Source organism: Cupriavidus basilensis (genome assembly GCF_029335485.1).
Classification (GTDB): Bacteria; Pseudomonadota; Gammaproteobacteria; order Burkholderiales; family Burkholderiaceae; genus Cupriavidus; species Cupriavidus basilensis_E.
The window spans coordinates 1-51997 of record NZ_JARJLM010000484.1 but is presented as its reverse complement, the minus strand read 5'-3'; the positions used below and the strand labels follow the sequence as shown (position 1 = coordinate 51997).

The 51997-nt window shown below is 62.0% G+C and carries 77 protein-coding genes and 1 pseudogene (1 of these 78 cut by a window edge); 32 read left to right on the top strand and 46 right to left on the bottom strand.

What is annotated here, in order from left to right; all coding sequences use genetic code 11:
* Positions 1 to 189, bottom strand: partial view of a hypothetical protein gene (locus P3W85_RS30030; RefSeq protein WP_276267452.1) — the beginning only. It extends 255 nt beyond the left edge of the window; the window shows 189 of its 444 coding nt (coding positions 1-189); the start codon lies at positions 187 to 189; its stop codon lies off the left edge, out of view.
* A gap of 14 nt (positions 190 to 203) precedes the next feature.
* Here P3W85_RS30030 and P3W85_RS30025 point away from each other — a divergent pair, with 14 nt between their 5' ends.
* A complete protein-coding gene (locus tag P3W85_RS30025) occupies positions 204 to 521 on the top strand; it encodes a hypothetical protein (protein WP_276267451.1) in 318 nt (105 codons plus the stop codon).
* On the opposite strand, the gene P3W85_RS30020 is transcribed toward P3W85_RS30025, so the two are convergent.
* The 40 genes from P3W85_RS30020 to P3W85_RS29835 all read right to left on the bottom strand — a co-directional run bounded on the left by P3W85_RS30020 (position 518) and on the right by P3W85_RS29835 (position 31192).
* Positions 518 to 1276: a hypothetical protein gene (locus P3W85_RS30020; RefSeq protein ID WP_276267450.1), complete on the bottom strand. Its 759-nt coding sequence runs from the start codon at positions 1274 to 1276 to the stop codon at positions 518 to 520. The genes P3W85_RS30025 and P3W85_RS30020 overlap by 4 nt on opposite strands.
* Before the next feature lie 2 nt (positions 1277 to 1278).
* Positions 1279 to 3288, bottom strand: coding sequence for a hypothetical protein (locus tag P3W85_RS30015; RefSeq protein ID WP_276267449.1), 2010 nt, complete (start codon positions 3286 to 3288; stop codon positions 1279 to 1281).
* 52 nt (positions 3289 to 3340) lie between these two features.
* The gene (locus P3W85_RS30010) at positions 3341 to 6532 is read right to left on the bottom strand and encodes a phage tail protein (protein WP_276267448.1); all 3192 of its coding nucleotides are present in this window, start codon (positions 6530 to 6532) and stop codon (positions 3341 to 3343) included.
* Positions 6504 to 6920 carry a peptidoglycan endopeptidase gene (locus P3W85_RS30005; RefSeq protein ID WP_276267447.1) on the bottom strand — a complete coding sequence of 139 codons (417 nt, stop codon included), beginning with the start codon at positions 6918 to 6920 and terminating at the stop codon, positions 6504 to 6506. The genes P3W85_RS30010 and P3W85_RS30005 overlap by 29 nt, the downstream gene beginning before the upstream one ends.
* A gap of 52 nt (positions 6921 to 6972) precedes the next feature.
* Entirely contained in the window at positions 6973 to 7506 is a 534-nt protein-coding gene (locus tag P3W85_RS30000; protein ID WP_276267446.1) for a DUF1833 family protein, read from the bottom strand.
* Positions 7503 to 7997 carry a hypothetical protein gene (locus P3W85_RS29995; RefSeq protein ID WP_276267445.1) on the bottom strand — a complete coding sequence of 165 codons (495 nt, stop codon included), beginning with the start codon at positions 7995 to 7997 and terminating at the stop codon, positions 7503 to 7505. Before P3W85_RS29995 ends, P3W85_RS30000 begins: the two co-directional genes overlap by 4 nt.
* 5 nt (positions 7998 to 8002) lie before the next feature.
* Positions 8003 to 10984, bottom strand: coding sequence for a phage tail tape measure protein (locus P3W85_RS29990; RefSeq protein ID WP_276267444.1), 2982 nt, complete (start codon positions 10982 to 10984; stop codon positions 8003 to 8005).
* Position 10985: 1 nt separating this feature from the next.
* Positions 10986 to 11225, bottom strand: coding sequence for a DUF1799 domain-containing protein (locus P3W85_RS29985; protein WP_276267474.1), 240 nt, complete (start codon positions 11223 to 11225; stop codon positions 10986 to 10988).
* 68 nt (positions 11226 to 11293) lie between these two features.
* A complete protein-coding gene (locus P3W85_RS29980; RefSeq protein ID WP_276267443.1) occupies positions 11294 to 11608 on the bottom strand; it encodes a phage tail assembly chaperone in 315 nt (104 codons plus the stop codon).
* A 4-nt stretch (positions 11609 to 11612) separates the two neighbouring features.
* Positions 11613 to 12263 carry a phage tail protein gene (locus P3W85_RS29975; RefSeq protein ID WP_276267442.1) on the bottom strand — a complete coding sequence of 217 codons (651 nt, stop codon included), beginning with the start codon at positions 12261 to 12263 and terminating at the stop codon, positions 11613 to 11615.
* Positions 12264 to 12325: 62 nt separating this feature from the next.
* Positions 12326 to 12679 carry a DUF3168 domain-containing protein gene (locus tag P3W85_RS29970; protein ID WP_276267441.1) on the bottom strand — a complete coding sequence of 118 codons (354 nt, stop codon included), beginning with the start codon at positions 12677 to 12679 and terminating at the stop codon, positions 12326 to 12328.
* A complete protein-coding gene (locus P3W85_RS29965; RefSeq protein ID WP_276267440.1) occupies positions 12676 to 13179 on the bottom strand; it encodes an HK97 gp10 family phage protein in 504 nt (167 codons plus the stop codon). Before P3W85_RS29965 ends, P3W85_RS29970 begins: the two co-directional genes overlap by 4 nt.
* Entirely contained in the window at positions 13176 to 13502 is a 327-nt protein-coding gene (locus tag P3W85_RS29960; protein WP_276267439.1) for a phage head closure protein, read from the bottom strand. Before P3W85_RS29960 ends, P3W85_RS29965 begins: the two co-directional genes overlap by 4 nt.
* A gap of 12 nt (positions 13503 to 13514) precedes the next feature.
* A complete protein-coding gene (locus tag P3W85_RS29955; protein ID WP_276267438.1) occupies positions 13515 to 14075 on the bottom strand; it encodes a head-tail connector protein in 561 nt (186 codons plus the stop codon).
* A gap of 5 nt (positions 14076 to 14080) precedes the next feature.
* Entirely contained in the window at positions 14081 to 14266 is a 186-nt protein-coding gene (locus tag P3W85_RS29950) for a hypothetical protein (protein ID WP_276267437.1), read from the bottom strand.
* Positions 14267 to 14325: 59 nt separating this feature from the next.
* Positions 14326 to 15627 carry a phage major capsid protein gene (locus P3W85_RS29945; RefSeq protein ID WP_276267436.1) on the bottom strand — a complete coding sequence of 434 codons (1302 nt, stop codon included), beginning with the start codon at positions 15625 to 15627 and terminating at the stop codon, positions 14326 to 14328.
* Between the two features lie 93 nt (positions 15628 to 15720).
* A complete protein-coding gene (locus P3W85_RS29940) occupies positions 15721 to 16683 on the bottom strand; it encodes a S49 family peptidase (RefSeq protein ID WP_276267435.1) in 963 nt (320 codons plus the stop codon).
* Positions 16680 to 17936, bottom strand: a complete 1257-nt coding sequence (locus P3W85_RS29935; RefSeq protein WP_276267434.1) for a phage portal protein — start codon at positions 17934 to 17936, stop codon at positions 16680 to 16682. Before P3W85_RS29935 ends, P3W85_RS29940 begins: the two co-directional genes overlap by 4 nt.
* A 3-nt stretch (positions 17937 to 17939) precedes the next feature.
* Positions 17940 to 18125 (bottom strand): hypothetical protein, encoded by a 186-nt coding sequence (locus P3W85_RS29930; RefSeq protein WP_276267433.1) that lies wholly within the window; start codon positions 18123 to 18125, stop codon positions 17940 to 17942.
* On the bottom strand, positions 18122 to 19840 hold the full coding sequence (locus P3W85_RS29925) for a terminase large subunit (protein ID WP_276267432.1): 1719 nt from the start codon (positions 19838 to 19840) through the stop codon (positions 18122 to 18124). The genes P3W85_RS29930 and P3W85_RS29925 overlap by 4 nt, the downstream gene beginning before the upstream one ends.
* Positions 19841 to 19842: 2 nt before the next feature.
* Entirely contained in the window at positions 19843 to 20319 is a 477-nt protein-coding gene (locus tag P3W85_RS29920; protein WP_276267431.1) for a phage terminase small subunit P27 family, read from the bottom strand.
* 140 nt (positions 20320 to 20459) lie between these two features.
* On the bottom strand, positions 20460 to 20843 hold the full coding sequence (locus P3W85_RS29915; RefSeq protein WP_276267430.1) for an HNH endonuclease: 384 nt from the start codon (positions 20841 to 20843) through the stop codon (positions 20460 to 20462).
* A gap of 1007 nt (positions 20844 to 21850) precedes the next feature.
* Positions 21851 to 22189, bottom strand: coding sequence for a hypothetical protein (locus P3W85_RS29910; protein ID WP_276267429.1), 339 nt, complete (start codon positions 22187 to 22189; stop codon positions 21851 to 21853).
* Entirely contained in the window at positions 22186 to 22707 is a 522-nt protein-coding gene (locus P3W85_RS45645; RefSeq protein WP_430869650.1) for a Lar family restriction alleviation protein, read from the bottom strand. Before P3W85_RS45645 ends, P3W85_RS29910 begins: the two co-directional genes overlap by 4 nt.
* The gene (locus P3W85_RS29905) at positions 22704 to 22877 is read right to left on the bottom strand and encodes a hypothetical protein (RefSeq protein WP_276267428.1); all 174 of its coding nucleotides are present in this window, start codon (positions 22875 to 22877) and stop codon (positions 22704 to 22706) included. Before P3W85_RS29905 ends, P3W85_RS45645 begins: the two co-directional genes overlap by 4 nt.
* The gene (locus P3W85_RS29900; RefSeq protein WP_276267427.1) at positions 22874 to 25327 is read right to left on the bottom strand and encodes a hypothetical protein; all 2454 of its coding nucleotides are present in this window, start codon (positions 25325 to 25327) and stop codon (positions 22874 to 22876) included. The genes P3W85_RS29905 and P3W85_RS29900 overlap by 4 nt, the downstream gene beginning before the upstream one ends.
* A 190-nt stretch (positions 25328 to 25517) precedes the next feature.
* Entirely contained in the window at positions 25518 to 25778 is a 261-nt protein-coding gene (locus tag P3W85_RS29895) for a hypothetical protein (RefSeq protein ID WP_276267426.1), read from the bottom strand.
* The gene (locus tag P3W85_RS29890; RefSeq protein WP_276267425.1) at positions 25775 to 26104 is read right to left on the bottom strand and encodes a hypothetical protein; all 330 of its coding nucleotides are present in this window, start codon (positions 26102 to 26104) and stop codon (positions 25775 to 25777) included. Before P3W85_RS29890 ends, P3W85_RS29895 begins: the two co-directional genes overlap by 4 nt.
* A gap of 10 nt (positions 26105 to 26114) precedes the next feature.
* A complete protein-coding gene (locus P3W85_RS29885; RefSeq protein ID WP_276267424.1) occupies positions 26115 to 26582 on the bottom strand; it encodes a hypothetical protein in 468 nt (155 codons plus the stop codon).
* Positions 26579 to 27142, bottom strand: coding sequence for a 3'-5' exonuclease (locus tag P3W85_RS29880; RefSeq protein WP_276267423.1), 564 nt, complete (start codon positions 27140 to 27142; stop codon positions 26579 to 26581). The genes P3W85_RS29885 and P3W85_RS29880 overlap by 4 nt, the downstream gene beginning before the upstream one ends.
* On the bottom strand, positions 27139 to 27471 hold the full coding sequence (locus P3W85_RS29875; RefSeq protein ID WP_430869649.1) for a DUF559 domain-containing protein: 333 nt from the start codon (positions 27469 to 27471) through the stop codon (positions 27139 to 27141). The genes P3W85_RS29880 and P3W85_RS29875 overlap by 4 nt, the downstream gene beginning before the upstream one ends.
* Complete coding sequence (locus P3W85_RS45640) at positions 27417 to 27620, bottom strand: DUF7696 family protein (protein ID WP_430869648.1); 204 nt, start codon at positions 27618 to 27620, stop codon at positions 27417 to 27419. The genes P3W85_RS29875 and P3W85_RS45640 overlap by 55 nt, the downstream gene beginning before the upstream one ends.
* Before the next feature lie 24 nt (positions 27621 to 27644).
* Positions 27645 to 27917 (bottom strand): hypothetical protein, encoded by a 273-nt coding sequence (locus P3W85_RS29870; protein ID WP_276267421.1) that lies wholly within the window; start codon positions 27915 to 27917, stop codon positions 27645 to 27647.
* A complete protein-coding gene (locus P3W85_RS29865; protein ID WP_276267420.1) occupies positions 27914 to 28945 on the bottom strand; it encodes a helix-turn-helix domain-containing protein in 1032 nt (343 codons plus the stop codon). Before P3W85_RS29865 ends, P3W85_RS29870 begins: the two co-directional genes overlap by 4 nt.
* Before the next feature lie 61 nt (positions 28946 to 29006).
* A complete protein-coding gene (locus tag P3W85_RS29860; RefSeq protein WP_276267419.1) occupies positions 29007 to 29354 on the bottom strand; it encodes a hypothetical protein in 348 nt (115 codons plus the stop codon).
* A gap of 111 nt (positions 29355 to 29465) precedes the next feature.
* Entirely contained in the window at positions 29466 to 29828 is a 363-nt protein-coding gene (locus P3W85_RS29855; RefSeq protein WP_276267418.1) for a nuclease domain-containing protein, read from the bottom strand.
* The gene (locus tag P3W85_RS29850; protein ID WP_276267417.1) at positions 29828 to 30121 is read right to left on the bottom strand and encodes a winged helix-turn-helix domain-containing protein; all 294 of its coding nucleotides are present in this window, start codon (positions 30119 to 30121) and stop codon (positions 29828 to 29830) included. The genes P3W85_RS29855 and P3W85_RS29850 overlap by 1 nt, the downstream gene beginning before the upstream one ends.
* Positions 30122 to 30129: 8 nt before the next feature.
* On the bottom strand, positions 30130 to 30312 hold the full coding sequence (locus tag P3W85_RS29845) for a hypothetical protein (protein ID WP_276267416.1): 183 nt from the start codon (positions 30310 to 30312) through the stop codon (positions 30130 to 30132).
* Positions 30309 to 30686: a hypothetical protein gene (locus tag P3W85_RS29840; protein ID WP_276267415.1), complete on the bottom strand. Its 378-nt coding sequence runs from the start codon at positions 30684 to 30686 to the stop codon at positions 30309 to 30311. The genes P3W85_RS29845 and P3W85_RS29840 overlap by 4 nt, the downstream gene beginning before the upstream one ends.
* Positions 30683 to 31192: a phage regulatory CII family protein gene (locus P3W85_RS29835; RefSeq protein WP_276267414.1), complete on the bottom strand. Its 510-nt coding sequence runs from the start codon at positions 31190 to 31192 to the stop codon at positions 30683 to 30685. The genes P3W85_RS29840 and P3W85_RS29835 overlap by 4 nt, the downstream gene beginning before the upstream one ends.
* A 147-nt stretch (positions 31193 to 31339) precedes the next feature.
* Here P3W85_RS29835 and P3W85_RS29830 point away from each other — a divergent pair, with 147 nt between their 5' ends.
* On the top strand, positions 31340 to 31537 hold the full coding sequence (locus P3W85_RS29830) for a hypothetical protein (protein WP_276267413.1): 198 nt from the start codon (positions 31340 to 31342) through the stop codon (positions 31535 to 31537).
* On the opposite strand, the gene P3W85_RS29825 is transcribed toward P3W85_RS29830, so the two are convergent.
* The gene (locus P3W85_RS29825; RefSeq protein ID WP_276267412.1) at positions 31521 to 32168 is read right to left on the bottom strand and encodes a hypothetical protein; all 648 of its coding nucleotides are present in this window, start codon (positions 32166 to 32168) and stop codon (positions 31521 to 31523) included. The two genes, P3W85_RS29830 and P3W85_RS29825, sit on opposite strands and share 17 nt — an antisense overlap.
* 3 nt (positions 32169 to 32171) lie before the next feature.
* Positions 32172 to 32651 carry a hypothetical protein gene (locus P3W85_RS29820; RefSeq protein WP_276267411.1) on the bottom strand — a complete coding sequence of 160 codons (480 nt, stop codon included), beginning with the start codon at positions 32649 to 32651 and terminating at the stop codon, positions 32172 to 32174.
* Between the two features lie 193 nt (positions 32652 to 32844).
* Here P3W85_RS29820 and P3W85_RS29815 point away from each other — a divergent pair, with 193 nt between their 5' ends.
* Positions 32845 to 33150 (top strand): hypothetical protein, encoded by a 306-nt coding sequence (locus tag P3W85_RS29815; protein ID WP_276267410.1) that lies wholly within the window; start codon positions 32845 to 32847, stop codon positions 33148 to 33150.
* A 335-nt stretch (positions 33151 to 33485) separates the two neighbouring features.
* On the opposite strand, the gene P3W85_RS29810 is transcribed toward P3W85_RS29815, so the two are convergent.
* Together P3W85_RS29810 and P3W85_RS45635 are read right to left on the bottom strand one after the other, a co-directional pair.
* Positions 33486 to 34019, bottom strand: coding sequence for a hypothetical protein (locus P3W85_RS29810; protein ID WP_276267409.1), 534 nt, complete (start codon positions 34017 to 34019; stop codon positions 33486 to 33488).
* 3 nt (positions 34020 to 34022) lie between these two features.
* The gene (locus tag P3W85_RS45635; RefSeq protein WP_430869651.1) at positions 34023 to 34301 is read right to left on the bottom strand and encodes a transcriptional regulator; all 279 of its coding nucleotides are present in this window, start codon (positions 34299 to 34301) and stop codon (positions 34023 to 34025) included.
* A 76-nt stretch (positions 34302 to 34377) separates the two neighbouring features.
* Between P3W85_RS45635 and P3W85_RS29805 the strand changes: the two genes are divergently transcribed.
* Positions 34378 to 34950 carry a hypothetical protein gene (locus tag P3W85_RS29805; RefSeq protein ID WP_276267408.1) on the top strand — a complete coding sequence of 191 codons (573 nt, stop codon included), beginning with the start codon at positions 34378 to 34380 and terminating at the stop codon, positions 34948 to 34950.
* A 230-nt stretch (positions 34951 to 35180) separates the two neighbouring features.
* Here P3W85_RS29805 and P3W85_RS29800 read toward each other — a convergent pair whose 3' ends face one another.
* Positions 35181 to 35435, bottom strand: coding sequence for a hypothetical protein (locus P3W85_RS29800; RefSeq protein ID WP_276267407.1), 255 nt, complete (start codon positions 35433 to 35435; stop codon positions 35181 to 35183).
* Positions 35436 to 35885: 450 nt separating this feature from the next.
* Here P3W85_RS29800 and P3W85_RS29795 point away from each other — a divergent pair, with 450 nt between their 5' ends.
* The 28 genes and pseudogenes from P3W85_RS29795 to P3W85_RS29660 all read left to right on the top strand — a co-directional run.
* Positions 35886 to 36215: a zinc-ribbon domain-containing protein gene (locus tag P3W85_RS29795; RefSeq protein ID WP_346430302.1), complete on the top strand. Its 330-nt coding sequence runs from the start codon at positions 35886 to 35888 to the stop codon at positions 36213 to 36215.
* A 333-nt stretch (positions 36216 to 36548) separates the two neighbouring features.
* Entirely contained in the window at positions 36549 to 36806 is a 258-nt protein-coding gene (locus P3W85_RS29790) for a hypothetical protein (protein WP_276267405.1), read from the top strand.
* 35 nt (positions 36807 to 36841) lie between these two features.
* Complete coding sequence (locus P3W85_RS29785) at positions 36842 to 37048, top strand: hypothetical protein (RefSeq protein WP_276267404.1); 207 nt, start codon at positions 36842 to 36844, stop codon at positions 37046 to 37048.
* A gap of 20 nt (positions 37049 to 37068) precedes the next feature.
* On the top strand, positions 37069 to 37218 hold the full coding sequence (locus P3W85_RS29780; protein WP_276267403.1) for a hypothetical protein: 150 nt from the start codon (positions 37069 to 37071) through the stop codon (positions 37216 to 37218).
* On the top strand, positions 37215 to 37388 hold the full coding sequence (locus P3W85_RS29775) for a hypothetical protein (protein ID WP_276267402.1): 174 nt from the start codon (positions 37215 to 37217) through the stop codon (positions 37386 to 37388). The genes P3W85_RS29780 and P3W85_RS29775 overlap by 4 nt, the downstream gene beginning before the upstream one ends.
* Entirely contained in the window at positions 37385 to 37519 is a 135-nt protein-coding gene (locus P3W85_RS29770) for a hypothetical protein (protein ID WP_276267401.1), read from the top strand. Before P3W85_RS29775 ends, P3W85_RS29770 begins: the two co-directional genes overlap by 4 nt.
* The gene (locus P3W85_RS29765) at positions 37516 to 37860 is read left to right on the top strand and encodes a hypothetical protein (protein WP_276267400.1); all 345 of its coding nucleotides are present in this window, start codon (positions 37516 to 37518) and stop codon (positions 37858 to 37860) included. Before P3W85_RS29770 ends, P3W85_RS29765 begins: the two co-directional genes overlap by 4 nt.
* On the top strand, positions 37857 to 38825 hold the full coding sequence (locus P3W85_RS29760; RefSeq protein ID WP_276267399.1) for a hypothetical protein: 969 nt from the start codon (positions 37857 to 37859) through the stop codon (positions 38823 to 38825). The genes P3W85_RS29765 and P3W85_RS29760 overlap by 4 nt, the downstream gene beginning before the upstream one ends.
* Positions 38822 to 39061: a hypothetical protein gene (locus P3W85_RS29755; protein ID WP_276267398.1), complete on the top strand. Its 240-nt coding sequence runs from the start codon at positions 38822 to 38824 to the stop codon at positions 39059 to 39061. Before P3W85_RS29760 ends, P3W85_RS29755 begins: the two co-directional genes overlap by 4 nt.
* A 1-nt stretch (position 39062) precedes the next feature.
* Positions 39063 to 40133 (top strand): hypothetical protein, encoded by a 1071-nt coding sequence (locus P3W85_RS29750; RefSeq protein ID WP_276267397.1) that lies wholly within the window; start codon positions 39063 to 39065, stop codon positions 40131 to 40133.
* 14 nt (positions 40134 to 40147) lie between these two features.
* On the top strand, positions 40148 to 40459 hold the full coding sequence (locus P3W85_RS29745) for a hypothetical protein (RefSeq protein ID WP_276267396.1): 312 nt from the start codon (positions 40148 to 40150) through the stop codon (positions 40457 to 40459).
* Between the two features lie 130 nt (positions 40460 to 40589).
* Positions 40590 to 41246 (top strand): DUF1566 domain-containing protein, encoded by a 657-nt coding sequence (locus P3W85_RS29740; RefSeq protein ID WP_276267395.1) that lies wholly within the window; start codon positions 40590 to 40592, stop codon positions 41244 to 41246.
* 64 nt (positions 41247 to 41310) lie between these two features.
* Positions 41311 to 41811 carry a DUF1566 domain-containing protein gene (locus P3W85_RS29735; RefSeq protein ID WP_276267394.1) on the top strand — a complete coding sequence of 167 codons (501 nt, stop codon included), beginning with the start codon at positions 41311 to 41313 and terminating at the stop codon, positions 41809 to 41811.
* 25 nt (positions 41812 to 41836) lie between these two features.
* On the top strand, positions 41837 to 42211 hold the full coding sequence (locus P3W85_RS29730; protein ID WP_276267393.1) for a four helix bundle protein: 375 nt from the start codon (positions 41837 to 41839) through the stop codon (positions 42209 to 42211).
* Between the two features lie 200 nt (positions 42212 to 42411).
* The gene (locus P3W85_RS29725) at positions 42412 to 43596 is read left to right on the top strand and encodes an RNA-directed DNA polymerase (protein WP_276267392.1); all 1185 of its coding nucleotides are present in this window, start codon (positions 42412 to 42414) and stop codon (positions 43594 to 43596) included.
* Positions 43593 to 43895: a hypothetical protein gene (locus P3W85_RS29720; RefSeq protein WP_276267391.1), complete on the top strand. Its 303-nt coding sequence runs from the start codon at positions 43593 to 43595 to the stop codon at positions 43893 to 43895. Before P3W85_RS29725 ends, P3W85_RS29720 begins: the two co-directional genes overlap by 4 nt.
* Entirely contained in the window at positions 43892 to 44410 is a 519-nt protein-coding gene (locus P3W85_RS29715) for a hypothetical protein (RefSeq protein ID WP_276267390.1), read from the top strand. The genes P3W85_RS29720 and P3W85_RS29715 overlap by 4 nt, the downstream gene beginning before the upstream one ends.
* 1 nt (position 44411) lies before the next feature.
* Positions 44412 to 44663 carry a hypothetical protein gene (locus P3W85_RS29710; protein WP_276267389.1) on the top strand — a complete coding sequence of 84 codons (252 nt, stop codon included), beginning with the start codon at positions 44412 to 44414 and terminating at the stop codon, positions 44661 to 44663.
* The gene (locus P3W85_RS29705; protein WP_276267388.1) at positions 44660 to 45994 is read left to right on the top strand and encodes a hypothetical protein; all 1335 of its coding nucleotides are present in this window, start codon (positions 44660 to 44662) and stop codon (positions 45992 to 45994) included. Before P3W85_RS29710 ends, P3W85_RS29705 begins: the two co-directional genes overlap by 4 nt.
* Positions 45991 to 46260, top strand: a complete 270-nt coding sequence (locus P3W85_RS29700) for a hypothetical protein (protein ID WP_276267387.1) — start codon at positions 45991 to 45993, stop codon at positions 46258 to 46260. Before P3W85_RS29705 ends, P3W85_RS29700 begins: the two co-directional genes overlap by 4 nt.
* Positions 46250 to 46444 (top strand): hypothetical protein, encoded by a 195-nt coding sequence (locus P3W85_RS29695; protein ID WP_276267386.1) that lies wholly within the window; start codon positions 46250 to 46252, stop codon positions 46442 to 46444. The genes P3W85_RS29700 and P3W85_RS29695 overlap by 11 nt, the downstream gene beginning before the upstream one ends.
* Positions 46437 to 47090 (top strand): hypothetical protein, encoded by a 654-nt coding sequence (locus tag P3W85_RS29690; protein WP_276267385.1) that lies wholly within the window; start codon positions 46437 to 46439, stop codon positions 47088 to 47090. The genes P3W85_RS29695 and P3W85_RS29690 overlap by 8 nt, the downstream gene beginning before the upstream one ends.
* A complete protein-coding gene (locus P3W85_RS29685; protein ID WP_276267384.1) occupies positions 47087 to 48793 on the top strand; it encodes a DNA cytosine methyltransferase in 1707 nt (568 codons plus the stop codon). The genes P3W85_RS29690 and P3W85_RS29685 overlap by 4 nt, the downstream gene beginning before the upstream one ends.
* Positions 48790 to 49416, top strand: coding sequence for an HNH endonuclease signature motif containing protein (locus P3W85_RS29680; RefSeq protein WP_276267383.1), 627 nt, complete (start codon positions 48790 to 48792; stop codon positions 49414 to 49416). Before P3W85_RS29685 ends, P3W85_RS29680 begins: the two co-directional genes overlap by 4 nt.
* On the top strand, positions 49400 to 49747 hold the full coding sequence (locus P3W85_RS29675; RefSeq protein ID WP_276267382.1) for a hypothetical protein: 348 nt from the start codon (positions 49400 to 49402) through the stop codon (positions 49745 to 49747). The genes P3W85_RS29680 and P3W85_RS29675 overlap by 17 nt, the downstream gene beginning before the upstream one ends.
* A 417-nt stretch (positions 49748 to 50164) precedes the next feature.
* Positions 50165 to 50371 (top strand): excisionase, encoded by a 207-nt coding sequence (locus tag P3W85_RS29670; protein ID WP_276267381.1) that lies wholly within the window; start codon positions 50165 to 50167, stop codon positions 50369 to 50371.
* Positions 50361 to 51488, top strand: a complete 1128-nt coding sequence (locus P3W85_RS29665; protein ID WP_276267380.1) for a tyrosine-type recombinase/integrase — start codon at positions 50361 to 50363, stop codon at positions 51486 to 51488. The genes P3W85_RS29670 and P3W85_RS29665 overlap by 11 nt, the downstream gene beginning before the upstream one ends.
* A gap of 148 nt (positions 51489 to 51636) precedes the next feature.
* Positions 51637 to 51997 (top strand): annotated as a pseudogene (locus P3W85_RS29660) (hypothetical protein); the annotation flags it as partial.

Here is a 51997-nt window from a genome sequence, read left to right as displayed (position 1 = left end):
CCCGAAGACGATCGAGGACATGATTGACGAGACGAGCCTGGCAAAGCCCTCTCGTGCCGTTTTCGGCCATAGGACAAGGAATCCCAGCGCCGCCGCCACAGCCCCAGCACCCAACTGGAGACCGAAGTACTTCGCGATGGCGGTGCCAGCGGCTCCCGCTGCGGCACCGCCGCTGATTGGTTCTGACATTTGTGACCCCGGAAATGAAAATGCCCGCTCGTGGCGGGCTGTACGTGACGATGCGCTTGACTATACTGAGTACCGCTTTTCCCAACTATCGAATACCCACCATGTGCAAGGTTCCTGACGGCTGGACGCTCGTCCCAATTGAGCCAACGAAAGAGATGATCGAGACGGGCTCTTACGCCGACTGGGTTGGCTGCATCGAGAGCAGAGAGGGGCTCTCAATATTGCCAAGTGCACCCGGAGATGCTGAGGACGAAGACATCACCGACCGCAAGCTGAAAGGCGGGATCTGGGCCGCAATGCTCTCGGCGGCACCCAAGCCGCCGAAGGATTAAACCAGCGCAATACCGCGCTTCGTCATCCGATCCTTGCTTCTGAGGTGCAGTACCTCCCCGTCGGCCAGCGTGTAGGCAATGCCGTCGACGGTACCTAACTCGGCGACATCCATGCCCCCGGGACCGCTACCGCCGTAGAAGGCGTTCCCGAGGGCAAGCTTGTTGGCAGACGACGCTGCGAACGGTGTGGACACCGTGAACTCATGGCCCGCCTGGCCGCCTACCAGCGTCCGAATGATCTTCGTCGGCCCTGTGAAGTCATAGCTCAGCATCAGGAACACGAAGCCTGTATTCCCGACCGTCATATTTGTGTTGACGCTATTGGAGACACCCCGATAGGTATGGAACAGCGAGCGCGGATAGACCGAGCCCGACATGAACGGAGCACCGCCCTTGTTGGTCACAGAATCCAGCGTGCCAAAGGGAATGCGGATGCCGCCACCGGCATAGGGATCGCGAATCACGGCCCAGATCGTTCGCGCCCCACCGACGGTCTCACCTAAGTCCGTCAGCAGCGCCTTCCCCATGGCGCCGTCGATCGTCAGGAAGTTGGATGAGTACGTCGGTGCAACCGATTGCGGCGTCAGATGCCGACCGTTGTTGCGACCAACCAGAACGTCGGGCGAAGCCGCATCGAAAATCCAGTGCTCGTAGGAGAGCACCTCGATCTCGGAGAAGAGGCGCAGATCCGAAGGTGAGATGACGGGCAACGTCGCATCATTGACTACAAAAGGCAGGATGGTCACGAGACTCATACTTATTCTCCTAGCGCCACAACGGGCATTTCGAACATGGGGCAAATGTTGTAAAGCGGGCAGCTGACACCCCCGATCGTTTCGATCCCCGGGGTACTGTCGCGCAAGTTTCCAGAGCCACCACCAATCGCCGTCAGCCCGGCTCCTTGGTAGTCCAGCCCATGACGCACTGTCGATGCCCCCGCAGGGGCCACAGCCAGCGTGATAACGAGTTCGTCCCCTTCGATGGCAATGCTCAGAATGGTCGCCGGGTTCGCGCCATCCAGGACCTTGAAGCCGCTGTCGGTGGTCAGTGCAAGGCTCTTTGTGTCCAGAACCAGGGGGAGGCAAGGCACGTCGAAGCGGACGCGGATCTCCGCCCCGCGCCGCGTCGCCGAGATGGGGTCCAACCACTTCGGCTTCTTCCCATCCCTAACAAGTTGCTTGTAGACGCGTCCCGCGAAGAAGCTGCTCCACTTCGAGCCGATGTTCGACATGTGGATGCCATCTCCCGCCACTGGGAACTGGTATTCGGGCGTAACGAAGACGAACTTGCTGTTCTTCTTAGCGAGATCGAGGTGCGCCAGGGCCTGAGCTGACCAGGTGCGCGCTCCATAGCAGATCTGATTCAGCAGCATAAACACCGGCCCTGTTTGCCCGGTGATCACCTTGATGTCCGCCTCGATGTCGGCCTGTAATTGCTCGACATCCGCCCGGTAGGCCGCATACGGTGTCTGCGCAGCCGAATCGTTGATGCCTAGGCGCAAATACACCGCGTGGACGGCGATGTCCGGGGCCTGTGCCTTTGCCTCCGTGACGTGTCGCAGCAGGATCGCGTACTGAGCGGTTCCCTTCTTCAACTGGCTGATCTTGTAGCCACCATGTCCTGCCGTGCTTGCGAGAATCACGTGATCTGCCGGCGCGTGGCCGTCCAGCGCTGCGAGTGTGGTGGCATAATTCGCCGCCCCTGCGCAACCTGCCTCACCGCGGTTCGTAAAGCCGTCAGGCGAAGGGGAAACCGCATCCTCGACAAGCGGCTTGAACGGTCCAAAATCCCAATCCACGCCACTCCATGCGCGCGGGCCGCCGCGAAAGGTGATGTTGTAATAGGGCTGCTGGAGCGAAATCGGCGGCGTGCTGGCGGCGCCCACCGACGTCGACTCACCGTAGAGCAGAAGCTGATTAACAGTCTTTGCCACCGGCTTGAGCGCTGCAGGCAAGTCCTCCAGCCTGGTTGGGCCCGCCGCCTCCGCCGAAACGGCAATGCCCGCGATGATCGGCTTCTTCTTCACCAGGTCGTAGCCACGCGTGACGCGGCCCATCTGGTCGATCTCAAAGGGGATGATCGGCCCCGTCCCGATCCACTCCGCTTGCCGGTACTTGCCGAGCGCAGATTCGATCCCGGCCGGCAGTTGGGATGCCGATAGGAGCCCGCGAGCAAAGTACTCACCTGTCAGCAGGTTGAATCCAAACATCGCGTGACCGAACTGGTCCGCATGGAAAGGGAGGATGTTGCCCTTTCCCGTGTAGTCCGCAGCTCCCGCTCGAGCAAAGTCCTTCCGGACGTTGTCCACCGCATCGGCAGACGGCCACCGCTTCTGCAGAACTGGAGCGCCGGCGACGTTCCGGTAGAGGAGCACGTATTCGGCGGAGACCCCTGACGGGATGCTGAAGTACTGGCCATCGGTCGTCTTGCTCAGCCCCTCCGCGATGCTGCCAACGAAGTTGACCAGCACTTGCGTGGAGTCGCGCGCGGCTTCAGTTGCAAGCCTGGCGGCGTCGCTGGCTGCCGCGCTGACCTCGGCTGCATCTGCTTTGCCTTCAGCTGCGACCGCAGCCGCTTCAGCTGCGGCACGATCCGCTTGCGCACTTGGCACCTCCGCGAGCACCCGCCGCACCGTCGGGATCGGGCCACCAGGCGCGTCCACCAAGCTGTCTGGGCCGGCCGCAGGACCGGTGATGATCTTCTCCCACCGATCGCCATTGGCAACGATCCGCTCTGCAGAGCCAGTGAATTCATTTGCTGTCGGCATTTCCTCTTCACCCAAAAGAATGGCCGCCCGCAGGCGGCCGTGACATCGTCAATCAGCTTCCCCCGGTCTCCTGCGCCGGGACATTAATCGTCGACACGGGGCTGATGTTTCCCCACACGTCGACCTGGAACAGCTTGTAGGTCTGCGTCCAATTGAGAGCGATGGTGGCAGGCGCTGTGCCGGACCAAACAACCTGCCCGTCCGTGCTCGCTATCCGCAACTCGGCGCGAACCAGGTCGGTATCGGTCGCGGGCGTGATCGCCAATTGCGGCGTCGGCGGCCAGCCCACCTCCGAATAGACATGACCGACCTCCGGCGGCGGCGGATTGGTCACTGGAAAGCTACTGTCAAGCGAGGCCTGATTGCTGCTGTTGACCGCCCTCGCGATGAAGGCGATTGCCGGCGAGACAGCATTCGCGTTGGTCGCGTCCTCGATGCTCCAGTCGAAGCTCCAGCCGCTCACCTGGAACTGGCGCCGCTTGACACCCCCGGTCCAGACCTCGATCTCGTGGTAGGCCACATAGGCCTGCTGCTCGATGTCGACCTGGACCACCCGCCCAACAAAAGGCGTCCGAAGCACCAGGGTTGGAGATCCCGGGACGTAGTTCATCTCGGTGATCGTACCGGTCCACACTGCCCACGGCCCGGGCGCGGCCGCACCGATGGCGCGCACGCGCACCAGCGCCGCACCCGGCGCCAGGGCAACAGTCAGCTGCGGACCCGCAGCATCCCCCAGATAGACCCAAGACGATCCGTTGTCCCGGCTGATCTGGAACTCGTAGCGGATCGCATTACGCGCCACCGCCGCGGTGATCGAGACCGTCCCGCTCCAGACAGTGCGAACCTGGACCGACCGGATCACTGATGCCGTGTTGTTGCCTGGCAGTAGCGACGGGCTTGGCGGCGGCGGGACATCCCCGCCAGCCTCGGCCGTGTGCACACTGTCGGCGACGTTGACGCACGTCACCTCAACTTCCAGATCGCTCTGTGGACGAACCGCTGTGACCAAACAATCCAAGGCCAATCGATCGACCGGCCCGAAGGCGTAGATCGTCGGCTCCTCCCTTGCCCCATCGGACACGTAGATGGCGCTGCGCTGCGCCTGCGACAGCCCTTGCAGCATCACGACACCTTCGCCGTCCCCAGGCGCAACGGAATGCGGCCCGTCCACGCTGCCGTCCCGCCGCCGCAGTGCGATCTGGTATGAGCTACCGCCCTCGAATGGCACCACCTCCGATAGCTGCAGTCGACCGGTACTTGGGTTGTACGCCGTCACCACACCGGAGTAACCCCAGGCCGGCACGTCATGCGTCAGGGCGACCAGGTCGCCGTACTGGGGAATATGGCCGTCCAGCTCGGTCGTGAAAGTGATGAAGCGGCGCCGATCCCGGTGGCTGGCGGCCATATACATGCCCTCCCGCCAGGCCTGATCCCGACTGGTGCAGCCAAAAAGTTGCACGCGTTCCGCCTTCCTCTTGGCACTACCTGGCAGGGCGCAATCCACCTCCGCTGGCTTCCATGTCGTGCCATCGACGTATTCAACGATCACGTAGTCAGGCGAATCAAAGTCGTGCAGGGCATACTCAGCCGACCAGCTCCCCTTCTTGATGTTCTGGGGCGAGAACATTGCCTTGCGCACCGTCTGCGGCTGATCGCGGATCACGTCGATGACGCCCGCGTAGTACATCGGGAGCGCCCTACCCGCCCGGGCGACGCTGGTCGCCGCATCCCAGACCGTGACGGAGCTGTCGAACACCCCGTTAAACTGGTCGCCCCGCGCGTCCCAAGTGCCCGCCAGCTGCAGGAGCCCTGCCAGGTTCAGGCGCACATCCGGCAGTCCCCGCCCGTAGCCAGTATTGCGGAAGATGTCCGCCAGCGCCCAGGCGGGGTTCCGCGTCGGCTGATCCATCCAGGCGCCACCATTCCAGACCGGCAGGATCCGCGTGGCAATGACACCCAGTTGGCGCGCCGTCTGCGAGTTCAGGTTGTTTGTGGCACGGATCCGCGTGGCAATCATGGTCACGTCGCCGTAGATGCGCCGACTCGGCTGGTAGCTGCGCAGCCCGGCCCAGACCAGGGTATTGCCGGTCCGGGCGTCCAGATCCTTCTCGTTCGTGCGACGCATCCGCACCTGGGCGCGGCCACCGGTCCCGAGCGACCACCGGTAAGATCGAACCTGCGGTGTATTCGTCGCCATCGTGATGGTGTCGCTTCCCATCTCCCACCAGTTGCCGAACGGCGAGCCGTCATCGCGGATCCACTGCGCCTCCGCAACGAAGCTCACTGTGCGCGCGTCCATCCCGCCGCTGTTGTTAGCGTAGAACAGGCCATTCGGCAGCGAAATATCGATGCCGATGTAGTTCAGCTGGGTGCCAGAAGCGTTGGCCACGAAAGGACCGACGTAGTCCGCCCCCGCCTCATTGGTCCCCTTGAGCTCCAACCCTGACACCGCCGTGGACGTTTCCACATTGTCCGGAAAGAGCGTCACTCCACCACCCGGCGGGATGATCTCGTACTGCACTTCATCGAACACCGAAATGTCCGACTCTCCGATCAGGATCTGCTCGATCGCACACTTGCCCTGCGTCACCACGAACAGTTGGTAGAGATACTGCTCGTTGCCGATGTACTCGGTGTAGGGTTGCGAGCCGAAGTCCGGCACTACCTTATGCCGGCCATATAGCACCGGAATCGCCGACAGCAGGCGCGCCGAGTTTCCCTGGGCGTTGATACCGTAGGTCGGGCTCGGCTGCGATCCCTGCTGCCCTAGCCCGAGGTCGGGCCGTGCCGCAGGCAAAATTGCGTTCACCAGCATACTGCCGGCAATCATCACCCCTGCTGACAGCAGCGCACCACCTGCCGTCACTGTGGTTATCGTACCGGTAGCCGTCGCGATCGTCTGAGTCAGGCCGGCAGCGTACGGCGCATAGATCGAGACGATGACCACCGCGATCATGGCCAGGATCTGAAGCGGATTCGATCCACCGCCTCCCTTCACTAAGGGCATGATGACCAGCATGTCGCCATCCTCGACGCAGCGCCGCCATTCGCGCTGAACCAGCGGCTCCCCATTCAGCACGACGATGAACGGGGCAGCTAGGCGGTACCTTCTGGCGCCCGCGCTTGTGACAAGCCCTCGACGGCGCAGCAGTGTCGCCACGCGCGTCCTGCGTCGAAGCGTAGCAATACGCCGCCCGAGCCGCGGGCGCATCGGGTCAGTGATCTGAATCAGAGTCGCTTGCATGGATCTCGTAGTATTGGACACGACCGTAGCCCGCCATGTTGAGACGATTGCCTGGGGTCCAAACGACCCCGACACCCTCCTGTGCGTGGAGGACACCACCGCTGTCGACATCCAACCAGGTGCCAACGTGCGGATGCATGCCGGCCCGCATCAGCGCAGGGGCCCCGTGCACCGGGCGCGCCATGGTCCGCCACTCACCAGAGGCGCGCCGACTCTCATAGGCCTCGAACGAGGCAACGGCATCCCCCATCTGCAGGTCCGGAAGCCGCCGGCCGAAGTGCACACCTTGAACGAAGAGCAATAGCCCCCAGCAGTCAAAGGCCTCCGGGCCGCGGCCGCCTGCCAGATAGGGCAGCCCGATATACCGATTGATGTCGGATGCGTTCATAGAAACGAAAAGGCCGGCATGTGCCGGCCGCGCCTGCCATTGATAAACGCTGTCACCTGGTCAATCCAGGGAAGCTCGTCGCGCTATAGGTCCGATTGGGGAAGGGCCAGTTGTGCACATCATTGAGAGTCGCCGTGCCCGTGATCACGAAGACATTGACGACGATATGGGTCAATACCATCGTGACCGGCGGGTCCATCTGTGGGCCCGACGTGTCCGAAACCAGGTATGGACGGTAGGTAACCTCGATGGGCGCGTGCTGCTGATACGCCGACTCGATGGCAGCCGTAATCTCCCGATCAACGTTGTCGACCTTGATTTGCAGCTGCGGCACCCTCCCCTCCTCGATGCCGGGCAGCGTGAAGTCGAAGGGACAGGCCAGAAATGTCACCAGCGCCCCCGGGTGCATCGGCGCCGATGGCTCCAAGCGCGCCTGGAAGTCGACGCGGTCGCGGCAAATGCGGATAGCAGTGGGTCCGTTGTCATCTACGAACGACGGATGACGAATCTCCAGCGTATCGACGATCACGTCATCCGCCGGCGCGGACGCGTAGGCCTCGGCCAGCGCCTGTTTGAGCGCCGTCATAGAGGACTCCCCGCCTCAACTGCAGGCAATGTGACATTGATGAAGCGGTCCAGAATTTCGTCAATCCATTGAATCTGATTCGCCCCATATAGCTGCATCAGTTCGTATGCCTCACCCGACAGGACCGGCATATCGATCGCCTCGACTTGCATCGACACCTCCGCGATACCTGGAGACGGCATTGACACCTGGTAGCCGTCAGAGACCGGACGCACACGCAGCAACTTCCAGCCAACGCCGCTGAGCGCCCGCACGTCGAACCATGCCGCACCATCAAGCAGTTCCTTGCGCCAGAAATACTCGAAGATGGCAAGCTGTGCATCCCGGAAAACCCACCGCAACGTGATGTGTGTCGGTACCCTGGTATATCTCCGCCGTACCCTGGCCGTACTGCTGTCCATTTCCGTACGCGCCGATGCAGCTTTCTGCTGGTAGCTATATCCGCTCTGTGTCGGCTGCGGGAGCGTTCTCGGCCAAACTGGTACTGCCATCGTTATCACCTCGTCCGACTAAGGAGGTAGCTACGCTCAAACGAGTTCGAGATCATGTTTCCCCCACTGGTGATGGAGGATGAAACTCTGCGATCTACGATTCGCTCCACAAAGGCCTGAATATCAACCTGAGACCCATTCCTCTGATGCTCCACCTGGCCAGCCTTACTTGAGTCCTCGACCAGCGTGACGTTGACCGTGACACCGCCTGCCGCGCCTTGTGGTACCGCCCCACTTCCATTCAGGGTGGGCCGGTAGACAGCAGCACCATCGACGTAGCCACCGGATGCGAACCGGGCAGCCGCGCCCCCAGCATTGATCGCCTCCAGCACGCCCCTGTGACGCGCCGTCGCCGCGGCCTTGACGACAAACTCGCCATTCGAGAGCATCGCCGGAATGCTGTCGCTGGTGCCCGTCCCGGGACCAGAGATCAAGCCCCCGGACGATTTGAGGAACACGCCTGTCAACGGCGAACCGCTCAGCTCGCCCGTTACGCCCTGAATCCCGCCATTCCACATTTCGGCGGACCCGAACATGCCACGGATCGCCGGACCAAGCATGCCCAGCACACCCGAACCCGCAGCCCTGACCTGCATCCGAACGGTGTCTGCGATGAAGCTCTCTGCCAGGCTATTGAAGCTCAGCTTTCCCGTGGTCACAAACCGAGTGATCGAGTCTTCCATCCCAGAAAACGACCGATTCGCAAGCTCCTCGGTCTGCTTGAAGACGTTGCCCGCCGAATCCCGATAGTTCTCCAGTGCACGCGAAGCGCCGAGTGCCCAGCTGGATTGCGCATCGCGCATCTGCTGGGTTGCTCCCTGCTCGGCCAGCACCCGCTCTGTCTGATACTTCCTCAGCGCGGCCAACTGGTCCTGATACTCATCCTCGCCAATCCTGTTCTCCCTGCGGGATCGGCTGAGATCATAGAATTTCTGGTCGAAGTCGCGGTTGGCCTGCTGGATCCTGTTCAACTCATCACGCGCCACATCGCCCAGGCCCATGCTGCCGATGTTCTGGCTGATCTCCTGGAGGCGCACCTTCAGCGAATTGTCCAGCGCGCCAATGTAGGCGTTGAGCGAATCGCTAGTTTTCTTGTCGTATGCCGCAACCGCATTGGCACCTTCCTTGCGAACATTGGCAATCTGTTCTTCGATTTCGCGCACCTTTGCGGCATAGCGCTCACGTTCCGCCAAGGACTTACGCCCGCCTGCAGTCTCTGCCTCCAACTCCGCGATCGCCTGCTGATCGATCAGCGCGTTTTCCTTGTTCTCGCTCGATTTCTGGATGAACTCACGTTCCGAGATGAGGCCTAGGTTCCGTTCGAACTCGAGATCAAGCTGCGTCTGCTTCTCGATCTGCTTGACCTGCCTTCCATATCCCTCCAAGGCGGCAATCTCCCCAGCGAGCGCATTCTGAACCGCTGCGGCGGCGGTATTGACGGCACCCTTATCCTTATAGTGCTCGTTGATGAACGCCAAGCGCTTCTGGAACTCCTCCTGGGCCATCCCCGTCGTCTTGGCGTCCCGCTTGAGCTGATCAATCTCGTCCTCGCGCTGCTTAGCGCGACCGCGCATACGCTTGTCCTGCTCGGCTAGACGGCTCTTGGCAGCGACCCCCTCGGCATTTTGCTTCGTCTGCTGCCCTTCAGCATCCGCCACCGAACGCTGCCCCTCCATCTCCGTTGCCTTCGCCTCCAGAAAACGCAGCTTGGCTTCCGCAGCGGCTCTCCGCTTATTGCCGTTGCCGACGGCCGCACCACCGGCAGTGGAATCCCAGCCGGGACCCGCATCGCCCATCTTCGCGATCTCGGCCTTCGCCGCCGCAATCTTCGCTTTGACATCATCAAGCGTCTCGGGACGCCCCCACCCGAGCATCTCATCCCAGGCTTTCTTCGCCGCCGTGGCAACGCTATTCCATCCCCGCTCAAGAAAACCGACTTTCTCGAGCACCTTATCTGCTCGCTCCTTCATCGCGACAGCGAGGGTCTGCTGTGCCAGGGCTGCAGCTTCTTCCTTGTGCCCTTCCTCCTCCAGCGCTCGAATCTGGTCGTAAACTGAAGCCGTCAGGTAGTGGTACTGCTCATTGAGCTTCGCCGAAGCCTTGGTCGGCTCCTCGCCCAGGGCAACAAACATCTTGATGGTCTCATCCACCGATGCGCTGGTCGCCTTGTTCATCGCCATGGCGGCCACGCCGATACCCTGGATCTGATCCCCCGCGATCTTTCCGGTGCCAGCCAGCTTGTTGAGCACCTCCGAGGCCTGCCCCTGCGTCCCGATCGTCTTGCTGATCTGCCCGGCCATTTCGGACAACTGCTCGGCCGTCTTGCCTACGTAGTTTCCCGTCAGGATCAGCGATTTGTTGAACTCGACCGCCTCCTGCGAGCCCTTGTAGATCGCAAGGCCAAAGACGCTGGCCGCCGCGGCGGCGGCCGTCAACGGGGTGACGAGACCGGCAACGTAGGAGCCCAGCCCACGAATCGCCGGGCCGACTCCACCGAACATATCCTTCAGCTGACCACCCTGCTGGGTCAGGATCAGCAAGGCATTCTGCCCGCCGGCGAGCTGCGTCACGATGTCGGTCATCTGCGCAGGCACCATCCGCATGGCAGCCGCCGTCTGCGCGGCAGACACGCCAACTCGGTTCAGGGACTGCTCGGCCTGCCGCATCCGCTCGAGCATAGGCTGCGCCGCATCCTTAACGCCCAGCTCCTCAGCGCGCAATGCAAGGTACTCGGACCTCGTCCGGCCAACCTGGTCGGACTCACGTTTAAGCGAAGCAAGGTACCGGCGCGACTGCGCTTCCATGCGCTGCGCCGCTTCGCCCGCTGCATCCCCCACGGAGCGAAAGCTACCGGACGTACGCTGACTGGATCGGGCCGCAGTCGTCTCCAGCGACTTAATGGAGCCTTCGGCCTTCGCAAGCCCGGCCTCCAACGAAGACGCATCGGCTTCGACCTCCAGTGTTGCCTTGCCGACCACCTGGGACATGTCACTCTCCGTAGATTTCCTTCAACGCCGCGTCCTCCAGAACGCGCAAATCCTCGAACACGTCCGGCCACTCGGCACGAGGCACTCTGGCCATCCGCAGGACGAATGGCAGCGGGGTGTAATCCAACCCCATCAGGCCGCCAGCCCCCGCACGCCACTGTTTCCCCATCGTGGCAAACACCTTCACCGCCATCACGACGTCGGGCCACAGCGCAACGTCCGGGGGTGCCACGTCTGCCAGGGTCAGGCAGAAGGCAGCAAGCTCTTCTGCCTTCGGCGGGGTCCAGTAGATAGCGCGGGCCGCGGCAATCAGTTTCCCAGGCGGGCCACCTGCAATTCGGCGAGATAGCCTTCGAAGATCGCCCGCGGCGCCGCTTGGTAGTTCTGGATTAGCCTATTCAGCGCCTCTTCGGAGAACTCCGCGTCAACATCCTCCCAGCCGGCAATGACCTCCAGCAGCAGCTTCGTGTCCGACGCATCGCTATCGGTGGCGCGCTGGAAATACTCTTTGGCCTCATCTCGCGTCTTGTGTTTGAAGACGAGGCGCAATTCTTGCTCTTTGCCACCCGCCGCAGGGATCTTCACGGTACCGACAAACGTCGGATCAGGATTGATCTGGAACATGGGATCACGCACTGTAGCGAGTGGGTTGACCGAGCATCGACAGCGTGAGCTGCCGCGCCATTGCCTGATTCTTGGTGATGGTCGGCATGGTCGAGAGGGACACGTACGCGACGTAGTAGATCACCCCGCCACTGGGCAATTGAAAGCGGATCGCCCTTGGCAGACGATCCTCATCAGCCTGGCGCAGGATCGAGAAATGCGGTAGCGAATCGTCATCCGACAGCGACAAGCCGATAGAGCGAGCGCTGCGAGTCGTCGGGACCTGCTTCTCATCGCCGGTATCTTCCAGAAAGCCGTAGTTGTAGAACTGCTGGTCACCGCCCGACATGGACGCTTCCAGCACCCTGGTGATCGGTTGCCAGGTAGTGACGGGCCGAACCGATCCGATGCCAGCACCGGCAGGGTATCGCGTGGCATCGGTCGTATCGAGCCCCTCGAGCGCGAAGCTGCCCACATCCACCGCATCGACGCGTGCAACGCGCCCATCCAGGCCAGGCCATCCCGACATGACCTCAACGATCGCACCGTCGAGAAGACCATGCGCGTCGGCAGTCGCTACCGGCGGCTTCGCATTGGACAGCGCGCTGATCTGCTTCGGCGCGCCGTAGGCCGATGCAATGGAGAAGATTGCCCCGTTCGGCAAACGTACAGTCATGATGAACTCCAAATGGAGAAGGCCCGCTAAGGCGGGCCTTCGGTTGATTGCCCAAACGGGCGCTAATCAGTAAACCAGATGCTGAAATCCTGGGTGGCGCCGAACAGATCCAAGTCGGACTGGCGCAACCCAAGCGCGCCGCCCAACGTGTGCGCTAGCAGCTTTGGATCGAGCCGCAACGTATCTTCGATCTGCCGTATCAATCGCGACGCCTCAGGGCGCGACGTTGCCCAGACGACAAACTGAAACCGGCCATTCCGCTTATCTGGAATGCCCTCCAGGAAGTTCAGCGGCTCCCCACCCGCCTGGTGGTACGTCACGTAGGGGGCCTCCGTCCCAAATGGGGCCTCGTCCGGGAAAACACGCCCATCCACGAGCCCGGCAAGGGCATTGACGATGTCGGACTCGACGGTCATTCCCCGCCCCCGTTGTGCCCGGCCAGTACTTCGGCGGTCCGCTCCGCGGCGCGCTTCTGCATCGCGGCCACGGCGATCTGGGCCTGATCATAGGACCGCCGAATAAAAGCAGCCCCTGGCACCCAAACCGGCTTCTCTAGCCGCTCACTCGTCGCCATCCAGCGGCCGTTCACCTGAATCAGCTTGTTCACGCGCCAGTGGCCATACTCAATGAGGTACCCATGCGGCGCCTTCCGCGCGTTCCAGCTGATCTCGTACACCTTCACGAGCTCGCTGGACTTGTCCTCAGAGAACACATGGTAGATGGCATCGCGCAGTTGCCCCGGCTTGATACCAGTACGAGCCGTCCCTGAGTAGACCGGGACCAAGCGCCGCGCCTCCTCGTAGAATACGAGTGCCCCGGCACGGGCTGCGGGGCGCACCACATGCTCCTTCATGTCGGATTCGAGTTGCCTCAACCCCTCCAGCAGATCGCCGGAAAAGCTCATCTCGACTTTCATCGCAATGCCCCCGTCTCACAGACAAGATCGACGTGTCTCCGGCGCACCTCGTCCGACACGACCGCCTTGATGGCATAGATGGTGCTGCCATGCCGGATCCGCATACCGGCGTCGATACCCGTCAGGTACCGAATCCGGATGCTGGCACGCACAACCGAAATCGGCGTGTCCGATTTGATCGTCTCGAGCCCTGACTTCTTCTGGATGTTGGCCCAGACCTTAGCCACCCTCACCCAGCCTCCAGGATCTGCGCCGCCGGCCAAGTCACGATCACCCGTACGGCGCTCGATGGTGATAAGGCGATTGAGTTTGCCAGCCTCCATGGCGCCTCCTGCTCAGAATCGCGGCAGCACGGTAATCGGCGCCAGAAGCCCGTCCGCATAACCCTGCGGCATCTCGACAATGCTCTGCGTGCCGTACAGCTCACGGTGCTCGAACATCCAGGCCGCCGCCAAAAGCAGCCACTGCCGGACAGAAGGATGCTTCTCCAGGTCTGTCCCAGCCTTATAGGTGATCAAAACGGCGACCGCATGCGGCCATGAGAACCCAGGCGCCGGTGCCAGTCGGGACTCACGCCCCTCGTCCAGCAACTCATACGCATTGGTGGACAGCGTGACGAAATCCCCCTCCGACGCGCGCCACTGAACGCTCTCAATTTCCGTCACCTGCCCGATCGAGAGCGGAAAGTCCGTCGGCGGGAAGCCCGGCAGGCGCTCCCGATAGCGGCCAGGTCGGATCGCCGCCCCGGATCGAGTCTCGGCTGTTTGGCGCGCGGCCGGGATCACCACGCCCGTGATATGCGCCTGCTCTTCGTCGCCGTCCACTCGGGACTGGCCCTCGAAGTCGGCAAAGCTGATGGGCTCATCCGCCAGGTAATCGATCAGTACCGCCGGCATGACCGTTACTTTTTGGTACCTGCGGGCTTCGTCGGTTCCGCCTTGCTGGGGTCACCCTCGGCCTTGGCGTCGTCCGTATGCTCTGCCGCGACGCCGGCATCGATCAGTCGCTGCGCCTCGTCGTCGGCAAAGCCGGCAACGTCGCCGGGGGTGTACATGCGGTGATGGCGCTTGAATTTCAGGATCTTCATGGCAAACCTCGTGGAGTGAACCAGGCCGCAGCGCGGCGGCCCAGGTGAGATACACGCGCTTAGGCGCCCCAGGTAACGGCGGTCAGGATGGCGATCGACTCGACGTGGCGCGGGCCGAAGTCGTTCTTCGCGATCACGCGGATCAGGGTCTGATCGCGCTGGAACGCGCTCACCACGTTGCCGCCGGTGTCCTTGTAGGTGGCCTCCTTGCTGTAGTCGATCTCCAGCGTCTCGGACTCGCCGATGAACGTGTCACCGAAGTCGGTGAAGTAGATCTCCGATTCCTTGCCGCCGGCGCCGAGATTCGTGGGAACCTGCGTGGTCTTGCCCACCGGGTACCCCTTGAGCATGTTCTGGGCCAGTTCCGGATAGACCTTGTTGCCGTTGCCGTCGCGCAGGCCCTCCAGGAAACGGAAGACGCGTGGCGCCATAATCCAGCCCGGCTCGATCAAGTTGGAGTCGGCGTTCTCCAGCGCCAGGATCGCCTTGTTCAGGTCGTCCTCCACCTTCTGCAGGGTGGCGCCGTCGCTGGCCGGGATCAGGTTGCCCGGCAGCGCCCAGAAGCGCAGGCCCTTCGGGGTGTTTGCGGTACCGTCGTCCCGAATGAAGGCCTTGTCCTCGCGCGCACCGATGGCGCTGGTCAAGTCGGAGACCACGATCTGGTCGACGTTGGGATTGACCCCGGAGTACTTGAGCAGGTCGTTTGCGATCGGCACCAGGGCCGCGAGCTTCTTCGCGGTCAGCTGCAGATCATCGAATTGCTGTTGGGTCGCCGGGATGTCCGTGTCGGCCCCGATGTAGCCGACCACAGCACCGCCCCTCAGGCGGGGAATGGCCAGGTTACCGTTGCCCAGCGGCAGGCTGCGTGCACCAAGCCGGCGTACCACCGACTTGGGGCGCAGCAGCTCGATCACTTCGCTCGACAGGTTCTCCGGTACCAGCACGCCGCCGGCGCCCGGAGTCAGCGTATTCAGGGACATGGCCACGTCCTCGCCAAAGCCGCGCTCGATAGCCATCTTGGCGGCAAGCTGGGCATCACCGCGCGCGGCGGCCAGCGCGCGCACCATGCGCGCCACCTTGGCACCCTTGACTTCCGGGGTGCGCGGCTGGACCGGTACCGTGGCGCTGGTGGTGACCGTCGCCGGGTTGGGGTCGATCACGACTGCAGCGGAAGTCGCCATGCGCTCGGCCGCCTCGGCCCGCTCGATCTGGGCAGTGAGTTCGTTGAATCTTGCGCTCAGCTCGGAGAACTCGGCCTGTTGGGCGGCATCCAGGGCCGCGCCGTCGGCCTCCAGTTTGGCTAGCGCTTGGACCTGCTGGTTGACTTTGGCGCGTTCGCTACGAAGTTCATTGATGTTCACTTCTCATCTCCATAAAAAATGCCGCCCGGAGGCGGCGGTGCTCGACTGAGGCGCGAACGCGCTCAAGTACGAATGAGTCTCAGAAAAATCCTGTCAGAGCGCGGCGCGCATGTTCATTGCGGCGGCCTGGGCGGCGACGCTGCGCCGTGGGCCACTCTTCTGCCGCTCGGCGCGCGCGGCGTGAATCTCCGCAGCAATCCGGTTCACGGCAGCCTGGGGCGCCTCAAGGCGGTCCGCCAGGCCTGCATCAATGCCCTGCTGGCCGAAGAAGAGGCCAGCTTGCGTGTCACGCACCACCTGGGTCGTGACGCCGCGATAGCGCGCAATTGCGTCGACGAACTGGGTATAGTTGTTCTGCACCATCTCGGTCAGGAACTGGAGGGACTGCTCGCTGATTGGCTCGTGCGGCGTCAAATCGTTCTTGTGATCGCCGGCAAAGACCGAGGTCACCTTGACGCCTTGCTGCGCATCACGCTGGGAGACATCCAGGTGCTTGGCAATCACGCCTATGGAGCCGACACCGGACGTCCGGCTCACGATCACCTCGGAGGCCGCCGCCGCGATCAGGTAACCACCGGAGAACGCCGAGTAGTTCACGATAGCCGTGATCGGCTTTGCCTGTGCCGCGGCGTGAATGTCGTCCGCCAGCTCGAATGCGCCCGTTGCGCTGCCGCCATTGGTATCGATGTCCAGCACGATGTGCTCCACCGCAGGATCTGCCACGGCGCCGTGCACGGCGGTGCGCAGGCTTTCGTAGCTGGTCATGGTCTCGCACGGGTTCACGTGGGCCGATCGCGACACGAGGATGCCGGACACCGGAATGATGTCTAAGCCTGTCTCGGCAATCACGGAACGGCGCCGGTCTGCCGCGGAAGCCATCTGGGGCCCCGGCCCATCGTCCTCCATCAGCTGGGGCTGCACGCCGTGCACCGATAGGTTCACGATATTGAGGTTCAGCGACTGGTTCGCCCACTGGACGGCCAGCGCCATCAACTGATCGGTCACCAGGTGCGGCTGATTGAAGATCATGCCCGCGAGGCGGAGATGCGATTTCACGATAGGATCCTTTCAATTTCCTTGACTTCGGCTCGGGTAGGCTCGCTCTTGCCCGGCGGAAGCGGAATTGGCTTCGTCGCGTCGACCATATTTAGCGGGCTCAGGTAAATGTCGCCCCCCTCGATCGGCGGCAAATTCTCCAGTCGGCGGATGTCATTGACCGACAGCCATCCCCACTGCCGCGCCACCGAGTACGCGGCGTAGCGTGACGCCTGGTCGCCGCGCAGCAGGCCGCTGACGTTGTACTCGATGAAGTACTCCCGCCGCTCGGACGGCAACAGCAGGTCGCGGCTTTTGGCCTGCTCGTGACGCTTGATCCAGGGGAGCAGCGTGTAGATGACGAACTGGATCTGCTGATGCTCGATGTTGCTGAACGTCGCGCGCTCCAGCTCGTTGACCATATGCGCCGGGATTTTGTAGATCCGGGCGATGTCAATTGCCGACAGGCGCAGCGCATCAATCAGCGCTGCGTCGACGTTGGTCATCGACAAGGGCCTGAAGGTCATGCCCTCCTGCAGCAAGGCGACCTTCTTGGCATTGGATGCGCCACCATACTTCTCGGCCCAGTCGCCCGTGATCTTGTCGATACTGGACTGGTCCTTGATGGCGGGCGAGTCCTTTGGACGCTCGATCACGCCCGACAGCGCGGTGCCGTTGAGAAATGACTTGCCGGCGTACTGCTGAATCGCCTGTGCATACCCGATCGCGTTTGCATGCAGCAGGATCGGCGAGAGACCGGTATAGCCATTGAGGGACATCCAGCGCACGTGATGCACCAAACGCTGTGGCATTGGCTCTGCACCATACATCCGATAAACAGGCTTCAGGTCGCTGCCCCTCAAGACCGTCATGGCCTCGCCGTTCAGCGGATAGAGCCCCTGCACGACCCCGTCAGCATCACGGTCGATGAAGCTGTAGCTATTCCCCCGCAGCCCGGCCGAGATCTGCGTCATCTCCTGGTACTCGAACGGCGTCTGCCATGGGTTCGGCTGATACTTCAGCACCGCGTACAGCGGATGGTCGACCGCCGGAACGCGGTCGCCGCCGGCGCGCCGATACAGCTCGAGCGGCAGTTGCGCAATGCTCTCCGCAAGCAGCGAGACGCAGTTCTGCAGGACCGTGAGCGAGAGCGCCGAAGCCGGCGTCACCACTGGACCGGCATCCGATCTCGTGCTGCCCAGCAGCGCAGAGACCCAGCCGGATACGCCGCCGCCCTGCGCCGGCCCGGACAGGAGTTGCTTACTGAAAAACATGGACTATTCCTTTTGCGGCGCCGGCGGCGATGCCCGTGCGCTGGCGCGATCCGCCAGGTAGGCCCAGGCAAGCATCAGAGCGCCGGCCGTGATCAGACCAGCGGGCGCGCTGATCAGCGCGACGCCGGCAATCAGCAGCCCAAACCCGAGCAGCCCGATCACCCATGCGAGCAGTCCGATGACGTTCAAATTCCCACCCCTTGGTCGTAGATCGATTCCGAATTCGTCACATCCAGCAGCATCGTGCGTCCCACGGCCATGATCAGCGCCACAGCGCCGTCGATCTTGTTGTCATTCCCCTGCTTGATCGGACGCACAACATCATCATTGCCTGGCAGGTTCTTCCCCACCACGTTGCTGATACACCAGGTCATGATGGGATTGCCATCATGGTGAAAGCGCCCCGCGGCCACCGCCGCCTCCAACTCCTTCATCGGGTCGCTGAGGTTGGTGAAGTTCTGCGTGATCACCACCGGCGACAGTCCTTCGTCGTCCAGCTCATGCGACAGTCCGGTCGCACCGAACGGGTCAATCGGAGAACTCTCCACCGGGCTGAGTCGACTCGCTTCTACCGCCTCGGCCAGGATCTCGCGGTAGTCGACCTCCGCACCGTCCGTCTCGACCAAGTGACCCGAGTTCACCCATGCCTGGTAGCGCTCGGCGATCCGGCGGTTCTCCATGTCCCGCACGGTGTCTTCCGGCACCCAGAACCGCGGTGCCACACAGTAGTAGTGCCGCTTGCCCTCGATGTAGCGCCGGAACAGGCGCGCCATGCTGTTCATGTCCAGCTTGCGCGCCAGGTCAAACCCGAGCACACAGGATTGCCCCTCGAAGGCCTCCAGCGTCAGCGAGGTGTCCTCGCACGACCTCCACGACTCGAGGTTGAAATAGCCCGCCTTCGCCGAAGTCCAAATATTCAGGTGCTTCGTCTTGAAGGCATTGGTAAAGCGCGCAACCCGGATGGCGCGCTGCTGCTGGCTCTCCAGGTATTCCTGGAACACCGAGACAGACATATTCGGGTTGGCTTTGGCCAACACCTTCGGGTCGGTCCAGTCGTCCCCTTCGTCGATCGTCCAGATCCAGCCGAACAGCTCATCGTTCGGTACCATGCCCTCAAGCATGTCGACGACTTCGCGCCGCTTGTCGTAGCAGGGCCCCTCGATGTTCGCGCCGGCCGTGGTGATGATGAACATCAGCGGCTGGCGGCGCGCGCCCATGCCGGTCAGCATGGTTTCGTAGAGCGAGGCGCTGTCGTGCTCGTGGTACTCGTCCACGATCGAGCACGAGGGCGAGGCACCGTCACCAGGGTTGCCGATGATCGGCTCGAAGCGACTACCGTCCTCGGGACGGCTCAGGTTCTGTGCGTTGACCTCGATACCCAGGTGCTCGACCAGCATCGGCGAGCGCTTGACCATCAACCGGGCAGGTCTGAACACTTCCCACGCTTGCTTCTCGGTCGTCGCCCCCGAATAGACCTCGGCGCCAAACTCATCGTCGGCAACGAACATGCCGATGCCCACGCCCGCCGCAATCACCGATTTCCCGTTCTTCCGGGGCACCTCCCAGTACGACTCGCGGAACCGCCGGAGCCCGGTCTTCTTGTGAACCCAGCCAAAGGTGCAGGCCAGGCCGAACTTCTGCCATGGCTCCAGCGTGACGAGCTGGCGTTTGAATGCCCACTCGCCCTTCGTGTGCGGCATCAGCTCGATCAGCTTGAGCTTCTTCTCCGCCTTGGCCGGATCGAACTTGTAGCGGTACTTGGCCGACTTGCTCGCCGCCAGGTCATCCAGGTGGCGCTGGCAGGCCAGCCGAACAAAACGGCACGCCGGCACCTTGCCGCGCACGACATCGCGGGCGAACTGGTTCGCCTGGGCCACCCCAGGGTAACTCCCCCTTGCCGCCATGATCAGCCCAGCAGGGCTGCGAACGGATTACCCTCGCCCTTCTTCTTCGGCCCAAGCAGGCGCTGACGACTGGACGGATCCAGCCCGAGCAGCGCACCGTAAGTGACCATCTGCTTGACCGCCTCGTTCTTCGCGGTCAACGCCGGGTTCTTTATCGGTCCACCCTGCGCACCAGCCACGACCTGTCCGTTGCGCGCGACGTCTTCCTCCGCCTTGCGGAACTGGCCGTAGGCTGCACAGTAAACCTCCAGGTTCTGGATGTCGGTCGCTTGCAGGATGTGCTGCTTGCAGAGCAGCGGCGCCAGGTGTTCCCACAGGTCGCGCGCGTGCCCTTCCAACCAATCCGGCGCGAAAATGGTCGTGACCAGCCCGAAATCCGGCTCGCTTCTGTTCAGCGCCCGCTTGCCGGGATTGCCCGCCAAAGCCTTGCGGGCTGTGGGTTTCGGCTTCCGGCCGGAGCGCCCTGCAACCCCTGCCATCGGTCAACTCCTCGATTTCATATTTCGCGGGTACAGAAATTTGACGGAACGGGCCGTCAGGCATGTCGTTCGCCCCAGGGATTTCCCTCCCCCTCCCCCAGCAAATGGGAATCGATCGCATTTACAATGTGCCACACGAATCACCCGCGCCGCCCTACCTGACCGCGCCGCCCCTCACGTCCGGTCTTCGCCTTGTGGCAGTCGGCATTGATCGCTCGGAGGTTCTCCGGGTCATCGGTTCCGCCTTCCGCCTTGGGGACACGGTGGTCAACCTCCGTCGCGATACGAACGCGGCCAAGCGCCTTGCATTCTTCGCACTGGCAAATGCCGCAGTCCCTGGCAAGGATGAACTCGCGCAGCCTCTGCCATCGATAGCCATAGCCGCGAGCAGTCGTGCTTCCCTTCCGTGCCTCGCCCTTCGACCAGTTCGATGACTCGGCCTTGTGCGCCTCGCAGTAGCCGCCGCCGCGCACGAGCGCTTTGCAGCCGCGGTGGCGACATGGACGGAGGGACGCGGGTGGCATCTCTCACCACCAACGGACCGCATAGATCACCGCAGCCAAGCCCGCCAGCGCACCGCCGATGGCGGCCACGACGTATGAGAGCCCAACGCGCGCGGCAAGACGCTCGGCTCCCTTCGCATTCAGTTGACCTATAACATTCATCTTCGTAAATCCGGCGGGGCTTTCGCTTTGGTGGTATTACCGATTCAAGTCAGCGGTAAGGGCCGCCACCGAGCAAATTCCCACCGCAGCCTTCAGCCGTCGTTGTTCGGCCAGCACGCCCGCACCATGACGCCCCACCACAGGAAGAAAATCACAGGCAGGAACATGCTGACCTCCGAATGAAAGAGCCCCGCCGGCATGACACGGGCGGGGCAAATCGGGCGAGATGCCCGAGGAGACACGGTTGAGACGGCGGGTTGCGTGGCGGCCGGCTGAGAATCGAAGTGCCAATGCAAAAAGCCCGCGCGGAACGAACCGAGCGGGCTTTTTCAGGGCGCAACTCTGCCCTCTGCGGAGAATATTAAAACAAAATCGCGGGGGTCGCAACTACCATTCAACGCCTCTGCGGCGCAACCTGGGCGCAATTGCGTCTTTGGCCTCCTTATATACCTCTGGTTGCCGGTCGCCAGCCCGGGGGTTACGGTACACGGTCGGCCCAAGCCGGTTCCGCTGCTCGGTGAGAATGGCCAGCCTATAATCCCCGCATAGATCGTCAATGCACGCGGACACGAGGGGCATGACGTAAGCCTCTATCCGCCTATTGATTACATCGTCAGCGTGATCCCACTGGTCCGAGCTAACCGCCGATGAGTTCGACGCGGCCTCCCTTCCGTAGCCAACCACAGGCGAATAGCCGTGTTCCCGGCAATACCAGTCGTATAGCAGGTCGTCAAGGGGATCGTAGTCGTAGGACGCCAGGGCAGACCGCCGAGGCGCCGGTGGGATTGCGGTGTACACCATCAGTCGAATTTCCTCTTTCATGCCTACCAACGGATCCATGCATTGAAGTGGGAGCGCTCCAGCACCTACGCCACCGCCATGAAGTCTTTCGCGACAGCACGCACGATTGCCCGACGGCATGCCGCGCGGCGGCTCGGATTGTTCGAAATCATCTCAACCGCTCCGCCGGCCGCAATGATGGCGGTGGTGCCCGGGATCGGCGGCACATCGCAATCCACCATCAGCCGGAACGTCTCAGCATCGTCGCTCAGCGGGTCGAACTGGCGCCATTGGCCGCCCGGCTCACGGACCTGCACCACCTCGAGATCCCGGGCACGGTACCGCTGGACCTCAAACCCAGCGGCGCGCGCTGCGCGCTCCGTCAGGTTAAGGTCCTCGGTGGAAAGGATGCGGGGGCCTGTCATATCTTCGCTCCCCTGGGCGCTGCGGGAGCGGCGGCGAGCATGGCGCGATAGACGGACGCCGCCTCCTCGCAATCCTCCACTGCGTTGCGCTCCCGCTTTTTCGTAGCCCACGCTTCTTGTCCAAAAACCAGCATGTCCTCTGTCGGGTGGACCGGAACGAGCCACCACCCTTCCGGCAGAGGGCGCGCAGGAGCGGCGGCCCCAAGCACTCCGACGCGCACTGTGCCGGCCATCTCGGGAGCGGCGACGATCCAATTACCACACCCCGCCCGCACTCTCGGCACATCTCCGCCACACACGCAAGCATCACCGGCAGCGCAATGCCCCGCTGCGGGCGCTCGGCGGTTCCACTTCTCGCGGAGCGTGGGCCGACAGTCATCCATGAGCGACGCCATACAGTCTGTCGAAAGCCCGCAACTGCCGCACACGATCCAGTTCCAACCGTCATCGTCATGATCGAATGAGGCGGTCCCGCCGCAGCAAGGGCACGGGGCCAGCCGCTCTGCGCTCTCAGTCATGGCTTCTCCCTTACCCACTTCGGTACGCATGCGAGGTTCGTCTTGCTCGCGTTGATCACCTTAGCGGCCTGTTCGCAGGCCTCCTTGTTGGCGTATTCACCAAGAAATGCAGGGGTATATCCAACACCGGCCCAGGTGTAGAGCAGGATGTAGGCGATCGTTACGCTCACTTCCCCTCTCCTTTGGCGATTGCGGCGTCAGAGCAATAGCAGCCATAGCCTTCGTTATCCGGGCAGCTATCCGGTGTGCCGCTGCATGAGCGGGGCTTGTCCTCGCTGGGCTGCTCTGCGGCATTGATCGGCCAACCTGCTGCGTGATACAGGGTGACTACGCTTGGGCACCCAGCGAATTGCTTACCGACCTCCACCCAGCCTCTGCCTTCAACGAATTGGAACAGCCCGGCCGCGATGTCGCCACCGTGAAGCACCTTGACGCTCTGCGCCTGCTGCCCGCGCCATTTCTCCGCATCGAAGATAAACCCACGCACTCGCCGTATCGCTTCATACGGGCCGCGCACGAAGAGTTTCCCCCTGCCGTCGCCTACCCCAATAACGGCTTCATCCTGCTCCGCCTTGGCACTCGGCTGCGTTGCGGCAGGCGATGTAGCAACTCGCTTATCCCACGTCGAATCCAGTCGATCCCAACGGTATTTGCTGAATCCAAGCCAAGTCTTCGAGCCATTACGCAGGCGCGCGATGTACGCCATGTCGTCGGCATCAACTGCTTCATCCGTCAGCGCGGCAGGCGATCCGCTCCGGATGGCTTGCACGGTGGCCAGCGAGCGCCTATCGTGAAGTTCCGCGCCCATAGCATGGAGACCTCCATGTGGATCTGCATTCGCTGCCGAGCTGAGATTGCCTTCGGCGCCGTTGTGCCCGGCATTGACAGCTTCGGCATTTACTTCGTTTGCCCCTTCTGCGGCAGGCGGAACAAGCTTATCAACGTCAGCAGGCGTGACAAGAACGGGCGACGGCGCGGCGCCCTCTGGCTTCAGCAAACCGGGGATTAATGCCGTGCGCTCGGCAGGCGATGCGCTCGGCGCAGGGGCGGCGAGGATAGCGCGGATCTCGCGGATTACGTCCTCAACCCCATCCTGAACGGATAGACCGATCAGTAGCTCGAGCCAGCGATCAAGCGTTGTGCGTGGCACGGTCTCGCCCGCGGAGCGAAGCTCGTCGATCGCGTCAAGAATTGGCTCGGCGCCGCCGTCGTTCGGATCGAGCCCGAGCTTTTCATTGATAAGGCCGAGATCTGAGCAAGCTGCGCCAAACATGCGGCGATACTGGGACTTCGTGGTGGGGTCATCGTCGGCCGGCGCCGCCTGTTGCGCGCTGGCGCTCGGTTGCGTGGCGGCCAGTGCATCCAGATCGGTCTGCGACGAATACGACCAACCAAGCATCAGCATCGCCTGATTGAAGGCCGGCGCAACTTCGGCAGGGATGCCGTCTTCCTGCCGCGCCCACCAGCGCATGCCGTGCACTAGGTGCGCCAGTGCTTCACGCACCCCCTCACCCTTGCTACCCGCATTGATCGCGGCAAGCTGGTCCTGTGTGGCATTGGACAGTGTCACGGCGCCATCAGCCCGGCGCGTCTCTGCCTCCAGCATCTGGCGCAGTCCGGCCACCACTCGGTGCAGGCGCAAGATTTCGGCGGGAGCGGACTGAGCAAGGGGGCTATCGTCCTTGCCCTTCGTCTTGACGGATGCGACGCCATTGGTGGGCACGTCAGCAGGGCGCCAGATGTGCCCACAGCCGTGGCACAGGTGGGAGCGGTGTGGCGGATTGGTCCAGATAGTTAGAGGTTTGCCCAGATCAGCCGCATAGTACCGTTGCTGCGTTTCTTCGGGCGCGTCGATGTGCTGCACGCCGCAGCACGGGCAGTGCAACACCATGTCAATCGGATTCGCCCGGCAGGCAGGTATTGGGGGAGCGGCGCTCGGCTGCGGGATGGGGGCAAGAGCACACTCGCACTCGCGCCCGGAATCAAGGCAATCCGTGCAGTCGATGGTCGGATCCCGGTGGCCGTCCTGCACCGCCTCGATGGGCGTACCGACGGCACGCAGGTAGGCATCCACTCGCTCCAGATCGGCCTGCGGCAGCCTCAGAATCCCGGCACTGTGCTTCCCCTTGATAATGCGCAGGAGAGCGTCCGCCTGGAGGAATTGTTCGAGCACAACCTGAAGCTGCGCCTTGTCGCGCTCGGCCTCACCGATTTGACGCAATACGTCTTGATATGCATCGAACTCGCTGATTGGCTGTAGGCGATAGCCGGCAGGCACACCGGCTTGCTCCCCCTGGGAGTGGTCGCCAGCGTGGCCGATAAATGCCAGCAGATGCTGCGCGCAGCCGCGAATCGTCGATTCCCATGGGTCGAGGTCCCGCAGGCCGGAGTAACCATTCGATGAGAGGGTCAGAACATCCTGACCCTCAGCAGCGACCGTAACGGACCAGTTCCGGGTCATCTCGCAGCCATCTGGAATGTCGGGAACTGGCATCCGGGAATGGTTGGTGTCCGGTTTCGGGGTGGCGGTCAGGGGCGCTTTTTGGCACAGGCCAGATACAAGTGGCCACGGGCAGCGCGACAACGCGTGGTCCATGCCACCGCAGTTTGTGCAAGTCATCGCTGGCTCCTGAGTTTGGCTGCCTTGCGCTCGCGCTTGGCTTCCGCCGCGGCGATGCGCTCCCTGTCCTTTCCGTCTGTCCACCGTGAGCGCGGCGACCGGTACTGGAGGCTCGGCATCCTCAAACCCGGCATGCCCATGGATGCGGCCAAACCCAGACAGGCAGCTATCATCAATTGCGTCTTCGTCCTCAGCATGCTGCCTCCTCGGGCGACGCCTGCGGGCAGCGGTCCACCACGATCTCGCACTTGGCGTAGTACTCCGTCGCGTTGATGCTGCCCGTGTTGTACGACAAGTAGCAGGACTTCACGGAGACGCCCGGCGCCGACAGATCTACGCCCGCCGCCTCGGCCACAGCCTTAGCAATCAGCGCCTTCAACTGGTCCTGCGACAGATGCGCCAAGTGGCGCACCTCATCGACCTCGGTAGTTCCAACGATCAGTTTGCTCACGATTCCACCCTCACTTGAATCTTGTCCTCGAACACCAGGCGCCGCATGTCGTTCAGGTGCCGCTCCGTTGCGGCCAATGCCCCTGCGCTGCCGGTACCATCCCGAGGACGTAGGCCGCACCGCCACAGTTCGTCCATCAGGTTCTGAGCCGTGCCTGCGTCCATCGTGACGAACGGATCCACCCTGGCTCCATTTGGGATGTCCTCGAACACGAGGGGCCGCGCGATGCTGTACAGCCGCCCATCTCGCTTAACGCCTAGCCTCAACTCGATGTCGTGGCTCCATGGGACCAGGTCCGCGCGAATCGTCATGCCTTCCGTATTCACCGCTCCCTCCTCAGTCCGAGCTGCTGGACGAACTGCTGCTGTCCGACGATGAACCGCTGTCCAAGGCCGAGCTAGAGCCGCTATCCCAGTTCCCCGAGGCGCCGCCGCCATCGAAGGACCCACCTCGGCTCACCGGCGCCGACCAGATGCTGCCGAACGAGCCAGAATCGGCAGCATTGCCGTCGTCCGCTTGGCTGGAGAGCAGCATCGCTGCCGGCAGCATGGACATGCCGTCATCGGTCGTGCTTGAGCGGGTAGTGGCCGGGGCAGCTGCGGATACCGGCGGGCGGCGCGGAACGGACGCAGCGGCCACAGCCCGCGACAGCGGTACGGGGCTGCGCTTCGGTGGCACCTGGGGGTTCAGCCGTGCGGCGAATCCCTTAGGCGCGGTGATCTCTACTTTCACCACTGTGGCGCCGACAGGCGCGGGCTTCGACTTGCCGAAAAGGCGGGCGAAGAAGCTGCGAATCGCTTTCATTTGGCCTCCTTGAGTTGTATGCCCCTGATGCCGCGCAAGATGGTCAGCAGCTGGTTCGCCTGGTGTATGGCGTCATCCATGGCGTTGTGGCGCACGCCCTCCCGCGCCACGTCGACCTCCCACATGCTGGGAAACATGGTTTTCATCGTGCGATGGCAGCGGTTCTGCCAGAACGGCCAGCACTCCATTTCAACCGCCTTGTGTGCGTTCTGGAGAATCACGTTGTCGAAATCGGAGCCATTCCCCCAAAACGCCATAGCGTTGTGATCCTCATCGCACCAGATACGGAAGGCATTCAGGACATTGCGCAGCCGCTTCGGCTCGGGCGAAAGCAATGCCGCTTTGGCCTCATCAGACTGACGGTCCCACCAGAGCAGCGTCTTCTCGGACTGAGTCAAACCGAGACGGAGACAGTCGTTCACGTCGACGTTGGCGTAGAACGTGCCCACAACCTTCAGATCCACCATATCCATCGCTGCCGCGCCGATGCTGACGATGGCAGCCGTCGGCGCCGTGTCGTGCGCCTCGATGTCAACCATGATTTCGATTCGATTGCTCACTTGACCTCCTCGGTTTGGATTCCCATGGCCGCCAGCACCACCGCCAGCGCTTCTCCCGTCTTCACCTGGCCCGTCGTGAACCGCAGCACCGTCCATCCCTGCGTCGCGGCCGCGTTGTACTTCTCCAAGTCCGCCTTGTAACCGGCTCCACGGGTATGCCGCCCGCCTGACCAGGTTCCGCCCTCCACTTCCACCGCCAGCCGCCTTGCCGGCCACGCAAAATCAAACCTCCATTTCCGCACCGCATCAAACCGGTACTCCCGCTCCGGTGCGATCAAACCCGCTGCCTTGACGTGGAGGGCGAAGACTTCCTCGCCCGCGCTTCCCACATTGCCCTGGCGTCCCGCCGGAGCCTTTCGGCCGCTTCCGCCCCGCGCTTCTTTTCCACCGCGTCCAGGTACGCCCTGATTGCCGCGGGTGCCAAGCTGATCAGCCACTTGACCTCGCACTCGTGCCGGTAGGCCTCGTCCGCTCGCATCCCGCCATTTCCCCCAAATCCCGCTCACGCCGGCGCCTCGTCGCACTGCTCGTCGTGGACCGGGACGCCGCTGATGGGGCGGAGCCATGCGTCGAGCAAGAAGCATTCGCTGACCGGCCCCTTGCTGTGCATCCAAGGTGTCGGGAATTTGCACCACCAGGTCGGCCGCTGGTCTTTCCACGGCTCAGGGAATGGCGGCCTCAGCCACAACACCTCAACGACCATGCCGTCGAGCGTCTTCGAGGGCCAGTCAGCCGGCACCACGACGAAAGCGAGAATTCCAGGTTTGCAGTTCATTCCTGCACCTCGACCGGCGGATGGCCGTAGATGTACTGATGGATGTCCGCAAAGAGCGAGTTCTTGTTGCGTTGCAGATCGCTCATCAACTCGTCACGCCACTTGCCTTCGCCTGCCCGCTTGAACACATTGACCTTGTAGCGAAGCGCGTCTTCGCCCTCCTTGAACGGACGGAACACCTGCGCACCCTTCTCGGCAATGCCAGACCAGCGGCGGTACCATGGCTCATCGGGACCTGCAGTCGATCCGCCATCGGCCTGCGGAACTTCTGGCGGCACCCCGTCTTCCCACCGGCGTTGGTTGAGGTAAGTTGCCGGAGCAGGCTCAAACCCCTCCCGCCAACTCTTGGTTGGCTTCATCGCCTCCACGTGGGCAATGATCTCAGCGGCAATCGCATCCAGGCTGTGGCGCCTCCAGCGGCGCTGGCAATCTGCCTTACCGACACGCCTTTCGGTGTTCGGCCAGGCAGCCCAGAATTGCTCGAACGGGGTCATCGTCTTTTCCGTCTTCGAGCGCGCGCCGCGGTTCTCTGACGGGTCTTTGACGGGTACTGACGGGTTGGGTGCAATAGCTGTTGCACCCTTTCCTGTTCCAGATTGCACCCTTTCATGCTCCGGCTTGCACCCTTTCGTGTCGCTGGTTGCACCCTTTTCAGGGTCAAAGGGTGCAATAGCTGTTGCACCGTTTTCGGCACCATCCACAGGGTTAAAAAAGGGTGCAGAATTTGCGCCCTTTTCTGGCAACTTGCCGGTTTCGATCCAGAGCGGATTGATGCGGTACTCGCGGGACTTCTTCCGTCCGCCTTTGGCGTTGCCGACCAGCAGCAGCCAGCCGGACTCTTGCATGCTGCGGAGGTGGTATTGGACCGTGCGCTCCGACTGACGAGTCAGCTTGGCAACGGTTTCCACTGCGGGAAAGATTGATGTGCCGTCATGGTCGGCATGGTCTGCCAGGCACAGGGCAGTCAACATCTCGCCGCCGCCCACGGGGTAAAACTCGAATACCAGACCGGAGACCTTGCCGCTCATTGGCAGACCTCCGACCTGATGATGGCGGCCCGGAACAGACCGCCGGCATAGCGCCCCTCAGCTACCCCCCGTGAATCGGGCAATATGGGGCAGTCGCCCGCAGCGCCTTCCACTCCGCCGGGTCTGTCACTGCAGCCCCTGATGCGGACTTGCGGCATTGCCGGCCAGCCTTTGTCTTGGCACTGCACTGAACGTGCCCGTCCTGCTCGATCCACTCGGCATACTCGTCCGGCGTCAGCCCTGTCTTTCGAGCAGGCAAATTGACCCCATCCAGAATGCATGCCGCAATATCTTCCGGCGTCAGTTCCGCCTCCTGGCCACCGAACGGCGCCCTGAAGCCTACGCTGAACCAGCAACCTGCTTGTCGCGTCGCCTCGAGCGCCCGGATGATTTCTGCCCGTGTCACCATTACTCAGCTCCTTTCGATAGGTGCGCACAAACCCACCGCGAAGCGCGTGTGGGCCCACGCAGGCGACATTTTGCCCCCTGACTTGCCAGTACTGGGGCATGATGATGATCCTCACGCAACTGCTCCTGCGCGCGCCGCCGGCACGCCGTATTCCTGTTCTCGGTAAGCGCTCCAACGTGCATAGGCTCGGTCCCAGATCTGGCGGCGCTGCTCCTTGCTCAGCCGCCTCCCCTGGTCCAGCTCGTAGTGGCATTGGGCGCAGGCCGGTACCGTCATCCGGTCGTCCGCCTTCAAACCCTTGCCCTTCCCGTCCTTCAGCTGGTTGGAGTGCGCCGGCACCACGGTGGCCGGGTCGTTGCGGCAGACGCCAGGGATGCGCAGGTAGCATTGCTGACCGTGGCACAGCATGTCCGGATGCAGGATCGGGTTGACGCGGATGGCCTTGCCACCCGCAATGATTCGAACCATCGCCATCAGAACAGCGCCCTCTGCGGATGGGGCCGGCGTACCGGGCGGATCGTGCGGCCAGTCTTCTTGCATGCGCGCGACGGGCCCAACTCCAGCAGCCCTTTCTTACGCAGCTCATTGACCCGGCCGCTCACGGTGTTGATTGCCAACCCGGATGCCTGCGCCAGCTCCTGCAGCGAGTAATCGCGCGGGTTGGCGCCAATCGCGTCCATGATTTCCTGCTGGACACGGCCAAGCTCGCCGGACGTCTTCATCCGGTCGTAGTTGCGAATACTGGTATTGGCGACTGCCGTGTGCATGCGTCCTCCTATGCGCGTTCAGTCTTCGGCCACTCAAACGTTCCGGCCAGCGCGCTGTAATAGCCGTGCTTCCACTCGTTCACGTAGTCCGGGGTATCGGGATGGCGGCACGCGTCTACGGTCTTTCCGGCGCGCGCCGCGTTGGCGCCTTCCAGGCGAATGTCCGCCCGCGGCATGAGCTCGTGAATCACGCCGCCTCCTTTTCCGTTCGGATGAATGTCAGGCCGAGAGTCGCCAGCACGCGATCGATCCAATCCGGATGAACTCCCAGCCACGACAGCATCGCCTCGATGCTCGGGCGGTCATGGACCAGCAGGCGCTGTGCCTCCCCGCTCGGCCAAAGCCTGCCTTCGTCCGTCTGCTGCTTGGTCGCCAAGTCGCATAGCTCGTTGAGCCATTGCGCCACAATGGCCGCCAGCAGTCGGTACTCGGGCGCGGCCCAGGCGTTCTGGCGATAGTGCTGGGAGGAAACTTCCAGTAGCCTGGCAATCGTGCCAGTGCCGGCGAGCATGAAGGCCGGCAGCGTCCCGACCTGCTTGATCCTCTGTGAGGCTGGCGTGCTCATACCACCCTCCGGATTGACTTGCTGTCGGCGGTAGCTTCGGTGTCGCCACGTCGAACCGCCGATGCGACGTGGATAGCCTCAATCCGCTTGATCCACTCCATCACACACTGAATCAGATCGTGTCCCATCGCTGTCAGGACGATCAGGTCATTCAGGCAGATCTCGCCGTCCTCGTAGCGCTTCGTGAATTCACTGAACGCCGAGCCCATGCCGGAGATCATCTTCCCTGCTTGGTCCAGCAGAGCCTGGTCGGACAAATCACCTATTTGCGGCAACTTGACGGTGATCCGGCCAATGACCGAAGCGAAGGTGTCGACGATGCGCGGGTCGCCGGTCATCGCCGTGATGTCGAAGGCCTCCCTCAAGGTCAGGTGGTTCTGGATCTGGCTCGGGTTGAGCTTGTTTTGCAGGACCGCAGCGCTGCGCACACCCATGCGCGCCGCCAGCGCCGGGACGCCACCCGGGTAGTCGTGCGCAACCCGGTAGGCAGCGTCTTCAATGTTCATCAGGCACTCATGAGTCATTGCCTTACCTCAATGTGGTTTGTTGCAACACAGCCGCCTACACTGCGGTCATCTATCGAATGGGGTGCGTACCCACTGTCATGGCAAACTTGAGATCTCTGACCTTCTCAACCCACCAATGGGGTACGCATGGACGCCGTTTCTACTCTGCAAAAGCAAGTGACTCTGATGCAGTCGGTCATTCACCTGCTCGTTGTTACCCATCCGGATCCAGGAAACCTCAAGGCATTGCTGCGGTCGCTCAAAAGAGGCTTCGACCAACAAGAAGGAACAGACCTGGACGAGCTCTGGCCGGAACTCGCGGACGATTTCAACCTGGGCGACTGAATTTCTCCCTGAGTTCTGCCGCAAACGCAGCCCTAACACGCGCTAACACCGCTACTAGGGGCTCTGAGCTGGCCGGCCCCGACACTTCTCGTGGCCGGGCTGGGATCAGTCCGTCAGCTGAATACCGGTACTCAGCTGCATCTCTCGAAAGCCGGTCAGATACCTCAGGAGGCGCGGCTTTTAGCAAAGCAGCTAGAGTGAGGAACAGAATCTCGGCGGCGTCCTTGTTGCACCTGCTCGATCGCAGATCCACGCTCGGATGCCTCAGGGCCCGCTTTGTCCCGAAGCCAGTCTCTTTTGCGCCAAGCGTCACGACGATGCATGCGCTTTCGATCCGACTGAGCAGCGGCGTCGTCGCAGCCGGATTTGGCGTTACGCCATCGGCCTCGAATAGCGAGTCACCTTGCAGCGGCGGCGCGGGCTCGAGCGGATACGTTGGTTCGGCGTCGAAGTCGCGGATGTGCCGCGGCCCCGGCAGAGCATCCAAGCTGGCGCGCACCGCTCGCAGCTCAGCGGCGGCCGCGGCCCGCTTGCGCCAGAGCGGCAGCCGAAAGAGCAGCTGCACTGCGAGCGCCGTGGCAGCAGCCACGACGACTGCCACGACAATGTGGTCGATGCTGAGGGATGTCACAGCTCAGGCCCCGTTCCCCACCGGCATCGAACCAGGCGCGTTGAGGACAGCCAGTTCCCTCACCAGGCTCTCGCGCACGCGGCCGAGCCGGCTTAAGTCTCCGCCTCCCAGCAGAAACTGCGAGAGCGTCTCGGCGACGCGCTGCTTTTGCCATTCCGTCAGCGAAGGTACGCAATTCGCACCGTGTGCCTGGGCGGGCAACGGCGCACTCTCCCGCTCAGCATCTGCTACGGCCCAGTCTTTGAAGAAGGCCCATACCTCGCGCAGCTTGGCAGCATTTTTTACGGGCAGCGCGCCAACTCCCCCGGCGAGGGGGTGGTTCAGCGTCCTGCCCTCCTTCGCGGCAAGGCCCTCCATGTCCAATAGCTCGATGACGTTTTGGACGAACTTGAGCGCATCGAGGGCCGTGGCTCTCTCCAGATTCATGACCAGCGGGACAATATCTGTGCCGCCCTTGCTCACTACGATACTGATTGACTTCATCGTTTACCCCAATTCATGGTGTTGTGGATTCAGACGGCCCGGCCACTCCGTGTCCGTCAGGACTCAAACATGGCGGCCCCTCCGCCGACATCTCTACGCCGACAAGGGCATCCCCTCGCCAGCGGTATTGGCACGTACTCCCATTCACAGACAATTGAGGCTCTACCCATCAATCACCACGAAAGGAGTACGCATGGAAAACGGTTTCGACACCATCGAGCTCAAGGCAGAGCTAATCGCAACTCGAGAACTGGCAGCATTCGCACTAGCGTTAGTCCATAACCTCGATCGGACGCCCCCGGAAGCACTGGAAGACATCAAGGAAGCGTTGATCGCTACGCATCGCTCAATAGCTGAAGAGACCTTTAGGGACAGCCAGGCACCCGCAGGGCTCGCAGAGTTCGAAGCCGCTTATGAGAGGTCTCTCAATAGCGGAATCACCCTGGCGAAAGCCTTCCTCGACAAGCTGAACCGTATCCGCGGGTCAGAGCAGAACTGATCGCGCTGTCGGGGTTCGCGACCGCCTCACGCAATCGCTCGCCGTGCTCGGTCGCAATCCGGATTGCGGTTTCCCGCGCCCGATCTTTCTCCGTCGCGATCTCGCCTTCCCTCGCCATGAGGGCGGGTCGGATCAAGCCCAGCACCAGGCGGGCGTACAACCCACCAGAGAACGTTGCAATCGTTTTCATCATTTCACTCCGTTCACGGATCGAAACATGACCAACAAAGAGAAGATCGAAGTAACAATCCATCACTACGACGTTGAGCCCAAGCACGATGGCTCAGACACTCCCCACTACTACGAGTCGCTCGAACCTGTTGAGGCCGAATACGTTATTCGGCTGGAGGATGGGCTCTGGTACTTTGTGGACGCAGTCCAGCTGAGAGAAGGGAATGACCTGCTATATCTCTCGAAATCTTCTTCCTCGCCTCTGGAGGCATGTCTTGTAGCGATGCAACTAAAAGAGTCCGAATAATGTCCAGCGCCCGCTGGGTGCACGCAGCGGGGCTCAGATCAGTGCCCGGATGCATGAGCCCTTGTCTTGCCGAGACCGACATCGCCTCCGGGCCAACCACGGCGGCGAAACATGCGTGGTACACCCGCGCAATCAGTGGTGTTGTTGCGGCAAGGTTCGGTGTCACGCCGTCCGGCATGAAGAACGATGCGCCGGCCAGCGGCGGCGCCGGATCGGGCCGCTTGGGCCGGACATGCTCGCGCACGCGGATGGCATTGACCGGATCAGCCACCCCGGGTGGTGGCGCGCCCGGGGCCAATGCCAAGGCATCGCGCTGGCGCAGCTGCTCAAGCGCCGGGCCGATGAGGAACAGGATGAAACGGACGTACAGGGATTTGATGGCGGATTTCATGAGTCAGGCTGCCTCCTGGGTGGTTGTCGGCTCTGCCCTAACGAGTTCTGGCCAGATCTCGTGCCAGTCATTGGGGCGGAGGTCTTGCCGGGTAACCTGGAAGCGCAGGAGTCTCTCCAGGCGCGCCATTCGCTCGGTCGGAACCGGACGGTTTCTTCGCGTATCCAGCGAAATCCACTGGGAAATCGTAGGCGGCTCCACGCCGAGTTCGCGTGCAACCTTTGATGGGCCGCCGGCATCAATGACCGCGGCCCGCAAACGGGAGACTAGTGCCCTATCCATGCCAGCAACAATAAGGCATTGCCTCATGTTTGTCAAAGGCATTGCCATATCTGACGTGCAGATGGTTTATTAGGCAATGCTTACAGGCCCAGAACTCGGTGCGGCTATCGCCAGCGCCATAAAACTCAAGAAAGTCAAGAAGATTGACGTGGCGCGGGAGTTTGACGTAAAGCCACCCTCCGTTCAGGATTGGGTGAAATTCGGTCGCATCAGCAAGGCGCACCTTCCACGACTGTTTGCCTACTTTGGCGACGTGGTAGGGCCGGACCATTGGGGCTTGACGGAACAAGAGCTGCAGTTGTCTGGCGGGTCAGCGCGGAGCCAGAGTCATAAAGAGACGACTCATCTTGACCCCGCATCGCCTCCTTCCTGGCCGTTCAAGAAGCTCACCCCGGCAGCGTGGAAGGCACTACCAGAGGTAGTTCGGTCGCGTGTTGAAAATGCGGCAGACGAGCCACACCAATACGATAGAGAACTCCTCAGGAGGGTCGCCCTCGGCGTCTTAGATGGGGACTTCGCCTGGGGAGAACCGCTGCCCACAGAAACGCTCGCCGATTTAATTGTTTCTTTGTATGAGCATTATGAACCCCGTCTGAATGTGACTAAAGATGAGGTTACAGAGAGGTTTTTGAGATTAATCAACTTATAAGGCGCAAATTCTTTCAACTACCTTACTGACAACCCTTGTTTCGCATCGTTAGAATCACTGTAAGTGTTCGCTGAGCACTATTTACGGGATCGGAGCGGAGCATGGACCTAACAACCACGATAGGTAAGATTGTCTCAGAAGCAAAACAAAGAGCTCAGGCGCAGTCGCGAAGCATAGTCGTTAGCCATAACAACTTCGTGCTACTTGACCTGCGGGCCAATGCACCGAATTCATTGTTGGTCCAGCTTTCTCCGGACGATGGCGGGGCGCCGTCTGAGTTCGCTTCCAACGTCTTCCCCCTGCGCCCCAGGCGAAGATGACTCCTCGGCATTTTTTGGCTTGTCGATATTGGCCTGATCTGGGGTAAGCGGTCTGCTGCCGTAATTGTGGATTGTCACGGCGCCATAGCAGATAAAGACAAAATTGTTGCCACGTATTTTCAAAGGAGGGGAGTCGTCCGGCCTCTCCTTTTTTTCGTTGAGCATAATGCACCTCCGAATTAAACGTCACTAAAAGGAGAATTAAATAATTCTGAATACTGCCAACGAAAACCGACGGGTCAGCGCGTGATTGTGCGCGTTTGGGCACAGTCATAGCACAGTAGCGCGGCACTCACTCAATCCACTTCCATTGTTCACGGAGCACACCACAGGCACCCCAGGTACCCTCCGAAACTCCTTGCGGCGTAACGTAACTCATTGATTTTACTTCGACACCGAAAAACAGGTGTCGAATATGAATCACACGAGCAAATCCAAGTATGGGAGTCATGAACGGCAATTTCATTTAGACGAAATGGGTCCCGTGCGACCATCCAACACTACCGGGCGACCAGCTCCCAGCTGTGAGAGAAGCCGAGAGTCAGCAATCCCCACTGGGAAGTACATGCGACGAGATGAGCCAACGTTACTTAGAGGAGACGGAACTTGACTATTGTGAAGTGCAGTGAATGCCATGCCGACGTCAGTGACAAAGCGGCCGCTTGCCCAAAGTGCGGAAATAAGATAAGCGGTGCCGGAAAGCACTCTGGTAAGGCATTGCTTTGGGTCGCAGGTGGTCTTGCGGCACTCTTTGTCATTGGTGCAATCGTTCAAGGAGAGCGCCCGGAGGCCAAGGAGGAACACAAGCTGAGGCTCGCCCTGGAGTTGTGCCGCAAGGAGCAGAACGACGATCTCAAGTCAATTTCTGAGCGGCGCCTTGTTCGCGGAGCCTGCGACCGGATTCGCGACGAGTACATCCAGAAGTACAACCGTAATCCGGAGTAGGCGAGTATCTCTGCCTTACAAGCCCGCCGCGCGCGGGCATTCTTTGTTGCCTGGCCACCGTCTTGCCGAAGGAAACGCCTAGCGGCACCAAGTGCGACTTGACCGACATCGGCCTACGTTGCGACAGACAGCCACCTCCCTCCGGCGACATCATATCGTCCCACCTTTGAGCGCTCGGATCGGGCACCAGACATTCCCCCACATCCTCGTAGAGCGGTCGAACCCATAGCGTTCTGCCTATCCCACATAAATAAGGCATTGCCTCTTGACACGAAAGAAGGCATTGCCTATTCTTCACTCATTCGCGCACCACCCGGTGCGCCGCAAGGTGAGATGAAGATGGTATTCCGCGCCAACTACCGCATTGCAACGCTGCAATCAGCCCCGAGCCTGCAACTGGACCACGTGCCGCTGGAGAACGTGACGTTTGCAGAAGCCGTGGAAGCTGCACGCGCGAGCCACGCCAGGACCGGCCGCCGCACCTACATCACGCATGCAATCGGGCCGCGCGTGTGGTTCGTGATCGACGCGGATGGCACCGAAGAAAACCGCAATCGCGGCGCTGTCTACCCGCAATTGGATGCCGCCTAACCCAGGGCGCACACATACACGCAAGGGGATCGGAGATGGCACACCAGAGCATAAGCGCCCGAGCAGTGCAGGCGCGAATCGACAAGGCGGCGCAGGAGTACGGCGCGCTTATCCGCGATGACCACTGGACGCTGCAGCACGCGCATGACGTGCTGATTCACGCCGACCGCGATGGACTGGATCTGTTCAAGATTGCCGGCCTCGCCAAAGCCATTGCCTGCTTTCAGTGCAGTGCGGACTAACCCAACGAGTGAGTGCTGAGATGCTCAAGTTTGCCCTCTCCGTCGTGATTGACGTAATCCGCTGGTTCGCCATCTCCCTGGGTGTGGTCGCTTTGCTCAACCTGCAGACCTGCATCGACCAGCAGCAGGCCGCGCCGAAGCAACGACCCTCCTCGTGGAGGGCAGCGTGAGCAATAACAATCGCCTGGACCGGCTTGAACGCCAAGCGCGCAACACGCGCCGAGTGCTCGTTGCCACCCTGATCGTCATGGCGATGGTTGCCGTCTCCGGTCTGTCAGCGTACCTCGATGATGCCGGCGACTCGTACGTTCCAGTCTCCCTTTCCTGGAGGAAAGCGTGATCTTCCAGATCCTGATCAATCACGAGGTCGTCTACACCGGGCCGTTTGCTACCTGGTGGGATGCCCATGACAGCGCCATCAACCGCGGCTTGCTCTGTGAAGCCGATCACGTCCAGGTGAAAGCAGTATGAAGCTCTCAGAACGCATCCTCGCCCGCTTTGACGCGGAAGCCGCCGAAGAACGCTCCGTCATCGCCGATCGCGCAGCCGACGTCGACACCCTCGGCGAACTGATCTCCACCGCCTACTACGACGGCGTTTCCTGCCGCCCAGAGGACATCCACGTCTCGGGTTCCGGGGGTCTGATGGTGCCCCCCTCCGGTGACAGGGTTGCGGCAATTGCATGGATGCTGTCCCACGGCTTCACTGCCGACTCGACGATAGCGTCGCCAAGCTATACGCACCACCTCTTGCGCCATCCCAGGCTTGCTACGGTAGTCGCCATCTTGGTCCCGTCACCGGAGGCGGCATGACCATGACCAAAGGGCGCATTGAGCGCAGCGGCAAAATTCACTTCGGCGATGCAAGCCTGGCCGTTTGGGAAGAAGGCCTCCGCGCGGCCCGCGATGCCGGCGGGTACAAGGCCGAGCAAGCGTGGGAGCGGGATTTCAAGCGCGACGTGTTCGCGCGCATTGTTCAGCAACTCAACAGGCTCGGCTGGACGGTCGGTCCTCAGACCTACATCTTCACGGGCAACAACAGCCGCTACTGCACCAAGGGCGACCTGCAGGCCGATCTCAAAGTATGTGGTCGCCACATCGAGTTTGACATGTTCCAGAACGTGAACGCACCGGAGAGGCCGGACCACGGCGGACGCTATCAACGCGATCAGGAAAAGCACATGCCGTACGTGATGCGCCTGGAGATGGAGCGCACGCGCAGCCGCATCCGCAACTACCTGTGCAACGTCTTTATCGGCTACGAGTTTCAGCCTCCTGATATCTCCAGCCCCAACCCCGACCCGCTGGCCTACTTCAATGATAGTTGGGACGGCGAGTACGAGAAACGGCGCGGCATTCACCGGTTCAAGCGAGGCGCCGATGGATGGCCGAGCGATGACGAAATCTCATCCTGGAGTCGCAAGGACAAAGATGGCGCGCTGCTGAACCACGGCGACGTTCGTTGGATGCGTGACAGCAAGGGCCGACTGCTCCGCGGGCGCGTGTATGGCGGCATCAACGGCATGTGGCTGTTCGTCTATGGCCCTGGCCAGCGCGATCACACCCACAAGAACGCCAACACATTCTTCACGTATCGAGCCGGCGAGACACCGCGAAAGCTGGTCCATAGCGACGTGCGCCGCAAGCGCCTGGAGCACGATCTGCAGAAATCCGTCGAAGCGATGAACTTCGAGCGAGCCTGTGTGCTGCGCGATGTCCTGTTTCCGAGCACGCCTAGCAATGTAATGCCCGCAGCGTTGGCAAAGGAGGCAGCTTGAGCCTCCCCGACTTCCGCGCCCGCACGATGGCCGAGAACCTGGCGCTCATGGAGCGCTCGCGCCTGGCGCCGACGAAGCCGCCAGCCTACGCCACGCCGCAGGACATGGCCCGCGTCATCGACGCTGCCATCAAGCACGGCAATTTCTACACCCAGGCGGCGCAAGACGCGTACGCCGGACTAGTCATCCTCCGCGACCAGCTCGCCGCTGCAGCGGATACCCCGAACGGACAGTGACATGCTCTCCATCGCTGGAAACAAACTGAGCGAAGCGCTCAAGATCGCGAGCCAAGCTGCCGCAGCGCGCTCGCCCATCGACATCCTTACGCATCTCCGGCTCCAGGGCGAAGCCGGCGGCACCACGCTTGCAGTGACGGGCTCAGACATCTCCTTGACCGTCATCGCGACGGTGCCGGCCAGTATCGGCCCGGATGATGTGGACATATGCCTACCGGCGGACAAGCTGCAGGCAGTCGCCAGCATGGGCGCCGCATCTGTGATCTTCACCAAGAAGGACTCCAAGGTGATCGCGCGTGCTGGCTCTTGCCGCCTCACCATCCCCGCCCTCCCAGGGGGAAATTATCCTGAGGTCAAGATCGAAGGCAAACCGACCGCCCTATTCGATGCCCCAGGACTGACCGCGCTGATCCCTACCGTTGCGTTCGCGGTAGCCGGCCCCAAAGAGCATGCGCGGCCTTATTTGCGCAATCTCTGGGTTGAGTCAGACGGCACTGCCATCCACGTCACCGCCTCGGACGGCGCCATGCTGGCATCGAATTGCCTTCCCGTTGCCACAAGTGAGTTTGGTATTCCGATCTCTGCCGAGGGCGCGGAGCTATTCGCCTCGATCGGTGTCGAGCAGTTCCAGATCTTCGAGCGCCACATCGTTGGTCAGCGTGCCGGTGTGAAGGTCATTTGCAACCGCCCGCAGGCCAAGTATTTCGAATGGCGCCGCGCGCTCCCCAACCCGACGGAGCACGTCGCATTTCGCCGCGAAGACCTGCTGCAGGTTTGTCCCCTGCACCGACTCTTCGACACGAAAGGGATTGTCCGGTTCGAGCAGGACTACGACGTCTGCTCGATCAGCATCACGGATGGAAATCAAGCCGTAGATGCCGAGCTCGAAATCAAGGAGCGCGGAGAAGAGTCGCACCTTGAAGGGGCCTTTGACGGGCCAAATCTGCTGCGCCTACTCGGCCAGGTGAAGACCGAGAGCGTGCTCATCTCGTGGGCCGACAGCGAGAAACCTGGCGCCTACCTCCTTCAAGACGGCAGCTGGCGCGGGCTGCTTATGCCCCTCCGCGCTTAACTGAGGACCCAATCATGAATATCGAAGAGATCAAGCGCCAGGCTAAGCGCGCGGTTCGTCGCGGCGACGTCGCGAAGATGGATCAACTGGAAATCGCCTACATGAAGGAGGCGGTGCCCCTGACCAAGGCCGGCGATGACGAATGGGACCGTGTTCGGGTCGTGGCGCAACCCGTTCGCCTCTTCCGTGGTGCCGGCCCGAACAATGAGACCCGTGTCCAGTGGGTGCGCTTTGACGGCGTGCACGTCATGTCAGACATCAACGGCTATCTGCTGGATGACGAGCCTTGCCAGCCCACCCTACTTCCGATGGCGGAAGCCGCGTAACGATCAACCGGGGAAAGCGGCGGGACAGCCCCAAGTCCCAAAACACCGCGGGAAGCCAACTCCTTCTGTTGAGAGCGCCGCAAGTACCCGACCCTTTTGCAGTACCCCACCGATGAAGACGAGGACCACCATGAACGCAGTCACCGCAGTTGAAGCAATCGCCGTACAGACCACCATCAGCCAAGCAGTCGTCAACTCCCTCCGGCCCGGCGATGCCATCGGCGGCGGCTTCTATGCCAGTCTGATTCGCCAGATCGACGGCATCTATGCCCTGGTCGTTGCACCGAAGGATGGAGGTGAGCACAAAGGCATCGCATGGAACAGTTCGACCGCGCGTGTCGATGGTGCCATCAGCTACTACGATGGTTATGCCAACACCCTGGCTATGGCCGAAGCCGGTAGCGAGCTTGCCAAGCTGGCGCTCAGCCTGCAACTGAACGGTTTCCATGACTGGTACCTCGGGGCGCGCGATGAGATGGAAGTCATCTATCGCAATCTCAAGCCAACTGCTGGCAACTATGCCAGCTTTCGCGACGGCGAGAACCCCAGCAGCGTTCCGGTCGGCTATGCCTACACCGAGACGAGCCCTGGCCAGACGGCATGCACTGCCTTCCAGGAGGGCGGAGTTGAGGCCTTTGCCGATGCCTGGTACCACACCTCCACGCAGTCCGAGCGCGACTCCGACTACGCGTGGCTTCAGAACTTTGGCAATGGAACCCAGATCAACTACCGCAAGAACACCGAGTTTTGCGCTCGGTTCGTCCGCAGATTGAAAGTCATTCAGTAATTTTGTCCTTTATCCATTCGGGCCGCGCCAGCGGCCTGCCTTCCCCAAACTCAAGGAGCAAACAATGACGCAAGTCACAGAGAAGGTGGCTTTCGAGGTGGGCGGCGCGCAAGTCCTCATCCCCAAGGATGCCGTCGCGAAAAACTGGCTGGCTAGCCTAGCTAGCGAGTTCGCGGCGCCATTGACGCCTTTCGTGTTGGGCACTCTGTCCGCTGCTCGCCCTATCCTCGCCGCCGGAGAAAAGTACGGCGGCGTGATTCTCGGCAAGGACGGTGAGGCAGATTACCACCTGATCCTGCTGCCCGACACTGCCGAGGATGTCACCTGGGAACAGGCTAAGGAACGCGCAATAGCGGTTGGTGGCGATCTGCCCAATCGCCGAGAGCAGTCCCTACTCTTCGCGAATCTGAAGGAAGAGTTCGAGAGCGCCTGGTACTGGTCCAGTGAGCAGTCCGAGCGCAACTCCCTCGTCGCGTGGAATCAGAACTTTGGCAATGGGGGCCAGAACTACAACCACAAGACCAACGAGTTTTGCGCTCGGTTCGTCCGCAGATCACCCCTTTAATCATTTAGTTATTTAGTCCTTCAGCATGGCCATCCACACAGAACTGGCGGTGTACAAGGCGGCGATGGAACTGACGATACTGTGCAGCCGACTCGTAGCGCATATGCCGCGCAACCATCGGGCGGTCGATGGCGCCCGACTGGTTGCATATTCGCGAGCAGTGGTAAGGCATATCCGCCTAGCGAACCAGGCCGCCGACAAGGTGCCACACATCGAGCAGCTTCTCGACAACCTCGGCGGCCTCGAAGTCGAGATCACAGTCTGCAGTGACCTGCGTCTGATCTCAACCTCCGGGTTCTCGAAAGCAGCGCCGCTTGTCGGCAGCATCAGCCGTCAGGCTGGTGGATGGAAGAAGGCCTCTGCATCGAAGCCAGATTCACGACCGTCAAGGCGACCGTGACAGTGCTTATTAATCTGGTCGTGCCGCTGGCTCATAAGGCCACCGCCATGCGCATCACGGATACCGCTGGGAGTCATCAGGTCTGGTCTGGCGCAGTTTCCCCGCTGATCGGCCCAAGCCTTCGGCGAGGCGACGTAGATAGCACGAATAGACGCAGTCCGAGCGCAACTCCAACAACGCGTGGAATCAGAACTTTGGCAATGGAAACCAGAACAACAACCACAAGAACAACGAGTTTTGCGCTCGGTTCGTCCGCAGATCAATCCGATGTAGATCAGGCGTCATTTGAAGAACTCGTGATCGCGTACTTCAACTGTCGCAAGCGCAAGCGCAACACGCACAGCGCACTCGCCTTCGAGCAGGACCTGGTGCGCAATCTATACGACTTGCACCGGGAACTGATCGAAGGCACCTACCGGCCGGGTCCCTCTATCTGCTTCGTGGTCACCCGCCCGAAGGCGCGCGAGGTGTGGGCAGCAGACTTCCGGGATCGGGTGGTGCACCACCTGCTCTATAACCGCATTTCCCCGCGCTTCTATGCCTCGTTTATCGCGGATAGCTGCGCCTGCATCCCAGGCCGAGGCACGCTGTATGCCGCTCTTCGGCTCGAAGCCAAGGTACGCAGCGTCACGCAGAATTGGGTACGGCCGGCCTGGTACCTGAAGTGCGACCTGGCGAATTTCTTCGTCAGCATCGACAAGCGGGTACTGCGTGCCCAGCTCGCCGCCCGCATCACCGAGCCGTGGTGGATGTGGTTGGCTGACTTGGTGCTCATGCACGACCCGCGCCCCGGCGTGGTGATGCAGGCCCCACCAGCGCTTATGGCGCTGGTGCCGCCGCACAAGAGCCTGCTGAATCAACCCGCGCACCGCAGCCTGCCAATCGGCAACCTGAGCAGTCAATTCTTCGCCAACGTCTACCTGGACGCGCTGGACCAGCACGCGAAGCATCAGGTACGCGCCCGCCACTACATCCGCTATGTGGACGATTTTCTGCTGTTGAACGAGTCGCCTCAATGGTTGAACGCTGCCCACGACGACATCGAGGCATTCCTACCGCACGAACTTGGCGCCCGGCTCAATCCAGCCAAGACCATCTTGCAGCCGATCTCCCGCGGCGTCGACTTCGTCGGCCAGGTCATCCGGCCGTGGGTGCGCACTACGCGACGCCGTACGGTCAACGAAGGTGCCCGCCGGCTGCGCCAAATGGATGCCGCTGATGTATATGCCTCCGCCAACAGCTATTTCGGCCTGCTGCGCCAGGCCACCGGCAGCCACGCAGACCGCGCGCAGTTGGCCAACATCGTGCGCAGCCGAGGTTATGCCGTCAATTTTGGACTGACCAAGGCCTATCGCCACCTCCAGCCTTATTCGGACGCGGCATGAGCTGGATGATCGCCCCGTTAGCCGTGGCTGTCATTTCCATAGGCGCCATGGTGCTTGCCGGACGCTCGATGGCCCGCCAGATCGCGGCCCAAGCAACCACAGAGGAGAGCCGCATGCTCGTCAGCACCACCACCATGATCAAGCGGCTCGAAGGGCTGCTCGGAACCGGCGATCTCTCCGAATGGGAGAAGTCGTTCGTTCGCTCGCTGGTCGATGTTCAGAAGGCAGGCAAGGTGACGCAACTCACCGGTGCCCAGGTCGAAAAGCTGGACGAACTCTACGGGAGACACTTCGCATGATCCGCCGCTTTTTACTCGCCTTCTCTGCCCAGAGGCCGGTCAAGATCATCTGCGAGGAAGGCAAGCCCTACCTCGAGCGCTACTTCGTCTGCGCGCTGTTCGGGATCCGTGTCTACCTGCACCGTTTCGTCGGGTCCGATCCCGATCGGGGCCTGCATGATCACCCGTGGCGCTGGGCGCTCTCGCTGGTGCTGCTCGGCTGGTACTGGGAGGCAACGCGCCAGTACGCTCAGATGCGCAAAGTGCGCTGGTGGAATTTCCTGACCGGTGACACCTTCCATCGCGTGATCCTTATTGCGGATGGGCCGCCGGCTGTCTGCACCCCCGCGGAAGTTTGGACCCTGTTCATCGTGCCGGCAAGGGACGTCAAACCCTGGGGGTTCCTGAGAGAGAAGGCCCAAGTCGGCGAAGTTTTCATGCCATTCCAGCGCGTCCCCACCGGAAAGCCAGCGAAGTGGTGGGCCGATGCCCCCAAAGGCCGCGATCACCCGGGCCGCAAACCAGAAGGAGCGTGAGATGGCACTGACCTGTACCTGTATCACCGACATTGAAGCAAAGGTAGCCGAAACCATGACCAAGAAGATCGGCTCGCCGGCTACGGCCAAGTGCGAATCAATCGGCTTCACGTTTGGGAAGGCATGCGGAATCGTGCACCTAACCAATTTCAAAGTCACCGCCGAAAAGAAAGGCTGGACGCGCGGCAAGAGCATCCCGATGCAAGCCAGCTTCTGCCCCTTCTGCGGTAAGGCAACCAAGGAAGCAGCATGAACCAAGCCCAAAAACATGCAGAGCCGCAAGTTACCGGCGCGCCGGATCGGATCGTGCTGTGCGTTGGCGACATCCCTGTGAATACGGGTTTCAGCGAACTGCAGGAAGTCACCTGGTGCGCCAGCAGCCAGAACAAAGCCGACGTCGAATATGTGCGCGCTGACCTTGCCGCACCGCCTCAGCCCTACATCCTCCTCGAAGGCCTGGCCGAAAGGCTCCTGGCCCCTCGCGAGAGGGTGCGTGACGCGGATGGGCACCTAGTGCACCCAGCCTTGCCAGTCTGCGACGAGAGCACCCGCTACGACCTATTCCTGGCAGCCTTCGGCCTGGAAGCGTCGTTTGTCAGCATGGAGTGCGATTGCGAAGACCAAGCACTCCTTGATCGCTATTTCGACGATGGCGACCCCGACTGCAGCGGCTGGGAGCCAAGCGCGCCCGCCGGCGAGGGCTGGGTGCTGTTGGAGATTTACCCCACCGAAGACGGCCCCTACGCATTGTTCGTGCGCAGGAAGGCAGAGGAAAAGCCCAGCCGTCGCCGCGCCGCTCCCCCGGCACCTGTCAGCCGGGCGCCCCTGTCTGGCCGCTGGCACCACGGCGCCGGCTTCCTGTGCAGCGGCTCGCTACGCATCGCCCGCGAGGACTTCGACACCAATCCCTGCGAGGAATTCAAGACCGAGCTGCTTGATTGGGTGTGCGAGGCGCTAAACGCCGCCCAGTCCGCTCCCCTCACCAATGAGGGTGGCAAGGGCGAGAGGGTGAGCGCCAGCACGCAACAGGCGGAGCCGGTGGTGCGGTACTGCCCTGGTTGTGGGAGCATCGGTCCAGTCGAAGTCAAATACCGCGACTGCTGCCCGGACGGCGACGAGGCGCGGATGATCCCGCAGGCCCTGGCCGAGAAGTGCCACGACACGTTCAAGGTGTCGATCAAGGCCATGCTGGCAGACCAGGCGGCGAATGAAGCCGCCGCCCCGCAACCTAGCGCCAAGGCGCTGACGGATGACGAAGCGTGGACAAAGTGGGACCGCATCCGCGCCACTAAGGAGGCGACGCCGAAACAACTGATCGGCACCTTCGCCCGCACCATCCTGGCCGCAGAGCAGCCCAGCGAGGACAAGCGCAAGGAATTCGAATCGAGCGGCCGCCTCGCTATCGACGCGCTGGAGCGCGTTGCGAACCGTGACGAAGCCCCCTGGCCTGCGCGGATCGTGCGCGCGCTGATCGCCCGCATCCGCGAGCTGGAGCGGTGGAAGGAAGTCGTGAGCGGCTACTCGCCCAAGCGCGACCTGATCGCACAGGCCGACGCCGCAATCGCCAAAGGAGAGGGAAAGTGAGCGAAAAAACCGTGACTCAGCGGCACGTTGATTTCGCCCGCGCAGTGGTAGAGCTTGCCCGCCAGCATGGTATGTCCAATCTCCGCATGAGCTACCGAGAGAGCCACAGCTCCGCCTGGACCCGGGGCGAGTCATGGAACAGCGAGGAAGTGACCATGAACTGGAGCGAGGGGCGCCATGGAGACCAAAGCAAGCTCTCGCTGGAATACCGCGCCGCCGTGGCCGTGGATGAAAAGCCAGTCATGGGGGCCAGCCATGGCGCATAAGCCCAAAGCCTGCACCCTGGCGCCAAAGCACACGTGGGAATTCGTCCGCAACGTGACGCTCAAGAACGTGACCATGAGCGCGCGCGGCACCATGGTGAAGATCAGCTATCGCGGCAAGTATCGCTGCGCGTGCGGCGAGCTGCGGCTCGGGATCAGCCGCCCGGAGGTATCGAGCCATGACTGAGAGCGCACAGAAGCCGCTGAAGGCATATGAGGTCTACGACGGCGGCGACAACTGGACAATCGTCTTCGCCACGAATTCGGCCAGTGCGCGCCGCGAGGGTGCCGGCGAGATAGGGTGCGAATGGGGAGACGTTGACCATTGCCGCCGCAAGCCGGAGCTCGACCAGTACGCGCCAGGCCCGGTGCCTCCGCTGGCACTGATCGCTGCAGGCTGGCGCTACGAATGCGGACATTGCGGCTGCCGCGTTGACGAAGACATGGAGGATGTAGAGCCAGACCCCCACTTCGATGCATCCGATGTCGGCGCCGTTGCGGTGGGCCAGATGGTGTACTGCAGCCACTCATGCACGGCTATGGCCCGCGCGGAGAAGCGATCGCGCAAGGCTGCCGAGTCGGCGCTTATCGAGCTTGTGGAAACCAAGTTTCCGCGCAGCACCGTCACCCATGTGAACGTCTACGGCCACCGACTGACGACGGACAAGGGCCGTTGCGTTGCCTGCTTCACCTTCCCGGGTGGGCAGCACCAAGCGACGTACAAATTCGGGGAGGGCAATGTCGCCTGGGTATCCCAATGCGATGCGGAAGCCTTCCGCCAGCTTTACCGTCAGCCATCGGATGCCGCCATCGCCGAAGGAGAGACGCTTTGATCCGCGACCAATTCCTGCTCGACATCGCCGAAGAAATGATCGTGGACAACTTTGCCGGGGGCGGCGGCGCCAGTTGCGGCATTGAACTCGCGCTGGGCCGGCACGTCGATGTCGCGATCAACCACGACCCGGAAGCTGTGCTGCTGCATTCGATGAACCATCCGCAGACCAATCACCTTTGTGAATCTGTCTGGGATGTAAAGCCCTTGGAGGTCACGCAGGGCCGCCCCGTCGGCTTGGCTTGGTTCTCACCCGACTGCAAGCACTTCTCAAAGGCAAAGGGCGGCGCCCCCGTGAAGAAGGAAATTCGCGGCTTGGCATGGGTCAAGATACGCTGGGCGCTGCTCGTGCGCCCGCGCGTCATGATTCTCGAGAACGTCGAAGAGTTCGTGACGTGGTGCCCAGTCATCAAAGGGGAGGACGATGCGCTCCGCCCAGACCCTGATCGGAAGGGAGAGACGTTCGACGGCTTTGTGGCTATGCTCACGACCGGCATTGCCGCAGACCACCCGGCGTTCCTGGAAGCCTGTGAATTCCTTGAACTAGATCGCGCTGGCGCTCTGGCACAACGGCTTCTGAACGGCCTGGGCTACGCCGTACAGTATCGCGAGTTGCGTGCGTGCGACTACAGCGCCCCGACCATCCGAAAGCGGCTGTTCATGATCTGTCGCTGCGACGGCAAGCCCATCGTGTGGCCGGAGCCCACCCACGGCGCACCCACGTCCGCCGCGGTGCTGGCCAAGCAGCGCAAACCCTGGCGCACGGCCGCTGAATGCATCGATTGGTCTATCCCCTGCCCCAGTATCTTTGAGCGCGCCAGGCCGCTTGCTGATGCTACGCAGCGCCGGATCGCACGTGGCCTGAAGCGCTACGTTATCGAGGCTGCCGACCCGTTCATCGTCACGCTATCCCACGGTGAAGGGAAGCCTGGCGCCGCGCAACGCTGGGGATCTGGCGCACGTGACATTCGCGCGCCCTTCCAGACAGTCACAGCTAACAGTTCATACGCTGTTGTCGCGCCGACGCTGATCCAAACCGGCTACGGCGAACGGCCGGGCCAAGCGCCGCGCGCGCCGGGTCTGGACAAGCCGCTGGGCACGGCCGTCGCCGGCGGCGTCAAGCACGCACTCGTGTCGACCTTCCTCGCCAAGCACTACGGGGGCAATTACCAGGGTGACGGCGCGGCGCTTGACGCGCCCGCTCATACGGTGACCACCGCCGACCATCACGCTCTGGTGTCATCCCACCTAGTCAAGCTGCGCGGCCAGTGCACGGGCAGCGCCGCCGACGAACCGGTGCCGACTATTTCTGCTCAGGGCACGCACATCGGCGAAGTCCGCGCCTTCCTTGTCAAGTACTACAGCGAAGGCGGCCAGGATCAGGATTGCCGCGACCCGATGCACACCATCCCGACCAAGGACCGGCTCGGCCTGGTGACCGTGGCCGGCGAGGAATACCAGATCGCCGACATCGGCATGCGGATGCTTGAACCGCACGAACTCTACGCCGCGCAGGGCTTCCCTGCGTCCTACGTGATCGCGCCGGCGATGGCGAACGGCAAGCGACTGCCGAAGCATGCCCAGGTTCGGATGTGCGGGAACAGCGTCAGTCCACCGATGGCGGCGGCTCTGGTTCGCGCAAATGTGCCGGAGATGGCTAGCTGGTCGGCTGGGGAAACGCGCCGCATAGGGGCGGCGGCATGAAGCGGCGTGCCTGGAGCGAGGTCGAGATCGAGGCTATGCGCCTCTTCTACCCAGACACCCTCACCGAGGCCTTCGCGCGCGCCTTCGACCGCCCCATCGGTGCCGTGTACGCCATGGCCCGCCGCATGGGAATCCAGAAGAGCGCGGCCTTCCAGGCGACCCAAGCGGTTGGGCGTCTTGGCGCAAAGCACGGCGAGGCCACGCGGTACCGCAAAGGCGAGCCAGCCTGGAACAAGGGCATGAAGGGTTGGAACAAACCCGGTAACCAGGCGACGCAGTTCAAACCCGGGCGCCGTTCGCACAACCAGCGCGCCATCGGCAGCGAGCGCGTCAGCAAACACGGCTACCTGCAGCGCAAGGTGACCGACACCGGACATAGCAAGGCCGACTGGATCGAGGTGCACATCCTCGTCTGGACAGCCGCGAACGGCCCGGTGCCGGCAGGCCATGTGGTGGCCTTCAGGGATGGCAACAAGAGCCACGTTGACCTCGACAACCTAGAACTGGTCGCGCGCGCCGATCTGATGCTGCGGAACTCGGTCCACCAATACCCGCCCGACCTCGCCGCCGTGATGCAAATGATGGGTTACCTCAATAGGAGGATCAATGCAAAACATCGATAAGTTGCGCGAGCACCTCTTCGCGACACTGGAGGGTCTGCGCGACAAAAAGGACCCGGTCAGCGTTGAGCTGGCGAAAGCAGTCGCCGAAGTCAGCCAGACCATCATCAACAGCGCAAAGGTCGAGGTCGAGTACCTGAAAGCTACCGGCGGCAAGGGTAGTAGCCGGTTCCTCGAAGGCGCCCGGGCAGAAGCACTTCCCGCTGTAGCTCAGGTGGCTGAGCCGATCGTACCGGCTCCCAACGAAAGCAAGGCCGAGCCAGCGGCAGGGACGTCTTTTCCCTCTGGAGGCAACGGCATTCTGAGTGTCACACGACACATCATGAAGGGCTGAACATGAGGGCCCAGATAATGGACAGATTCAAGGAAATTGACCACCGACTAGGAGAGGTCTCAGCGCTCTTGTTGAGCCTCGGCGACGAAAAGCGAGTGCTGGAGAATGAACGCGCAATTCTCAAGGCCTCGTCGGTTGGCTTTCGCATTGGAGATGCGGTCGAGTGGGACGGGCGACAGGGAGCAGAGCAAGGAACGATCCGCTGTATTTGGCCCTCGCATCACGCCTCAGGATGGCTTCTTGGTGTCGAGCAGGACCCCGATCTGGCTCTTACGCATGTAAGCAAGGGGAAGAAACCTCGATCCGTGCGACGAACAGAATAACCAGGAAGGCTAGATTGGACTCAGCAGCGCAACGAATCATCGAGTTGACCCGCCAGGCTTGGCGGATTGGAGGGAAGTGATGGGTGCAGTCGGAATGCCGCAACTGATCTCGCTGGAGGCCTGGGCCGAGCGTGTGTTCGGCAGCGCAAAGCCGCACCGCAATACCCTGCGCAACTGGCGAAAGAATGGGCGCATCTCTCCTATGCCGGTGAAGTGTGGCAAAACATACTTCGTTGAACCGACCGCCATCTACTGCGACGACGCGGGCGAACTGGCAAGGAGGATCAGCAGTGGCCGCTAGACCTCGGGATCTCAAGCGCAGGAACTGGCCGCAACACCTGAACCAGAACGGCGCCGGGTACTTCTACTGGCGCGACCCGGACACCAAGAAGGACTACGGCCTCGGGCGCGACCAGGCGCGGGCATTCCAAGAGGCTCGCGCAGCAAATGCGGAAGTCGCAAAGCGCCGCGGACACACGTCTCTGGTTTCCCGGATGACGGAGAGCGTTGTCGGCAAAACGCTGCAGGAGTTTGCGCCCGATTATGAAGCTGCCTACATCAAGACGCGCAACCCAACCGCCAGCACGGTAATGACCGTCAAGGCCGGCATCCGCGCTGCCCTGACGGCCCCTTTTGCCGGAAAGCGGTTGCGGGACATCCGTACCCAGGACGTGGCGGAATTCATCACCAGCGCCACCACAACCCGTAGCCCACAGATGGCAGCGCTCATCCGAAAGACCCTGATGGACATGTTCCGCGAGGCCGAGACGCTTGGGTTGATTGACTGCGGGAAGAATCCTGTCTCGGTCACACGGAAGCCAGGATTCGAGGTCGGCCGGTCTCGCCTGACCCTTGAGCAATTCCGGGTAGTTCACAAGGTGGCGCTCACCATGGCCCCTTGGGTTGCGCGAAGCTTTGAGTTGGCGGTATTGACCGGCCAGCGTCGTGACGACGTTTCTAGGATGCAGTTCTCACATGTGAAGGACGGCTTCCTATACGTTGAACAGAGCAAGACCGGCAAGAAGATCAGAATTCCCATGATCCTGCGCTTGGATGCGCTCGGGATCGGCCTGGAAGAGGTCGTGAAGAGCTGTCGCGATGCAGTCGTCTCGAAGTCAATGCTGCATTACAACACACACAGCAGTAAGGCGAGGCCGGGTCAAAAGGTCACCCCGGAAGCACTGACAAGATTCTTTGCTGCGGCGCGGGATAAGTCCAAAATCACATGGGAAGAAGGGAAGACCGCGCCCACGTTTCACGAGTTGCGAAGCCTGTCGGCACGGCTCTATTCCGAGCAGTACGGCGATGAATTTGCGCAGCGGCTGCTTGGTCACAGCAAGTCAGCGATGACCGACCTGTACCGTGACGTTCGCGGCGCGGAGTGGGTGGAGGTGAAGCTGACGGCCTCAAAATTGTAGGAATTTGCCAGACGAATGGCAGACGCCCCTTGCTGGGGGCGGCTCTCAGGGTACTTTCATTACCTGCCGGGTAATTGGCCTGCTGCGCCGTGGCGCCGACACTGGGCTTGCCTGGACTCGCCAGCCAACCCCATCCGGAGCCGCCGCCATGCCTGCCGCCCCTGTTACCTTTTCCGCCCCGCCGCTACGCCATCCCGGCCCGGCACGTCCCGCCAGCGTGCCCCGGGCACAGCCCGGCCACGTGCAGGCCCGCAACGGCATGTCCCTGTTCGTGCGGGACTGGCACGACGGCGCCCCCTCCGCCAAGGCGGTGGTGTTCCTGGCCAGTTGGGCGCTGCCCTCGGATTCCTGGGGTCCGCAGATGCATGCCCTGCGCGCTGCCGGCCTGCGTTGCATTGCACCACGGGCCCACGGCGACCACGACGTTTCCAGCCCCCTCGCGCTGAGCGCGCAACGCGCGGCGGCCCTGCCGCCCGACGCCCGCCTCGCGCTCTGCCCGGGCGTGCCGC

Coding starts and splice junctions, on each gene's coding strand:
- P3W85_RS29765 (WP_276267400.1), top strand. CDS start 37,516: ATGAAGCTCTCAGAACGCATCCTCGCCCGCTTTGACGCGGAAGCCGCC.
- P3W85_RS29705 (WP_276267388.1), top strand. CDS start 44,660: ATGAACCAAGCCCAAAAACATGCAGAGCCGCAAGTTACCGGCGCGCCG.
- P3W85_RS29855 (WP_276267418.1), bottom strand. CDS start 29,828: ATGGCGATGGTTCGAATCATTGCGGGTGGCAAGGCCATCCGCGTCAAC.
- P3W85_RS45645 (WP_430869650.1), bottom strand. CDS start 22,707: ATGACTGAGAGCGCAGAGCGGCTGGCCCCGTGCCCTTGCTGCGGCGGG.
- P3W85_RS29870 (WP_276267421.1), bottom strand. CDS start 27,917: ATGAACTGCAAACCTGGAATTCTCGCTTTCGTCGTGGTGCCGGCTGAC.
- P3W85_RS29745 (WP_276267396.1), top strand. CDS start 40,148: ATGAATATCGAAGAGATCAAGCGCCAGGCTAAGCGCGCGGTTCGTCGC.
- P3W85_RS29790 (WP_276267405.1), top strand. CDS start 36,549: ATGAAGATGGTATTCCGCGCCAACTACCGCATTGCAACGCTGCAATCA.
- P3W85_RS29680 (WP_276267383.1), top strand. CDS start 48,790: ATGAAGCGGCGTGCCTGGAGCGAGGTCGAGATCGAGGCTATGCGCCTC.
- P3W85_RS29900 (WP_276267427.1), bottom strand. CDS start 25,327: ATGACTTGCACAAACTGCGGTGGCATGGACCACGCGTTGTCGCGCTGC.
- P3W85_RS29835 (WP_276267414.1), bottom strand. CDS start 31,192: ATGAACATTGAAGACGCTGCCTACCGGGTTGCGCACGACTACCCGGGT.
- P3W85_RS29730 (WP_276267393.1), top strand. CDS start 41,837: ATGGCCATCCACACAGAACTGGCGGTGTACAAGGCGGCGATGGAACTG.
- P3W85_RS29950 (WP_276267437.1), bottom strand. CDS start 14,266: ATGAAGATCCTGAAATTCAAGCGCCATCACCGCATGTACACCCCCGGC.
- P3W85_RS29740 (WP_276267395.1), top strand. CDS start 40,590: ATGAACGCAGTCACCGCAGTTGAAGCAATCGCCGTACAGACCACCATC.
- P3W85_RS29915 (WP_276267430.1), bottom strand. CDS start 20,843: ATGCCACCCGCGTCCCTCCGTCCATGTCGCCACCGCGGCTGCAAAGCG.
- P3W85_RS29960 (WP_276267439.1), bottom strand. CDS start 13,502: ATGGAGGCTGGCAAACTCAATCGCCTTATCACCATCGAGCGCCGTACG.
- P3W85_RS45640 (WP_430869648.1), bottom strand. CDS start 27,620: ATGCGAGCGGACGAGGCCTACCGGCACGAGTGCGAGGTCAAGTGGCTG.
- P3W85_RS29810 (WP_276267409.1), bottom strand. CDS start 34,019: ATGAAATCCGCCATCAAATCCCTGTACGTCCGTTTCATCCTGTTCCTC.
- P3W85_RS29980 (WP_276267443.1), bottom strand. CDS start 11,608: ATGTTCCAGATCAATCCTGATCCGACGTTTGTCGGTACCGTGAAGATC.
- P3W85_RS30015 (WP_276267449.1), bottom strand. CDS start 3,288: ATGCCGACAGCAAATGAATTCACTGGCTCTGCAGAGCGGATCGTTGCC.
- P3W85_RS29860 (WP_276267419.1), bottom strand. CDS start 29,354: ATGGTGACACGGGCAGAAATCATCCGGGCGCTCGAGGCGACGCGACAA.
- P3W85_RS29925 (WP_276267432.1), bottom strand. CDS start 19,840: ATGGCGGCAAGGGGGAGTTACCCTGGGGTGGCCCAGGCGAACCAGTTC.
- P3W85_RS29690 (WP_276267385.1), top strand. CDS start 46,437: ATGACTGAGAGCGCACAGAAGCCGCTGAAGGCATATGAGGTCTACGAC.
- P3W85_RS29920 (WP_276267431.1), bottom strand. CDS start 20,319: ATGGCAGGGGTTGCAGGGCGCTCCGGCCGGAAGCCGAAACCCACAGCC.
- P3W85_RS29780 (WP_276267403.1), top strand. CDS start 37,069: ATGCTCAAGTTTGCCCTCTCCGTCGTGATTGACGTAATCCGCTGGTTC.
- P3W85_RS30020 (WP_276267450.1), bottom strand. CDS start 1,276: ATGAGTCTCGTGACCATCCTGCCTTTTGTAGTCAATGATGCGACGTTG.
- P3W85_RS29710 (WP_276267389.1), top strand. CDS start 44,412: ATGGCACTGACCTGTACCTGTATCACCGACATTGAAGCAAAGGTAGCC.
- P3W85_RS29965 (WP_276267440.1), bottom strand. CDS start 13,179: ATGAAAGTCGAGATGAGCTTTTCCGGCGATCTGCTGGAGGGGTTGAGG.
- P3W85_RS29725 (WP_276267392.1), top strand. CDS start 42,412: ATGGAAACCAGAACAACAACCACAAGAACAACGAGTTTTGCGCTCGGT.
- P3W85_RS29955 (WP_276267438.1), bottom strand. CDS start 14,075: ATGCCGGCGGTACTGATCGATTACCTGGCGGATGAGCCCATCAGCTTT.
- P3W85_RS29805 (WP_276267408.1), top strand. CDS start 34,378: ATGCTTACAGGCCCAGAACTCGGTGCGGCTATCGCCAGCGCCATAAAA.
- P3W85_RS30000 (WP_276267446.1), bottom strand. CDS start 7,506: ATGACGGCGCTCAAACAGGCGCTGGCCGAGGCCTACGCGTCCGCGCCG.
- P3W85_RS29840 (WP_276267415.1), bottom strand. CDS start 30,686: ATGAGCACGCCAGCCTCACAGAGGATCAAGCAGGTCGGGACGCTGCCG.
- P3W85_RS29720 (WP_276267391.1), top strand. CDS start 43,593: ATGAGCTGGATGATCGCCCCGTTAGCCGTGGCTGTCATTTCCATAGGC.
- P3W85_RS29750 (WP_276267397.1), top strand. CDS start 39,063: ATGCTCTCCATCGCTGGAAACAAACTGAGCGAAGCGCTCAAGATCGCG.
- P3W85_RS30005 (WP_276267447.1), bottom strand. CDS start 6,920: ATGAACGCATCCGACATCAATCGGTATATCGGGCTGCCCTATCTGGCA.
- P3W85_RS29975 (WP_276267442.1), bottom strand. CDS start 12,263: ATGACTGTACGTTTGCCGAACGGGGCAATCTTCTCCATTGCATCGGCC.
- P3W85_RS29800 (WP_276267407.1), bottom strand. CDS start 35,435: ATGCTCAACGAAAAAAAGGAGAGGCCGGACGACTCCCCTCCTTTGAAA.
- P3W85_RS29670 (WP_276267381.1), top strand. CDS start 50,165: ATGCCGCAACTGATCTCGCTGGAGGCCTGGGCCGAGCGTGTGTTCGGC.
- P3W85_RS29675 (WP_276267382.1), top strand. CDS start 49,400: ATGCAAAACATCGATAAGTTGCGCGAGCACCTCTTCGCGACACTGGAG.
- P3W85_RS29715 (WP_276267390.1), top strand. CDS start 43,892: ATGATCCGCCGCTTTTTACTCGCCTTCTCTGCCCAGAGGCCGGTCAAG.
- P3W85_RS29815 (WP_276267410.1), top strand. CDS start 32,845: ATGGAAAACGGTTTCGACACCATCGAGCTCAAGGCAGAGCTAATCGCA.
- P3W85_RS29970 (WP_276267441.1), bottom strand. CDS start 12,679: ATGACCGTCGAGTCCGACATCGTCAATGCCCTTGCCGGGCTCGTGGAT.
- P3W85_RS29830 (WP_276267413.1), top strand. CDS start 31,340: ATGGACGCCGTTTCTACTCTGCAAAAGCAAGTGACTCTGATGCAGTCG.
- P3W85_RS45635 (WP_430869651.1), bottom strand. CDS start 34,301: ATGGATAGGGCACTAGTCTCCCGTTTGCGGGCCGCGGTCATTGATGCC.
- P3W85_RS29910 (WP_276267429.1), bottom strand. CDS start 22,189: ATGACAGGCCCCCGCATCCTTTCCACCGAGGACCTTAACCTGACGGAG.
- P3W85_RS29865 (WP_276267420.1), bottom strand. CDS start 28,945: ATGAGCGGCAAGGTCTCCGGTCTGGTATTCGAGTTTTACCCCGTGGGC.
- P3W85_RS29760 (WP_276267399.1), top strand. CDS start 37,857: ATGACCATGACCAAAGGGCGCATTGAGCGCAGCGGCAAAATTCACTTC.
- P3W85_RS30010 (WP_276267448.1), bottom strand. CDS start 6,532: ATGCAAGCGACTCTGATTCAGATCACTGACCCGATGCGCCCGCGGCTC.
- P3W85_RS29935 (WP_276267434.1), bottom strand. CDS start 17,936: ATGTTTTTCAGTAAGCAACTCCTGTCCGGGCCGGCGCAGGGCGGCGGC.
- P3W85_RS29695 (WP_276267386.1), top strand. CDS start 46,250: ATGGCGCATAAGCCCAAAGCCTGCACCCTGGCGCCAAAGCACACGTGG.
- P3W85_RS29990 (WP_276267444.1), bottom strand. CDS start 10,984: ATGTCCCAGGTGGTCGGCAAGGCAACACTGGAGGTCGAAGCCGATGCG.
- P3W85_RS29735 (WP_276267394.1), top strand. CDS start 41,311: ATGACGCAAGTCACAGAGAAGGTGGCTTTCGAGGTGGGCGGCGCGCAA.
- P3W85_RS30025 (WP_276267451.1), top strand. CDS start 204: ATGAAAATGCCCGCTCGTGGCGGGCTGTACGTGACGATGCGCTTGACT.
- P3W85_RS29995 (WP_276267445.1), bottom strand. CDS start 7,997: ATGGCAGTACCAGTTTGGCCGAGAACGCTCCCGCAGCCGACACAGAGC.
- P3W85_RS29785 (WP_276267404.1), top strand. CDS start 36,842: ATGGCACACCAGAGCATAAGCGCCCGAGCAGTGCAGGCGCGAATCGAC.
- P3W85_RS29850 (WP_276267417.1), bottom strand. CDS start 30,121: ATGCACACGGCAGTCGCCAATACCAGTATTCGCAACTACGACCGGATG.
- P3W85_RS29820 (WP_276267411.1), bottom strand. CDS start 32,651: ATGAAGTCAATCAGTATCGTAGTGAGCAAGGGCGGCACAGATATTGTC.
- P3W85_RS29885 (WP_276267424.1), bottom strand. CDS start 26,582: ATGAAAGCGATTCGCAGCTTCTTCGCCCGCCTTTTCGGCAAGTCGAAG.